This window comes from Micromonospora narathiwatensis (genome assembly GCF_900089605.1).
GTDB classification, from domain to species: domain Bacteria; phylum Actinomycetota; class Actinomycetes; order Mycobacteriales; family Micromonosporaceae; genus Micromonospora; species Micromonospora narathiwatensis.
Window position 1 is genome coordinate 5350185 of record NZ_LT594324.1, and the last position, 57671, is coordinate 5407855.

Consider the following 57671-nt stretch of genomic DNA (forward strand, 5'->3'; position numbering starts at 1 on the left):
CATCCCGACCTACCAGAACCCGACCGGGGTGACGCTCAGCGAGGAACGGCGCGAGCGGGTGCTCGACATCTGCGAGCGGGCCGGCCTGCTGGTGGTCGAGGACGACCCGTACGGCCAGCTCGGCTTCGAGGAGGAGGCACCCGCGCCGCTGCGGGCCCGACGACGCGACGGTGTCTTCTACCTGAGCACCTTCTCCAAGACGTTCGCCCCCGGCCTGCGGGTGGGCTGGATCCTCGCCCCGCACGCCGTACGCGACAAGCTGGTCATCGCCAGCGAGGCGCAGATCCTCTGCCCCAGCGGGTACGCGCAGGCCGCCGTCGCGACGTACCTCGGCACCATGCCGTGGCGGGAGCAGCTCAAGGTCTACCGGGAGATCTACCGGGAACGCCGCGACGCCATGCTCGGCGCCCTGACGGACCTGATGCCGGCCGGCACCACCTGGACCACCCCGGGCGGCGGGCTGTTCGTCTGGGCAACCCTGCCCGACGGCCTGGACGCCAAGGCGATGATGCCGCGCGCCATCACCGCCCGGGTCGCGTACGTCCCGGGCACCGGCTTCTACGCCGACGGCACCGGGGTCGGCAACATGCGACTCAACTTCTCCTTCCCCCCGCCGGAGCGGATCCGGGAGGGCGTCCGCCGGCTGGCCGGCGTGATGGGGCAGGAGATCGCCATGCGCAAGGTCTTCGGCGCGGTCGGCGGCTCGGGTCCGCGGCGCCGGCAGGGTGGCTCGGACGCGCCCGGTCCCGACTTGGCATGATTCCCGCATGGCCGTCAGCCCCGCCACCCAGACTTTCGTGACCGATCTCGCCGGCGTCGACGAGCTGCACGTGCTGGTGCTCGCCGGCGGCCTCTCGTACGAGCGGGACGTCTCGCTCCGGTCCGGCCGGCGGGTGCTCGACGCGCTGCGGGCGGTCGGCGTCGAGGCCGAGTTGCGGGACGCGGACGTGGCCCTGCTGCCCGCCCTGGCCGCCGACCCGCCGGACGCCGTGGTGATCGCCCTGCACGGTGCCACCGGAGAGGACGGCTCGCTGCGTGGGGTGCTCGACCTCTGCGATGTGCCCTACGTCGGCTGCGACGCCCGCGCCTCCCGGCTCGCCTGGGACAAGCCGTCCGCCAAGGCGGTGCTGCGCGAGGCCGGCATCCCCACGCCCGACTGGGTGGCCCTGCCGCACGACCGCTTCTCCGAACTGGGCGCGGTGGCCGTGCTGGACCGGATCGTCGACCGGCTCGGCCTGCCGTTGATGGTCAAGCCGGCGCAGGGCGGCTCCGGGCTGGGCGCCGCGGTGGTCCGGGAGGCGGGGTCGCTGCCGGCCGCGATGGTCGGCTGTTTCGCGTACGACCAGACGGCGCTCGTCGAGCGCTATGTGCCGGGCATGGACGTGGCGGTCTCGGTGGTCGACCTGGGTGAGGGCCCGCAGGCCCTGCCCCCGGTCGAGATCGTGCCCCGCAACGGGGTGTACGACTACGCCGCCCGGTACACCGCCGGCCGGACCACCTGGCACGCGCCCGCCCGGCTGGATCGGGAGACGACCGAGCGGGTGGCCGAGGTGGCCCTCGCCGCGCACGGCGCGCTCGGCCTGCGCGACCTCTCCCGGGTCGACCTGATCGTCGACGCGGCCGGACAACCGCACGTACTGGAGGTCAACGTCTCCCCGGGGATGACCGAGACCTCGTTGTTGCCGCTGGCCGTCCAGGCGGCCGGGCTGGACTTCGGGCGAGTGCTCGGCGCACTGGTCGGTCGAGCAGCCGCCCGTCGTCGCTAGCGCCTTCTCGGACCGGTTTCTCAGGCCGGCCGTTGCCCCGTCGTCGGGTCGTCCGGCGGCTCCGGGATCTCCTCGGCCGCCTCGATCACCGAGACCGTCTCCTCGTCAACGATCTCCGCTTCCACCTCGGGCGGCGCGGAGAGGCTCGACGGCGCCTGCCACTGGATCCTGGGCGGCTCGGCGAGCGGACGGCCGCCGAACTCGGCCAGCCACGCGGCGACCAGGGCCAGGTTCTCCCGCCACTGCGCCTCCGTGATCGGGGGCAGGATGGAGTCCCACAGGGACAGGAACGTGCCCCGCAGTTGCAGCCGCCCGTACGGCCGCGCCAGGAACCATATGTGCAGGTGCGCCGAGCCGTCGCCCCAGCGGCTGACGTGCACCCGGGCAACGCCGTCCAGTGAGCGGATGGCGCGTTCCAGGCGGACGGTCATCACGCCCAGCTCGGCCGCGAGCAGGTTCGGCAGATCGCCGAGATCGAGGTGGGAGCGGGACTCCAGGATCAGCACCATCGGAAGGCCGGTGGGTCGGTCCATCGCGCGTACCCGCCACCGCTCACCGACCCAGATGTACGCCTCATCCGGGGCGCTGCAGGCGGTGCATTCCCGGTTGCCCTCGCCCCGGCGAGGCGGTTCGACCGGTACCGGATCGTCGAGCTGCTTGACCCGAAGGTCGCCCTCGAAGGGGAAGGAGGGCCATTGAGTGAAGTCCGGAACTGAGGGAGGGGTGTCCTGCACGACGCTGACCCTAGCCCAGTTGTCGACCCATGTCCCTACCTGATTCGACGTGCACCGAGAGCCCCTCCTCGGTCACAGCCAGAGTTATCCACCGCGTTGTCCACAGGCTGCTGAGATCGCCACCACGTCGCGTCATCCACAGGTCAGTAAGGGTTTCACCGCGCTGTTTCACGTGAAACGAGGCTGCCCTGTGGAAAACAACTGTGGATAACCCAGGCTGACGCCGAGCCGGGTTGTCCACCGGTTGCGAGCCCTTCTCTCCTAACGATCGAACCGATGATCGGTACCGGCTCCCGGCCCGCCTTCTTGCCGCCGAGTCGGCGAGGACGCGGGATCCGCTCCGTCCGCTGTTGGCGGTCGACAACGCCGAGCCTCCCAGGCCGACGGCGTACACGACTGCGGCCGATCGCTCCAACCGCTCCGATCGGCACCGACGCCGACGGCCGGCAGGATGGACGGCCGGATGGGCTGGACGGCGGATGAGGCCGGACGAGCGCGGGCGGGGCGACCGTCCGCCCCTCGTCCTGGAGCCGGCGTACCGCGTCGACCTTGTCGGCCGGCAGCACTTCGGCCTCGCCTCCCCGGCGAACACCCACTGGCTACGACCGTCGCCGTGCGGCGAGGGTTGTGTTCGGAGGCCGCCATCTGTCGGATTGACCGAGCCCGCTCGCCTGTTTCACGTGAAACCGAGCCCCCTGCTCCCGCTCGATCGCCGGTGGGGCGAGGACGGGTCGGTCAAGCGCGGATCGCCGCACCCTGGTGGCCGGTGGCGTCTGCGGAGCAATCAGGCGGCGCAGGGCGGACGGGCCGCAAGAGGCTCCGCTGTCCTGCCGGATCATGCGCCGCGCGCCGGTGGCGTCAGCCGTCGCCGGTGGCGGGCAACGACGCAACTGACCACCGCGGCCGAACCGACGACGCGGTTGGCGCTACCTCGGCGGCAGATCTCGGTGGCGGGGACACGATGTCGATCTCACCCTCGCGTACCCGCTGGATTCCAGCCCTCCGGCCGCAGCAATGGCCCCGCGCGCTGGCACTGCCTCGACCGCCCCCGTTTCACGTGAAACCCCGAGCCCACGCCGGGTGCGTTTCACGTGAAACGGTGCCGGCCCTTCAAGGACCGAATGCCCCCGGGCGGATGTCGGCACCTCCGTCCGCAAGACCAGGCGCGGACCCACGCACTGAGCCGGCAGCGGAGGCCGTGCATCGTCGGCGCGACGGGCGGCTGGAAGAGGACCGGTTCCTCGGCGTCCGACTTGGCGGGCCGAGGCCTCGGGACACCACCCCGACGCCGAACTCGACCCGCTCCTCTCAACTCAGCCCGTGCTCGCCGCCGTCCTATCGGCCACGGGCCGGCCCGTACTCGCGGCCCATCACACACTGGCCGTCACCGCCCGGAGGCCGGGTCTATGGCGCTCCGAGCCGGACGCCGACCGGATGGCCTGCCAGAGCGGCCAGAGCGGCACCAGCCGTGCCTACGGGGCACTGCCGCCGGTGTCCGGGCGCCGGCTACCGCAGCGGACCAGGCGGCGTCTCCAGACGGCCGTCACGCGCCACGCCCGCCGAGAGGCGACAGGTGACCGGGCCTACGGCGAGGCGCCAGGTCATGTTCGGGTAAACGGAGAGCGCGCAGTCACGTCCGGAGTCCCGGAGAGGCAGTGAAGTGGGATCCGCGCAGCGGCAGCAGCGCACGCCCGGCGAGAAACACCGGATCGCGCGCCTCAGCAAGGAGCGGAGGAAGCGGGGGTGGCCAAGCCGACCACCCGGTACGGGAGCACGCCGGCCAGCGGTCGCGTCCGAGGTTCTTCCGATCGGAAGGCGCGTCCCGGGTGCCAGGACGTCGAACGGTTTTGGTGCCCCGCATCCGGGGCCAGCCCCGAAACGACTCGACCGCGCGGTCCGCAGGGGACCACGCGGTCGATGAGGATCGGGCTGCTCACTCCTCGGGCTGGTCCTCCTGGCCCACGCCGATGATTCCGACGATCCGCTCCAGGTCGTCGACCGTCGCGAACTCGATGGTGATCTTGCCCTTGCTACGGCCGATGTCCACCTTGACCCGGGTGTCGAACCGGTCGGAAAGCCGGTTGGCGAGGTCTCCCAGAGCCGGCGCGTGCGGCTTCGGCCGCCGCTTCGCCGCCGGGGTCTGCGCCGGACCGTCGGCGAGCGCCAGCGCCACCAGTTCCTCGGTGGCGCGTACGGAGATGCCCTCGGCGACGATCCGCTTGGCGAGCTGTTCCTGGGCCTCGCCGTCATCCAGGCTGAGGAGTGCCCGGGCGTGGCCGGCGGAGAGCACCCCGGCGGCGACCCGGCGCTGGACCTGGGCGGGCAGGTTCATCAGCCGGATGGTGTTGGAGATCTGCGGCCGGCTGCGGCCGATACGGCGAGCCAGTTCCTCGTGGGTGGCGCCGAACTCCTCCAGCAGCTGCTGGTACGCAGCCGCCTCCTCCAGCGGGTTCAGGTTGGCCCGGTGGATGTTCTCCAGCAGCGCGTCCCGGAGCATCGCGTCGTCCCGGGTGTCCCGGACGATGGCGGGGATGCTCTCCCGGCCGACCGCCTGGGCCGCCCGCCAACGCCGCTCACCCATGACGAGTTCGTACTTCTCGCCGTCGAGCTGGCGTACGACGATCGGCTGTAGGAACCCGACCTCCTGGATCGAGACCTTCAGCTCCTCCAGGGCGTCCTCGTCGAAAACCTGCCGGGGCTGCTTCGGGTTCGGCACGATGGCGTCGACCGGGATCTCGGCGAAGCGGGCCCCCGGCACCGGGCTCAACTGCGGCTCGGGCTCCACATCCGGGACGGCGGGAGCGGCTCCGATGACGGCCGCCGCACCGGCCACGGGTGGGGCCGGAACGGCGGTCGCGGCACGCTCCGGATCCGCAGCCGTCGGGGCGCTACCCGGCGCCGGCCCGGTCGGAATAAGGGCACCTAGCCCCCGGCCCAGACCGCCACGAGGACGGTTCTTCATGCGACGCCTCCCAGCGACTTCTCCGCACTACGCATTCCGGCTCACCGACTCCTTGACCCCACGCTCGGCAATCTCCTGGGCGGCCTCGAAGTAACTCGTCGCCCCCCGCGAACCGGGATCGTAGGTCATCACCGACTGGCCGTAGCTCGGCGCCTCGGAGACCCGTACGTTCCGGGGAATGACGGCCTGGAGCACCTTGTCGCCGAAGTGGTTCCGGACGTCCTGCTCCACCGCGTCGGCCAGCCGGGTACGCCGGTCGTACATGGTGAGCAGGATGGTGGAGACCTCAAGCCTCGGGTTGAGGTGCTGACGGACCAGGTTGATGTTGTTGATCAGCTGGTTGAGGCCCTCCAGCGCGTAGTACTCGCACTGGATGGGGATCAGCACCTCCTGCGCGGCGACCAGCGCGTTGACGGTCAGCAGGCCGAGCGAGGGCGGGCAGTCGATGAAGACGTAGTCGAAGTGCCCCGGGTACGCGGTGATCGCGCGGGCCAGCCGGGACTCCCGGGCGACCACCGAGACCAGCTCGATCTCGGCGCCAGCGAGGTCGATGGTGGCCGGAACGCACCACAGGTTCGGGATGCCCTCGACGGACTGCGCCACCTCCTCCAGGGGCACGCTGTCGATCAGGCAGTCGTACACGTCGGGTACGCCGGTGTGGTGTGGGACGTTGAGCCCGGTGGAGGCGTTGCCCTGCGGGTCCAGGTCGACAACCAGGACCCGGTTCCCGTGCAGGGCGAGGGACACCGCCAGGTTCACCGTGGTCGTGGTCTTTCCCACGCCACCCTTCTGGTTCGCGACGCACATCACCCGGGTCCGCGGGGGCCGAGGCATGCTCACCTCGCCACTGGGATTCAGGATCTGCACGGCGCGCATCGCCTCCATAGCCAACGGTGGGTCATCCTCTTCGCGCGTCGGGGTTTCACGTGAAACGTACGTGCTGGCGGGGGGTTCGGCACCATAGCCGGTGGCCGGTGGCGTGTCGGACGACGACGCCACCACACCGGCCACCCCCTCCGATGCCGCCGGCGGGCCGGGCTGCTGCGGTACGGCCGAACCCGGCGGCTGCGGCTCGTAACGTCCGGGGCCCGCCGCGTTGCCGCGGGCGTAGGCCGGACGGGGAGTGGCGGCATTCGCGGGGCCGCCGGTCGGATCGTGCGGTTCCCGTGCCGGCGGCACGTTCGCCGGCACGGAGGAGATCGGCCGGACGCCGCCCGCGACGGGCACGTCCCGAGGCGCCGACGGATCGACGTCCGGCGGATTCGCGGCCGGGCCGCTGGAGTCGTCGCCCAGCGGCCAGCCCTGGTAGTCGGTTTCACGTGAAACGGGCTCGGCGGCAGAGGGTCGTCCTCCTGGCCCGGTCACCCGCGGATCGTCGTACCTACCGTCGTCATGCACCTGTCATCCCTGCCCGCTCCGGATGGTCGGTCCGCACCCCGTCGATCAGGCCCCCGCGCTTCCGACGCGGTGGACGGCCCGGCGGGAAACGGTCGGGTTCGGGTGCCGCCCGGCACCGCCGTTCCACATTATCGACGCGCGGCCAGCCTACGGCGCACGGGCGCAGCCGGTCCACGTCGGGTTCGGAACGGTCAGCTAACTCGCACCGTTTCCGACGGCCGGGCCAACGACGCGAGAACGTCCGATGGCGTCAGCGGTCCCGGCCGGATCCGCCCCGGCGGCGGCCGCCGCGCGACCGCTTCGGGCCCTTCTTCCGCACCGGACCGACCACCCGCTCCCGGACCACCTCGATCACCACAGCCGGCGGGTCGATGACGCCGACTCCGCACCGGTGCAGCTCCGGCTCGCCCCCGCCGAGCCGGGCCACCGCCTCGGCGTGTTCGGCGATCTCCTCGGCGGCCGAGGCGCCCTTGAGCGCCACCAACCGCCCACCGGGCACCACGAGGGGGAGACACCAGGCGGTCAGCCGGTCCAACGCGGCGACCGCCCGTGCGGTCACGATGTCGGCGCTGAGCGGCGCGCTGTCGCGCGTACCGGCCGCGGCGTCCTCCGCCCGCCCGCGGAACACCCGGACGGTACGGGTCAGGCCGAGTTGCTGCACCGCCTCGACGAGGAAGGCGGTGCGCCGAGCGAGCGGCTCGACGAGGGTGACCGTGAGGTCAGGCCGGGCGATCGCGAGTACCAGACCGGGCAGGCCGGCGCCGGAACCGACGTCGAGCAGGCTCGCGCCCTCGGGGATCCGCTCGGCCATCGCCGCGCAGTTGAGCAGGTGCCGCTCCCAGATACGAGGTGCCTCGCGGGGGCCGATCAGGCCGCGTACCACGCCGTCCGTCGCCAGCAGTTCGGCGTACGCGGCGGCCAGGTCGAGGCGATCGCCGAACAGGGTACGGGCGGCCGGCGCCGCCTCGGGCGGCAGTGTCGCCGCCCCCGGAGCCGGCCGATCCTCGGCCGTCTGCTGCTCGGCCGGTCGGTCCGCACTGTCCACGAGGGACGGACCGGCGGCGGCCGGCTCGGCGAACAGCGGCTCGACGGCACCGACCGGCACAACGGCAGCCGGGTCGCCGGTAGCCGTCGTCGGTTCCGCGAAGATCGCCGGCTCGGCCGGTGCTGTGGGCTCACCCATGAAAGTCGGGGTCACCTCACCGGCGGGCTCCACCGGATGCGCCGGCACCGGGTCGGACGGCCGGCCCGCCGGGGTACCCGGTTCGCCGGAGAAGCTCGGGTCGGGCAGGGTGGCCGGCGTACCGGGCAGGGCCGGGTCGGCCGTCGAGGTCGCATCGCCGTCGGAGAAGACCGGGTCGACGGCGGGGTCGGGCCCGACAGGCGACGGCCCGGGTGGCGTACCACCCGGGCCGGCCACGGCATCCGCCGTCGTCTTGTCGTGGGTCACCCGCTCAGTCCACCGGCCGGACGACGATACGGCGGTTCGGCTCGACGCCCTCGGACTCGCTCTCCACGCCGCTCATCGCGTTCACCACGTCGTGCACACACTTGCGCTCGAACGCGGACATCGGCTCCAGGCGTACCGGCTCGCCGTACTCCTTGACCTTCTCCACCGCGTTCTTGGCGACGGCGGCCAGTTCCTTGCGTCGGGCGGCCCGGTAGCCGCCGACGTCGAGCAGCAGGCGGCTCGGCGAGCCGGTCTGCCGGAACACCGCCAGCCGGGTCAGCTCCTGGAGCGCCTCCAGGGTGGCGCCGCGCTGGCCGACCAGGCTCTGCAGGCGACCGCCGACCACCTCGACGACCGGGCGGCCGCCGGAGACCAGCTCGTCGATGTCGCCGTCGTAGTCGAGGATGTCGAGCAGACCCTCGACGTAGTCGGCCGCGATCTCGCTCTGCCGGAACAGGTCGCTGTCGGCCGGGGCCTTCTTCTCGGCGGCCTCCGGCTCGGCCTGGCTCTCCTCCGTCTCCTCGGTGGCGACGGACGCCACGGTCTCCTCGTCCAGGGACTGGTCGGCGCTGGGGATGCTGGTGTCGGTCACGGTCTCATCTCCGTACTCGCTCGGCCGGACCGTCGGGTCCGCTGGTCTCCCGGGGCCGGCGGGAGGTTCGCCGGTGCCCTCGGGCACGTCTGTACGGGCAGTGTCGCCCGTGACCGCGCTCCGCGCGGCGGTTCCGGCCCGGCGCCGACCGTACGGTGGCAGCTCGGGGGCCGGACGGGCCGCCACCGACACCGGTGGCGGCCCGTGCGGGCTCAGCCCTGTCGCTTGGCGGGCCGGCTGCCCTTCTTCGGGTTGGTCGGCTTGGCGCCGGGCTTCGGGCCGGCCACCTTCGGCGCGGTCGCCGGGGCCTTCGCGGCCGGCTGGGCGGGCTTGCGGCCGAGCAGGCCGCCGGTCTTGGCCGGCTGGGCGGTGGTCCTAGCCGGGGCACCCGCCTTCTTCGGCGGCACGAGCGGCGGGAACTTACGCAGCACCCACTGCTGCTGGCCGAGGGTGAACAGGTTGTTGGTGACCCAGTAGATGATCACGCCGATCGGAAAGATCGAGCCGGAGACCAGCAGGGAGACGGGGATGCCGTAGAGCATCAGCCGCTGGACCATGCGCTGCTGCGGGTCCTCGGCCCAGCCGGTCTTCAGGATCATCTGACGGCTGGTCAGGTACGTCGTGGCGATCATGATGAGCACGAGCACGCCGGCGACGAGCTTGACCGTCCCGCTGTTCGCCCCGAGCCGGGCCAGCTCGTCGGCGGTCGAGCCGAAACGGCCGGAGAGCGGAGCGGTGAAGAGCTTCGCGCTGGACGCGCTGTTGAACTGGTCGACCGTCCAGCCGTACAGGGTCTTCTGGCTGTTGCCCGGGTTGAGCCGCTTGAGGGTGTGGAACAGGCCGAGGAAGACGGGGATCTGGAGGAACATCGGAAGGCAGCCCATCAGCGGGTTGGCCTTTTCCTTCCGGTAGAGCTCCATCATCTCTTTCTGGAGCGTCTCCCGGTCACCCTTGTGCTTCTCCTGGAGCTCCTTGACCTTGGGCTGGAGCGCCTGCATCGCCCGCTGCGACTTGATCTGCTTGACGAAGACCGGGAAGAGGATCACCCGGACCGTCACCACCAGGAAGACGATGGCGAGGATCCACGACCAGTTCGTCCCGATCACCGCTTCGGCCGACACGATGGCGTCCCAAGCCGAGTGCCAGGTCAGCAGGATCCACGAGATCGCGTAGTAGATCCAGTCAAGACTCAATTTCTCAGGCTCCAGTCACGTCGGCGCGGCGGCGCGCGACCGGCTCAGGCACCGGGTCGTGTCCACCTGGGTGAAAGGGGTGGCAGCGCGACAGCCGCCGGACCGTCAGCCAGGCTCCCCGTAGCGCGCCGTGCCGGGAGACCGCCTCCACGGCGTAGGCACTGCACGACGGGTAGAACCGGCAGCGGGCCGGCAGTGCCGGACTTATCCACCGACGGTACGCGATGATGGGTACCAGCAGCATGCGGGCACCGGTAGTCGTCGGCCGCGGCACGGCGGTCACCCCGTTCACCGGGACCGTCGCCCCCGGGAGGCCCGCGCGGCGGCGACGGCGGCGTCCAGGTCGGCCCCCAGTCGAGCGTACGACGCCTCGGCGGCCTGCGGCAGTGCGCGGACCACCAGGGTGCTGCCGGTGGGCAGCTCGCCCAGGCGCTCGCGGACCAGGTGCCGGAGCCGGCGGCGGACCTTGTTCCGGACCACGGCGTTGCCGACCGCCTTGGACACGACGAAGCCGGCGCGGCTCGGTGCGGAGGTCTCCGCACCGACGCTTCGCGCCGGCTCCGGCGGGTTTGTCGCTGGGTGTCCGGTCTGCTCGGGGAGGGTCAGGTGCACCACAACGGCACCTCGGCCGACGCGTCGGCCACCCCGGACCGCTGCGGCGAAATCGCTACTGCGCCGCAGTCGCTGCGCGGCGGCCAGCACGACTGCCCACGTCCCCGGACCTGTCGGCCTCAGGCCGACAGGCGGGTACGGCCCTTGGAACGACGGGTCGAGATGATGGCACGGCCGGCACGGGTGCGCATGCGCAGCCGGAAGCCGTGGGTCTTCGCGCGCCGGCGGGTGTTCGGCTGGTAGGTGCGCTTGCTCACGTCAGGCTCTCCGTTGTCCTACGCCCCGCGCGGGACAACGCCCGGGGTCGTGTGGTGGTCCAGGCCACCGCGCCGGTGGCCTACGATCGGCGCTGCCCGACGAAGCGGCGCCTCGGCGATGCGGGGCGGCGACCGCGGACAGCAAGCACCCATCACCCTAGCAGAGGGCGACAGAGCAGCCGCTCCAGCCTACGCAGGGGGGCAATGACCGTCAAACATCACACCAGGTGCCCCGACAACGCCTGGAGCACGACCGAAGGGGCGGTTTTCACTGATGTTGACAAGGCCGCCACGGTGTCGACGGTTGATGGCGCGGGGTCCGCGCTGTTAGCGTGCGCGATTGCGGTCAGCGTCGGGTGTCCGGGTTGTCGTGACCGGCAAGACCGGACAGGGTAGTGAATCGTTCGGCACGGTGAACCCGCTTCAACGCCTCCGGAACCAGGGGGGTAGATCCGACCCGCGTCCGGGTGGGCGGCCACAATCGGTCGGTACACACAGGCTGTGGATAACTTGTGGATGACGACCGGTCAGCCGTCCGGGCGGGCGTGAGTAGAGGCGAGGGGGTGGCGCGACGGTGACCGGAACGACCGACCTGGCCGCGGTGTGGACGGCGACGACTGACGAACTCGCCGACGAGATCATCTCCGCGCAGCAGCGGGCGTACCTCCGGCTCACCCGGCTGCGGGCCATCGTCGAGGACACCGCCCTGCTCTCGGTGCCGGACGCCTTCACCCGGGACGTGATCGAGTCGCGGCTCCGCCCGGCCATCACCGAGGCCCTGAGTCGGCGGTTCGGCCGACCGATCCAGGTCGCCGTCACCGTACGGGTCGCCGAGGACGCCGGGGGCGGCCGCCCGCCCGGCACCGTCTACCGCAGCAACCCGGAGCCGAACGAACGCGACGCTCCGCCGGACCTGCTCGCCGGCCTCGGCCAGCCCGGTTCGGCGGCCGAGGCGCCCGGCTTCCCCGAATTCGGCTACCCGGCTCGGCCCGAGCCCTCGGCGTACCCCGAGGATCGCCCGCAGCCGACGACGGAGGATCCGGCCCCCCGGCAGCGCACGCCCGACGGCGGCCGGACGCCACTCATCCCGGGCAGCCGGGACGGCCAGGACACCCTGTTCAGCACCGCCTTCGCCGAGCCGCTGCACGACGACCCCGAGCGCCGGGCCTTCGACAACCGGCTGGAGCCGCTCCCGGACACCGGCGGGTACGAGGCCCGTTACCGCGACATGCCCGGGCCGGCCGACGGGTCGCCGCTGCGCGGCATGCCCCGCGACGGCGCCACGGACAACGGCCCGGGCCGCAGTGGCGCGGATCACCGCCCCGGTGGTCCGGTCGACCGGCGGCACCCGGGCGGGGCGGAGACCGGCGGCAACCGGCTCAACCCGAAGTACATGTTCGAGACGTTCGTCATCGGCTCCTCGAACCGCTTCGCGCACGCGGCGAGCGTCGCGGTGGCCGAGTCGCCGGCGAAGGCGTACAACCCGCTGTTCATCTACGGCAGCTCCGGGCTGGGCAAGACCCACCTGCTGCACGCCATCGGGCACTACGCCACCACGTTGGGCAACGCCCGCTCGGTCCGGTACGTCTCGACCGAGGAGTTCACCAACGACTTCATCAACTCGCTGCGCGACGACAAGACCAGCGCGTTCCAGCGCCGCTACCGGGACGTGGACATCCTCCTGATCGACGACATCCAGTTCCTGGAGAACCGGGAGCGGACCCAGGAGGAGTTCTTCCACACCTTCAACACGCTGCACAACGCCAACAAGCAGATCGTGATCACCTCCGACCGGTCGCCGAAGCAGTTGGCGACGCTGGAGGACCGGCTGCGTACCCGGTTCGAGTGGGGGCTGCTGGCCGACATCCAGCCGCCGGACCTGGAGACCCGGATCGCGATCCTGCAGAAGAAGGCGGCGCAGGAGCGGCTGTACGCCCCGCCGGACGTGCTGGAGTTCATCGCCTCCCGGGTGTCGAACTCGATCCGGGAACTGGAGGGCGCGCTGATCCGGGTCACCGCGTTCGCCAGCCTCACCCGCTCGTCGGTGGAGCTGTCGCTGGCCGAGGAGGTGCTGCGGGACTTCATCCCCGACGGCGCCGGCCCGGAGATCACCGCCGACCAGATCATGGTCTCCACCGCTGACTACTTCGGGGTGAGCCTGGAGGACCTGCGCGGGCATTCCCGGTCCCGGGTGCTGGTCAACGCGCGGCAGGTGGCCATGTACCTGTGTCGCGAGCTGACCGACCTGTCGCTGCCCCGGATCGGGCAGGCGTTCGGCGGCCGGGACCACACCACCGTCATGCACGCCGACCGGAAGATCCGCCAGCAGATGGCGGAACGCCGCTCGCTCTACAACCAGATCGCCGAGCTGACCAACCGGATCAAGCAGACCTGAGAGTCGTACGCGACGACACAGCCCGGCCGGAGTCTCCCGGCCGGGCTTCTTCATATCTGTGGACGACCCGCGGAGCTTGACCCTCAACCCGGTCGAGGGCGCACGATCGGTGTCGTGTCCGTCCACAGACCGCCCCGGTTTTCCACACCCCCTGTGTCACAGGCGGTGGAAAACCACGCTACGTCCCGACCCGGTTACCCACAGACTGTGGACAACTCCTGGGGAAGGCGCTGTGGATGCCTGGGGACAACAACCGCGTTGTCCACCGACGACGGTCGACCTGTGGGTGGCCTGTTGAAGGTTCTGGGGACAACGCCCGTCGGCGGCGTCCCGCCCGTCCACAGCGCTGGGGAGAAACCCGGTGGATTAGCGGTGGACAACCGGTGGATAACCGTGGACAACCTGGGGACGGGCTCCGCCTGTGGACCAGAACACGGGTTGTACCCCTGGTTCTCCACAGCGAAACCACCGGTGGATAACCTGTCCGACCTGCGCAGACGCCGGTTCTCCACAGTTTGCACAGGTGCGATGAAGACGATGAGTTATCTCTTCTAAACAACAAAAACCAATCATCACCGTTGGACTTCCTGTGGATCGGGCCGGAACGCCGCCGTCGGCGGTCGACCCGGCACCTGATCCACGGGGTCGGGCGCACAGCCGATGCCCGCGCGCCCTAAGGTGCGATGGGTACCCGCACGGTCGGGCGGGACGGGTGGCAGCGGTCGGCATGAGAGAGTTGTCGCTGACGTCGACGCGGAGGCATTGATGAAGTTCCGAGTGGAGCGCGACGCGCTCGCCGAGGCGGTCGCGTGGACCGCCAAGAGCCTGCCCAACCGACCCTCCGTACCGGTGCTGGCCGGGGTGATGCTCCGGGTGACCGACGGCAACCTCCAGGTCTCCGGCTTCGACTACGAGGTCTCCAGCCAGGTCACCGTCGAGGTGCAGGGTGACGCCGACGGTGCCGCCCTCGTCTCCGGCCGCCTGCTCGCCGAGATCACCAAGGCGCTCCCGGCCAAGCCGGTGGACATCGCCGCCGTCGGCGCCCACCTGGAACTGGTCTGCGGCAGCGCCCGCTTCACCCTGCCGACCATGCCCGTCGAGGACTACCCGTCCCTGCCGGAGATGCCGGAGAGCGCCGGCACCATCGACGCCGCCGCCTTCGCCGCCGCCGTGGCCCAGGTGGCCGTCGCCGCCGGCCGGGACGAGACGCTGCCGATGATGACCGGCGTACGCATCGAACTCTCCGGCCGGACGCTGGCGATGCTCGCCACCGACCGCTACCGGCTCGCGCTGCGCGAGATGGAGTGGAACCCGGACGACCCCGAGGTCAGCCTCAACGCCCTGGTGCCGGCCCGTACCCTGCACGACACCGCCAAGGCGCTCGGCCCGCTCGGCGGCCAGGTGACCATGGCGCTCTCCCAGGGCGGCGCCGGCGAGGGCATGATCGGCTTCTCCGGCGGCACCCGGCGGACCACCAGCCGGCTGCTCGACGGCGCCAACTACCCACCGGTCCGCTCGCTCTTCCCCGCCACCCACAATGCCGAGGCCCGGGTTTCGGTCAGCACCCTGATCGAGGTGGTCAAGCGCGTCGCCCTGGTCGCCGAGCGGACCACGCCGGTGCTGCTCAGCTTCAGCTCGGACGGCCTCGTCGTCGAGGCCGGCGGCACCGAGGAGGCCCGGGCCAGCGAGGCCATGGAGGCCGCCTTCACCGGCGACCCGCTGACCATCGGCTTCAACCCGCAGTATCTGATCGACGGCCTGACCAACCTGGGTGCCCAGCACGCGCTGCTCTCGTTCGTCGACGCCTTCAAGCCCGCGGTGATTTCGCCCGCCGGCGAGGATGGCGAGGTCATCCCGGGGTACCGGTACCTCATCATGCCGATCCGCGTGTCCCGCTGATCGCGTCCCCGCAAGACCCAGACGCACGGAGGTAGGAGCAGATGCAGCTCGGCCTGGTAGGACTCGGCCGGATGGGCGGCAACATGCGCGAGCGGTTGCGCGCCGCCGGTCACGAGGTGGTCGGCTACGACCGCGATGCGGAGCTGAGCGACGTCGCGAGCCTCGCGGAACTGGCCGAGAAGCTGGAGTCCCCGCGCGCGGTCTGGGTGATGGTTCCGGCCGGCGTCACCGACGCCACCATCGACGAACTCGCCGGCGTGCTCGGCGAGGGTGACATCATCATCGACGGCGGGAACTCGCGCTTCAGCGACGACGCCCCGCGCGCCGAGCGCCTGAACGAGCAGGGCATCGGCTACATCGACGTCGGCGTCTCCGGCGGCGTCTGGGGCCGGCAGAACGGGTACGCGCTGATGGTCGGCGGCGCGCAGGAGCACGTCGAGCGGCTGATGCCGATCTTCGAGGCGCTCAAGCCGGCCGGCGAGTTCGGCTTCGTGCACGCCGGCCCGGTCGGCGCCGGTCACTACGCCAAGATGGTGCACAACGGCATCGAGTACGGCCTGATGCACGCCTACGCCGAGGGCTACGAGCTGCTGGCCAAGTCCGAGCTGGTAACCAACGTGCCGGGCGTGTTCAAGTCCTGGCGCGAGGGCACCGTGGTCCGGTCCTGGCTGCTCGACCTGCTCGACCGCGCACTGGACGAGGACCCGGAGCTGGCCGAGCTGAGCGGCTACACCGAGGACACCGGCGAGGGGCGCTGGACCGTCGACGAGGCGGTCCGGCTCGCGGTGCCGCTGAACGTCATCACCGCCTCGCTCTTTGCCCGGTTCGCCTCCCGGCAGGACGACTCGCCCGCGATGAAGGCCGTCGCCGCGCTGCGCCAGCAGTTCGGCGGCCACGCCGTTCGCAAGCGCTGACCGGCCTCCACCGCCTGTGTACGTCCGCCGGCTCGAACTGGTCGACTTCCGCTCGTACGAGCGGGTCGGCGTTGACCTGGAGCCGGGTCCGAACGTCCTGATCGGCCCCAACGGTGTCGGCAAGACCAACCTGGTCGAGGCGCTCGGCTACGTGGCGACCCTGGACTCGCACCGGGTCGCCACGGACGCCCCGTTGGTTCGGATGGGGGCCTCCTCGGCGGTGATCCGCTGTGCGGTGGTGCACGAGGGCCGGGAGCTGCTGGTCGAGCTGGAGATCGTGCCCGGCAAGGCCAACCGGGCCCGGCTGGGTCGTTCCCCGGCCCGCCGCGCCCGCGACGTGCTCGGCGCGCTGCGGCTGGTGCTGTTCGCCCCGGAGGATCTGGAACTGGTTCGCGGGGATCCGGCCGAGCGTCGCCGCTACCTCGACGATCTGCTGGTCACCCGCCAGCCCCGGTACGCCGGGGTGCGCGCCGACTACGAGCGGGTGGTCAAGCAGCGCAACGCCCTGCTGCGCACGGCGTACCTGGCCCGCAAGACGGGCGGGTCGCGCGGTGGTGACCTGTCCACCCTCGCGGTCTGGGACACCCACCTGGCGCAGCACGGCGCCGAGCTGCTCGCCGGCCGGCTGGAGCTGGCCGCCGCGCTCGCCCCGCACGTCGGCAAGGCGTACGACGCGGTGGCGGCGGGCCGGGGCGCGGCGGGGATCGCGTACCGGTCGTCGGTGGAGCTGGCCGAGCCGACCACCGACCGGGCTGCGCTGGCCGAGGCGTTGCACACCGCGCTGACCGAGAACCGGTCGGCGGAGATCGAACGCGGCACCACCCTGGTCGGCCCGCACCGCGACGACCTCGCGCTCACCCTGGGCCCGCTGCCCGCCAAGGGGTACGCCAGCCACGGCGAGTCTTGGTCGTTCGCGCTGGCCCTGCGGCTGGCCGGGTACGACCTGCTGCGCGCCGACGGCATCGAGCCGGTGCTGGTCCTCGACGACGTCTTCGCCGAGCTGGACGCCGGTCGCCGGGAGCGGCTGGCCGAGCTGGTCGGCGGCGCCGGTCAGCTCCTGGTGACCTGCGCGGTCGACGACGACGTGCCGGTGGCCCTGCGCGGCGCCCGGTACGCGGTGGGCGAGGGGACGGTGCGCCATGTCGGATGAGGTCCAGTTGCCCCCGGCCCGGCTGGGACCGGGACGCGGTGGGCGTACCCCCGAGGGCACCGGCGGCGATGACACCGCGGGTGGGGGCGGGGACCTGCCGGCCGGGGCGTCCGGGCCGGAGCTGGCCCGGGCGGTGCTGGACGCGGCGAAGGCCCGCCGGCAGGCGGCGGGTGCCACCCGTCGGCGCGGCGCGGTACGCGGCGACGGCGAGCGGCGGCTGCGTGGCTACTCCGGTCCGGGGCCGGACCCGCGCGACCCGCAGCCGCTCGGCGCGGTGCTGGACAAGCTGGTCAAGGCGCGGGGCTGGCAGCAGCCGGCGGCCGAGGCGACGGTCTTCGGCGCCTGGGAACGGGTGGTCGGGCCGGAGGTGGCGCAGCACAGCCGCCCGGTCAAGCTGGAGAACGGCGAGCTGACCGTGGAGGCGCGCTCGACGGCGTGGGCCACCCAGCTCCGGCTGCTCGCCGGCTCGCTGCTCCAGCAGATCGCTCGCGAGGTGGGCCACAATGTGGTGCGCAAGCTGCACATCCACGGCCCGGCCGCGCCGTCCTGGTCGCGTGGCCCGCGTCGGGTCCGCGGTCGTGGCCCGCGCGACACCTACGGGTGACCGCCCGGGTGAGGGTCGCCGATCTGGCGGTATCCGGACCGAGCTGACCCCGCCACTTCCCCGACCTGCTGTCGAGGACGGTCAGGCGTCCGCGTAGACGGCGAAGCCGCGGTCCGCGCAGCGCCGGTAGAAGGCGGCCAGGACGCTCAGCTCGGCGCAGGTGAAGGTCCACTGCGGCGGATCGCCGTTCTCGTCGCGCAGCCTGTCGAGCCGGCTGTCCAGCCAGCGCAGCTGCTGCTCGGCCAGTCGGCCGTCGCCCAGCAGCGACCGCAGCACCTCGCTGACCGACTCGAAGGTCACCGCCTCGTCGATCGGCCGGTGCCGGGCGACGAACTTCTCCAGCCCGTCGGCGATCCAGGAACACCCGTCGGGGTCGATCACGGGGTCCTCGTCCTCGGCCGCGTTCTCCGTGGCGTAGAGCACATTTTCCAGGCCGAGGATCAGGTCAACCAGTTCGGTGTACGCGGTCGCGCGCACCGTGCCGGTCTTGGCGATCAACTCGGCGAGCGCCGCGGTGGGGCCGGAGACGCGTGGCATGTCCACGATCTCCCCGAAGTCGACGAACTCGGCCGGCGCGACCGGGTCGTAGAAGCGGCCGGTCCGCGGCCAGTGCACCGCGACGTTGTCCAGCCCCATCTGGCGTCACCTCTTGTCAGCGAGTTGTCGGACCGATCGGGTCGATCGTCCCGGTTCCCGGCGGGAAAGATCAAGACCACTGCGGCAGGCGCCGCAAAGGTACGGCACGACGGGTTTGCCCGCGACCCCCGGTCGGCCACCCCGCCGGCACCTGTGCGGTCGAAGGCGTCTCCGCTCAGGGCCACGGTGCGTTCCGACCGGCCGGCGGCGGTGGTTCGGCCCCCGCGGTGCCGGGCGGCGCTCCGGATCGAACGAAGGCCGGTCTGACGCCGCGCCGCGACCGAATGCCGTCGTTGGTGTGTAGGGGGAGTCGCGGATAGCGCGGTTCGGCCGGCTACGGAGTTCTCAGACGCCGCGCAGGGGTGCCGAGTGGCGGTTTGGTCGGCTCCGCAGAGTAAGATTGACGGCGAGACGAAAGACCCGACACGGAGCGACGGACAGGGGCCCCAGGGCCCTTGATCATTGTCCCGGATCGGGTCGAGCCGATCGCGATCCGCGGGCGTCCGCGACGCCCGGCGTAAGCGATCCGTGACCTGGCTATCCGGGGACCGGTTCGTGTGCGCCGACGTCGCGTGATGTCCGCCGAACCCGCGCCCCCGCGCCCTCGCGCGGCCGGTGCGAGAAAGTGGCCGAGGGTGGCAGCGGAGGACAACAAGAAGTACGGCGCGGAGTCGATCACCGTTCTCGAGGGCTTGGAGGCGGTTAGGAAGCGGCCCGGTATGTACATCGGGTCCACCGGTGAACGCGGTCTGCACCACCTCGTGTGGGAGGTCGTCGACAACGCGGTGGACGAGGCGCTGGCCGGATACTGCGACACCATCGACGTGCGGCTGCTCGCCGACGGCGGCGTACGGGTCACCGACAACGGGCGTGGCTTCCCGGTCGACCTCCACCCCAAGCTGAAGAAGCCGGGTGTCGAGGTCGCGCTGACCGTGCTGCACGCGGGCGGCAAGTTCGACGGCAAGGCGTACGCCGTTTCCGGCGGTCTGCACGGTGTCGGCGTCTCCGTCGTGAACGCCCTCTCCACGAAGATGGCCGTGGAGATCCACAAGGACGGTTTCGTCTGGCGGCAGCAGTACCACCAGTCCAAGCCGACCCCGCTGGAGAAGGGCGAGCCGACCGACCGGACCGGCTCGGCGGTCTCCTTCTGGCCCGACCCGGACGTCTTCGAGACCGTCGTCTTCGACTTCCAGACCATCTACCGGCGCCTGCAGGAGATGGCCTTCCTCACCCGCGGCCTCACCATCCACCTGCTCGACGAGCGGGTCGAGGAGACCGAGGAGGGCAAGCCGCGCGAGGTGACCTTCCACTACGACGGCGGCATCGCCGACTTCGTCCGGCACCTCAACGCCTCGAAGAACCCGATCCACCGGACGGTGGTCGAGTTCGGCGCCGAGGAGGAGGGCATGTCGGCGGAAATCGCCATGCAGTGGAACGAGTCGTACGGCGAGTCGGTCTACACCTTCGCCAACAACATCAACACCCACGAGGGCGGCACCCACGAGGAGGGCTTCCGGGCCGCGTTGACCACCGTCGTCAACCGGTACGGCGCGGAGAAGAAGCTACTCAAGGGCGACGAGAGGCTCTCCGGCGAGGACATCCGCGAGGGGCTGGCCGCGATCATCTCGGTCAAGCTGACCAACCCGCAGTTCGAGGGCCAGACCAAGACCAAGCTCGGCAACACCCCGGTGAAGAGCTTCGTGCAGCGGGTCTGCAACGAGTCGCTGGTCGACTGGTTCGACCGGAACCCGGCCGAGGCGAAGATCATCATCACCAAGGCGTCGCAGGCGGCCCGGGCCCGGATCGCCGCGCAGCAGGCGCGGAAGCTGGCCCGGCGCAAGTCGCTGCTGGAGTCCGGCTCGATGCCGGGCAAGCTGGCCGACTGCCAGTCCACCGACCCGCGCGAGTCTGAGGTGTTCATCGTCGAGGGTGACTCGGCGGGCGGCTCGGCCAAGCAGGGCCGCGACCCGCGTACCCAGGCAATCCTGCCGATCCGCGGCAAGATCCTCAACGTGGAGAAGGCCCGGATCGACCGGGTGCTGAAGAACAACGAGGTCCAGGCGCTGATCACCGCGCTGGGCACCGGCATCCACGACGACTTCGACATCGAGAAGCTGCGCTATCACAAGATCGTGCTGATGGCCGACGCGGACGTGGACGGCCAGCACATCCAGACGCTGCTGCTCACCCTGCTGTTCCGGTTCATGCGACCGCTGGTCGAGCTGGGGCACGTCTATCTGGCCGCCCCGCCGCTTTACAAGATCAAGTGGAACAAGAAGGGCGACGACGCCCAGTACGCGTACTCGGACCGGGAGCGGGACGGGCTGATCGCGCTGCGTCAGCAGAAGAAGCCCAACGCCAAGCCGGACGACATCCAGCGGTTCAAGGGTCTCGGCGAGATGAACTACCCCGAGCTGTGGGAGACCACGATGAACCCGGCCACGCGTACGCTGCGCCAGGTGACGCTCGACGACGCCGCGACGGCCGACGAGCTGTTCAGCGTGCTGATGGGTGAGGACGTCGAGGCGCGCCGTTCGTTCATCCAGCGCAACGCCAAGGACGTGCGGTTCCTGGACATCTGACGGACCGTGCCGTGCCGGGCGGTGATCCACCGACCGGCCCGGTCGTCCACAGAGTTATCCACAGTCCGGCCGGTTTCCACAGCCGTTATCCACAGCACGAAAACGACTCTGAGTCTGATAAGGGTTAACAGTGACCGATACTCCCGAGTCCACCCCGAACGAGCCGGAGACCCCGGAGACACTGGCCGCGGTCGTCGAGCACGACCGCATCGAGCCGGTCGGCCTCGAGGTCGAGATGCAGCGCTCGTACCTCGACTACGCGATGAGCGTCATCGTCGGGCGGGCCCTGCCGGACGTCCGGGACGGGCTCAAGCCGGTTCACCGCAAGATCCTCTACGCGATGTTCGACTCCGGCTACCGGCCGGACCGTGGCTACGTGAAGTGCTCCCGCGTCGTCGGCGACGTGATGGGTCAGTTCCACCCGCACGGCGACTCGGCCATCTACGACGCGCTGGTCCGGATGGCCCAGCCCTGGTCGCTGCGCTACCCGCTGGTCGACGGCAACGGCAACTTCGGCTCGCCGGGCAACGACCCGGCCGCGGCCATGCGCTACACGGAGTGCAAGCTCGACCCGCTGGCCATGGAGATGCTGCGGGACATCGACGAGGACACCGTCGACCTCCAGGACAACTACGACGGCCGGGCCAAGGAGCCCACGATCCTGCCGTCCCGTATCCCCAACCTGTTGATCAACGGCTCCGAGGGCATCGCGGTCGGCATGGCCACCAAGATCCCGCCGCACAACCTGCGGGAGATCGGCGCGGCCGTGCAGTGGTGCCTGGAGCACCCGGAGGCCGACGAGCCGACCACCCTCGAAGCGCTGCTGGAGATCGTCAAGGGTCCGGACTTCCCGACCCACGGTCTGATCGTCGGCCAGGCGGGCATCCAGGACGCGTACCGGACGGGGCGCGGCTCGATCCGGATGCGGGCCGTGGTCGAGGTCGAGGAGGACAAGCGGGGCCGGCCGGCGCTGGTGGTCAGCGAGCTGCCGTACCAGGTCAACCCGGACAACCTTGCCGAGCGGATCGCCGAGCTGATCAAGGAGGGCAAGCTCGGCGGCATCGCCGACATCCGGGACGAGTCCTCCGGGCGTACCGGCATGCGGATCGTGCTCGTGCTCAAGCGCGACGCGGTCGCCAAGGTGGTGCTGAACAACCTCTACAAGCACACCCAGCTCCAGGAGACCTTCGGCGCCAACATGCTGGCCCTGGTCGACGGGGTGCCGCGCACGCTCAACCTGGCCCAGTTCATCCGCTACTACGTCGAGCACCAGATCGAGGTCATCCGCCGGCGGACCGCGTTCCGGCTGCGTAAGGCGGAGGAGCGGGCGCACATCCTGCGCGGTCTGGCCAAGGCCCTCGACGCGCTCGACGAGGTGATCGCCCTGATCCGGCGTTCGCCCACCGTCGAGGACGCCCGCCAGGGCCTGATCCGGCTGCTGGAGATCGACGAGGTCCAGGCGACCGCGATCCTGGACATGCAGCTGCGCCGGCTGGCCGCCCTGGAGCGGCAGCGGATCCTGGACGACCTGGCCAAGCTCGAAGTGGAGATCGCCGACCTCAAGGACATCCTCGCCAAGCCGGAGCGGCAGCGGAAGATCGTTTCCGAGGAACTGGGCGAGATCGTCGCGAAGTGGGGCGACGACCGGCGTACCAAGATCGTGCCGTTCGACGGTGAGGTCTCGATGGAGGACCTCATCGCCCGCGAGGACGTGGTCGTCACCATCACCCGCACCGGGTACGCCAAGCGCACCAAGGTCGACCTCTACCGCTCGCAGCGTCGGGGCGGCAAGGGCGTCAGCGGCGCCACCCTCCGACAGGACGACATCGTCAGCCACTTCTTCGTCTGCTCGACGCACGACTGGATCCTGTTCTTCACCAACAAGGGTCGCGTGTACCGGGCCAAGGCGTACGAGCTTCCGGAAGCCAGTAGGGTGGCCAAGGGCCAGCACGTGGCCAACCTGCTCGCGTTCCAAGCGGACGAGCAGATCGCGCAGATCATCCAGATCCCGAACTACCAGGTGGCGCCCTACCTGGTACTGGCCACGAAGAACGGCCTGGTGAAGAAGACGCGGCTTGAGGAGTTCGACTCCAACCGATCCGGCGGCATCATCGCGATCAACCTGCGCGATGAGGACGAGCTGGTCGGTGCTGCCCTGGTGGGCCCGGAGGACGACCTGCTGCTGGTCTCCAAGAACGCCCAGGCCATCCGCTTCAACGCCACGGACGAGGCGCTGCGCCCGATGGGCCGGGCCACCTCCGGCGTCATCGGCATGCGGTTCAGCGAGGAGGACGTCCTGCTCGCCATGGAGGTCATCCGCAGCGAGGGCATGGAAGACCTGGACGTCCTGGTCGCGACAAACGGGGGATACGCGAAACGTACCCCGATCGAGGAATACCCGGTGCAGGGCCGGGGAGGTAAGGGCGTGCTGACTGCGAAGATCACTGAGCGACGTGGTGGTCTGGTCGGCGCGGTGGTGATCAGCCCGGAGGACGAGCTGTTCGCAATCACCAGCAACGGTGGTGTCATCCGGACTCCGGTGAAGCCTGTACGCCGTACGCGTGACCGGAACACAATGGGGGTCAAGCTGATGGACCTCCCGGACGGCGTGACTATCGTGGCGATTGCTCGCAATGCCGACGAGCCTGACGAACAGGACTAGTTGATGACGGAGACACAGGCGAAGTCGGGGAACAAGGGGACCTCGGCCAACCCGGTCGACGAGGAGGCCGCAAAGGGCGGTACACCAGCGACCGGCCGCGCGGCCGTGGGCCGGGCCACCGTCCCCGCCGACGAGCCTGCCCCGAAGTTCACCCGGGCCCCCGGCATGGCTCCGCCGCCGGACAAGCCCGCAGAGGACTCGGGGGCGACCGAGAAGGCCGACCAGACCAAGGTCGACGCCCCGCCCTCCGCCGAAGGCCCGGCCGCCTCGGCGGCCACCGCGGCGATGCCGGCCACGACCCAGCCGATCAAGACGACGGGTACGGCCCGGCCGTCCACCGGCACGACCGGCACCCAGCCGCGTGTCGGAGTCGGCGTCGGCGCCGCCGCCAGGCCGTCGGAGGGCGCCCGAGCCGGCGCACCGGGCCGACCGGCCAACGGCGGGGGCCTGCCGCCGGGCGTCACCGGTGCGGCCGCCGTCGGGGCCGCCCGGGTGGGTGAGGCGGTACGCGCCGCGCGTACCTCGGTCAGCTCGGCCGCGTCGCGCGGGCCGCGCCGGGCCCGGCTGAACCTCAAGCGGATCGACCCGTGGTCCGTGATGAAGTTCGCGTTCGCCGTTTCGGTGGTGCTCTTCATCGTGGTGGTCGTCGCCACCTCGGTGCTCTACCTGGCGTTGGACGCGATGGGCGTGTTCAAGACCGTCAACGCGAGCCTGACCGACCTGGTCAACGCCAGCAACAGCTCAGGCGGTGGCGGCGGCTTCCGGATCACCGCCAAGGGCGTGATCCTCAGCTCCGCGCTGATCGGCCTGGTCAACGTTGTGCTCTTCACCGCGCTGGCCACCCTCGGTGCGTTCGTCTACAACGTCTGCGCCGACCTGGTCGGCGGGGTCGAGCTGACGCTCGCCGAGCGGGACTGATCGGATGAGGACGCCGGGGCACTGCGTAAAGCGGTCGCCCCGGCGTCGCGTATCCGGGTAGGTTCTTCCCTGGCGCGGGTAGGTGCCGCCACCCACCCCGATTTGGGCGCGGAGGCGGCGATGGGTTAACCTTGGCCGTCGCCATGCGGGGCTATAGCTCAGTCGGTTAGAGCGCAGAGCTGATAACTCTGAGGTCGCTGGTTCGATTCCAGCTAGCCCCACCGCACGTCGTCCGACAGTAGTCGAGCGTGAGGGGTTGCCCCATGTTCAAGAAGCTTCTGATCCTGGCCGGCATCGTCGGCGTCGCCGCCGTGGTGGCCCGGAAGGTGAAGGCCTCGAACGACGAGCGCGCCCTGTGGCACGAGGCGACCACCGCGCCCGACCTGCGCTGAGTCGTCCTCAAACTGCCAGCACCGGGCGGTCAGCCCGACTCGGGGCCCTAGCTCAACTGGCAGAGCACTGCCTTTGCAAGGCAGGGGTTAGGGGTTCAAGTCCCCTGGGCTCCACTCTCACCGCCTCTGAACAGTGGCGAACACGTCCCAAGATTGTCGGGACCACATTGGGCCGTGCCGGCCGAGCCACCCTTTGGCGTACTGAGGTAGACGCCGCCCTGCTACTCCTGTGGCGCGTACCGCAACTGCTGGACGATGTGTAGCTCCTCATGCTCCGCGTCCAGGCAGCGCGGCCCGTGCTCAAACCGAGCGCCTCACTGATCTGATCCGCATATCCGCGCCCGCGCCGAGCCACAGCAGCCCGTGACAGCGGTCGGGCACCGCATCGAACAGGCGGAGCACGTCGCTCTCATCGGGCACCCGTTTCGGCGCGCGGCTGAGTCCCCGGAACACCTGCGCCGCCCAACCGAGGCTCTCGTCTGGTCGCCGGTCCGGCAGCACCGTCCACCAGGCCCGGCCCGCCGGGATCTGGTCGGTCCACCGCAGGCCCCTCGAGTCCGACGACCAGGTCCGGCCGGTGCGCTGGACCTGCCGGTGACCGGTCCGGGGGCGGTCCCGCACCGCCCCCGGACCGAGCCAATCAGCGCAGCCGGCGGATGTCGCCGTACGCCCGGTAGAAGCCGTCCCGCCCGGACTCCCGGACCTCCGTGACCAGGTTGCCGTGGCATGTCGACCCGTCCGGGCGCCGGGATACGAACGAGGAGGCCGTGGCCAGGCCACGACCTCCTCGTTCGTTTCGGTTCGGTCTGTCTCGTCGCGGGTGCGCCTACTCGAACGCGGTGGTCCAGATCCGGACCTTGTAGAACCGGGCCCCGGAGCGGCTCTTCGTCGTGGTCGCCTTGCCGGAGGAGTTGAAGAACTGCACCGTGGGGCTCGCCCAGGGGCGCGAGCCGGTGTTGTCGCCGCGGATCCAGGCCCGCTCACCGCCGCGCTGGTTGACGTACGCCTTCACCCGGGTGGTACCGGATTCCTTCAGTGTCCGGAAGGACCAGGTGTTGACCGAGTAGACGCCGCTGGTGTGGGTGATGAAGAGCGTGTCCTTGGACGTGTACGACGGCTGTAGGTCGTGGCCCAGGTTCGGTACGGTCTTCCCGGCCGAGTTCTTGTACGTGCCGAGGCTGATGTAGCCGTTCTTGGCCGACAGCCGGGTACTGCGGCCCGAGCCGGAGATGGTGAACGGGGTGAGCCTGCCCTCGCCGATCGCCCACAGGAACTTGTGCGTCGGGTCGTAGAGCACCCCGTGCGCACCCTTGACGGTGATGGTCTGCACCTTCGCGAGCGTGCTCGGGCTGTTCGCGTTGCTCGGCGAGTACAGGGTCAGGTAGCCGTTGGAGCTGGCGACCACGACCGAGCCGTTGCTCGGAATGCGTTCGATCGCGTGAGGGTTCCCGCCCGGCGTGGCCTGCCAGAGGATGTTGCTGGTGGTGGCCTTCTTCGAGCCACTCTTCACCTGGACGATCGCGGCCTTGCCGCCGGAGGCGGCGACCAGCGCGATCATGCCGTGTGCGGCGGTGTCCCGGAACTTCACATCGGACAGGTTGGCCCACGCCCCGGTGGTGGTGCCCGGCGTGAACTGCCAGCGCAGGTTCGCGTCGGTCCAGCTGACGTTCCGGTTCCACACCATGACCCGGTTGCTCGACTGCTCGGTCATGGCCAGGTAGTAGTCGTTGGCGGCGTTAGCCGGCGTGGAGGTCGCGACGATGGCGGCGGCGCCGATCGCGACGCTGGTCAGTGCTGCCAGGATGGCTTTGCGCATGCATCTTCCCCCGGGATGGCTTGGCAACGTCTACCTCAGACAGCGGCCCGTTGATCAACGGGCGCTTGATCGAGACTAGCTAACTCCAGCAACTACGATTGCCCCCCGGGCCGCCGATCGTTCACATCGTGTTTACCTCTCGCCCCGGCGCGCGATTGCTGGCTTGGGCGACCGGTCAGCGGGCGGCGTCGGCGAGGACCTGACCCAGGGCGTGTGAGGTCTGGCGGACGATGCCCGGGTTGGTGTCCCAGTAGTACGGCAGCGCCGCCACCGCCTGGAGCAGGGCCCAGCCGCGCCCCCGTAGCCAGGCGGCGTCGTCCACGTTCAGTTCGGCGCGGAACCGTTCCCGGCTGGTCCCGGCGAAGACGTTCCACGCCGGTTGCAGGTCGCAGGCGGGGTCCCCGACATTGAGGCCGCCGAAGTCGATGACGGCGGAGAGGCGGCCGTCGACGACCAGCAGGTTGCCGGGCAGCAGGTCCCCGTGCACCCACACCCCCGGCCGGCCCCACGCCGCCGCGTCCAGCGACTCCTGCCAGGCGCGCAAGGTGGCGGCACCGTCGATTCGATCGCCGAGTTCACCAACCGAGCGGCGTACGCCGGCGTCGAACTCGGCCAGGTCGCCGCCCCGGCAGGCCGGTGGCCGAGGGTACGCGCCGGTGGTGTCGATCGAGCGTAGCGCCGTGATGAACGCGGCGAGGTCGACCGCCGCCCGGTCCAGGTCGTCGAGGGTGCCGTTGGCGTTCTCGCCGGGCAGCCACTCGTGCACCGACCAGCCGAAGGGGTAGCCCTCGGCGGGGTGTCCCATCGCCAGCGGAACGGGCAGGGCGAGTGGCAGGTGCGGGGCGAGTCGGGGCAGCCACTCGGCCTCCCGCGCCGCCTGCCCGGTGGCCCAGCCGATCCGGGGCAGCCGGACCGACAGGTGCTCGCCGAGCCGGTAGATGTCGTGGTCGGTCCCGTACGAGGGGACCAGCCGGACCGGCAGCCCGGCCCAGTGCGGGAACTGCCCGGTGAGCAGTCGCCGGACCAGCTCGATGTCGGTCTCCACCTCGTCGGCATGCATCTTCACCCGCCCCATGGCGACATACTCGGTCGAGTCGCCCGTACGGACAATCGAGTTTCGTCTCGCGGACCCGACCGACCCGTCGTACCGGCCGCAGGGCGGCAGGCTAGCGTCGGGGCGTGAGTTCCGGATCCCCGCGCGTCCTGCCGGCCGGCAGCGGCATCGCCGAGGCGGCTGCCGTGCTGCGTACCGGTGGGCTGGTCGCCTTTCCCACCGAGACGGTCTACGGGCTGGGCGCGAACGCGCTCGACGCCCGGGCGGCGGCGCGGATCTTCGAGGCGAAGGCGAGGCCCAGCTTCGACCCGCTGATCACCCACCTGGCCGACGCCGCCGACCTGCCCGGCCTGGTCGGCGCGGTGCCGCCGGCGGTCGCCGCGCTGGTCGAACGGTTCTGGCCCGGGCCGCTCACGTTGATCGTGGACCGGCCGGCGGCGATCCCGCCGATCGTCACCTCCGGTCTGGCGACCATGGCGGTCCGGGTGCCGGACGAGCCGTCCGCCCGGGCGCTGATCGCCGCCGCCGGGGTGCCGGTGGCGGCCCCCAGCGCCAACCGGTTCGGTCAGCTCAGCCCGACCCGGGCCGAGCACGTGGTGGCCGGGCTGGGCGACGCGGTGGACGTGGTGCTCGACGGCGGCCCGACCCGGTGCGGCATCGAGTCGACCATCGTGGACGCCCGGGGCGATCGTCCAGTGGTGCTGCGGCTGGGCGCGCTGCCGGTGGAGGCGCTGGTCGAGGCGGTCGGGCCGGTCGACGTACGACCGGGCAGCTCTGGCCAGCCGGTGGCGCCCGGTGGGCTGGCCGCGCACTACGCCCCGCGTACCCCGTTGCGGTTGGGGACTGCGGAGCCGGCGCCCGGCGACGGTGGCCGGCGCGGGTTCCTGGCCTTCCGTGAGCGCCCGGCGGCCGGCGACTGGGCGGCGGTGGAGGTGCTGTCCCCCGAGGGTGATCCGACCGTGGCGGCCGCACGGCTGTTCGACGCGCTGCACCGGTTGGACGCGGCCGGGGTGACCGAGATCGTCGCCGAGCCGGTCCCGGACGTCGGGGTGGGGCGGGCGATCAACGACAGGTTGCGGCGGGCCGCCGCAACCTGGCACTGACCGTCACAGGTCCAACTCGCCGACCACCTGGTCGCCGCTGTGTTCGCCGGTGAGCCGGAAGCCGAGGCGGCGGTAGAAGCGTTCCGGGCCGTGCGGACCGGGCACCCAGGTAACGACGAGCCGGTCGGTGCCCCGGCTGCGCAGTTCCCCGGCCACCGCCTCGACGGCGAAGCGGCCGTATCCCCGGCCCTGCTGGTCGGCGGCGATGTTCAGCCGCCACAGCCCGGAGCGGACATCGCCCGGGTCCTCCGGGCGCCACCGGATGTCGAGGAAGGCCATCAGGAAGCCGACCGGCCGGTCCCCGTCGACGATCAGTCTCGGCCAGGCGACGTCCGGCTGCACGTACGCCTCGGCGAGCGACCGCGCGACGGGCGCGACCAGATCCTCCTGGTCCGGGCGGACGGCGATGGCGCAGGCGGCCAGGACGTTGTCCGTGGTGATCTTCTCAAGGCGTGGCGGCATGGCGGCACCCTAGCCGGGGGCGGCGCAGGGCTCGACCGGATTACGCCCCCAGCTCGGCCCGGTGGGCGGTCACTCGCCGTGCCCGGTCTCGCCGTGGCCGCCGTCGCCGGACCCGTGCGGATGGTCGCCGGATCCGTGCCGGTGGTCGCCGGCCGGGCGGACGCCGGGCTGCGGCAGGTGGTCGACCAGCCGGGTGAGCGCGCCGTTGGCGAAGGTCGCGCCCAGCGCGGAGCCGGCGGCGATCGTCCAACCCACCGGGCCGAGTGGCGTGCAACCGAAGAACTGGCTGAGCCCCGGCGTCTGCACCACCCCGACCAGTACGCCGATCGAGGCGGCGGTGGAGGCGAGCACGGTGGGGCTGGTGCCGCCGGCCAGCACGGTCTGGCCGAGCTGGGTGCCGACCAGCGAGGCGAGCGCCACCGTCCCCGCCCACTGCTGCCGCCCGGTCCACCGGGCCACCGTCCAGCCGGCGGTCGCGCCCAGGGTGGTGGCGCCCGCCCGCAGCGCGATCTCCCGGGTCATCGTCCCGCCGAGGGAGGTGTCCGGCCCCTCCCGCAGCAGGTGGTCGGCCCGGTCGGAGGCGGGCGGGCGGACCGCGATGGCCAGTGCCGGTGCCAGGTCGGTGAGCAGGTTGACCAGGAGCAACTGCCGGCCGGTCAGCGCGGACCGGCCGGTGGCGGCGGCGGTCAGCACGCTGAACGCGATCTCGCCGAGGTTCCCGCCGACCAGGATGCTCAGCGCGTGGCGGACCGACGACCACATCGCCCGTCCCTCGACCAGGGTGGCGATGATCGTCTCCAGCCGGTCGTCGGTGACCACCAGATCGGCGGCGGCGCGGGCGGCCGGGGTGCCGCGCTGGCCGAGCGCGATACCCACGTCGGCCAGCCGGATCGCCGGGGCGTCGTTGGCGCCGTCGCCGGTCATCGCCACCGTACGGCCCCGGTGTTGCAGCGCCTGGATGATGCGGACCTTGTGGGCGGGGGTGCAGCGGGCCACCACGTCGGTCGCCATGAGCCGCTCGGCCAGCGCGTCGTCGTCCAGCCGGTCCAGGTCGGTCGCGGTGACCACCCGCTGCTCGCCGTGATCGGGGCTGATGGTCGCGGCGATGGCCTCGGCGGTGGCCGGATGGTCCCCGGTGATCATGATGGTGTGCACGCCGGCCTGCCGGATCCGGTGTACGGCGGGCGCGGCGCTCTCCCGTACCCCGTCGGCGAGTGCCAGGAAACCGACGAAGACCAGATCGCCGACCTGCTCGTCGGTCACCGTCTCGTCGTCCACCCGGCGCTCGGCGACGGCGAGGATCCGGTGCCCGGCCCGGGCCCGCTCGGCCAGCATCGCGTGCACGGCGTTCCGCCCCGCCTCGTCGAGCGGCTGGTCGCCCCCGCTCCGCCGGGCCGTGCAGCGGGGCAGCACCGACTCGGGCGCGCCCTTCACGCTGAGCAGCAGCCCGTCGGCGGTCCGCCCGACCGTGGCGTGATAGCCGCGGGAGGGCTCGAACGGCAGCCCGCCCACCGCCGTCCAGTCCGCCGCGCCGACCTGCTCCGACACCTCGGCGGTGCCCGCGCCCCGGCGTACCGCCCGGTCGGTCTGCTGGGGCAGCTCGTCCGGGTCGGCCGCCGCCGGGGTGGCGCGCAGCGCCGCGGCCAGGGTCAGCCGCAGCGACTCGTCCAGCCGGTCCGGTGGGGCGTACCGGTCGTCGCCGTCGCCCACCCCGGCCAGCAGCAGCTTTCCCTCCGTGAGGGTGCCGGTCTTGTCGAAGCAGAGCACGTCCACCCGGCCCAGCGCCTCGATGGTCCGTGGGTTGCGGACCAGGGCGCCGTGCTCGGCCAGCCGCCGCGCCGCAGCCAGCTGCGCGGCGCTGACCAGGAACGGCAGCCCCTCCGGCACCGACGCGACGGCCAGGTTCGCGGCGGTCGCCGCCGTCTCCGCCAGGGGTACGCCCCGGAGCAGGCCCGCCCCGGCCACCGCGATCGCCGAGCCGGCCGCCAGCGGTACGGCGAAGCTGGTCAGCTTCCCGAGCCGCGCCTCGACGCCGCTGGTCGGCGGGGCCTGCCGGGCCATTGCGAGGCTCCGTCCCGCCTCGGTCTCCTCGTCGGTCGCCACCACGACCCCGGTGCCGTGGCCGGCGGCGACAGTGGTGCCCTCGTACAGCATGGAGTGCCGCTCGGCGATGTCCGCCGCCACCACCGGTTCGGGGCTCTTGCTGACCGGCAGCGACTCGCCGGTCAGCGACGACTCGTCGGCCTCCAGCCCGTCCGAGGTGAGTACCCGGCAGTCGGCGGGGATCGCGTCGCCGGGGCCCACCGCGATCACGTCACCGCGGACCAGTTCCTCGGCGGGCACCACCTGTTCGGCGCCGTCCCGGAGCACCCGGGCGGTCACCGCCGAACGGGACAGCAGTTCGGCGAGGGACCGTTCGGTGTTGCGCTGGTGCACCGCGCCGACCAGCGCCGAACCGCCGACCACCCCGCCGACCAGGGCCGCGTCGACCAGCGAGCCGAACGCGGCGGAGAGCACCGCCCCGGCGGCGAGCACCGGGGTGAGCGGGTTCGACAGCTCGTCCACGAAGGTACGCAGCAGACTGGCAGGGCCGGCCCCGTCGCCGGTCGCCGACCGCCGGCGGCGTCCCGCCTCCGCGCTGGTCAACCCGCCGGGCTCGGTGCCGAGCTGGTCCAGCACGGTCGCCGACGGCATCAGGTGCCAGGCGGTCACCGCGGGCATCGGCGAGCGGGTGCGGTCCGGCAACCGGCGGGCCCGCCACACGCCGTGCGCGAAGGCGATCGCGGCGGCGCCGTTCACCGCGTCGAGGGTCCGGCCGGGTAGCTGAGCGGGTGCGGAGGTGAACGCGTTCAGCGCTCCCAGGCCGCTGCCGGCCATCGCGATCCGGATGTTCTGCCTGGTCATCCGGCGGGCCACCCCGGTGGCGTCGATCAGCAGGGCGGGAATTCGCAGGTCGTCGCCGACCAGCAGGTGCGCGCCCCACGGCGGGAGGCCGTCCGGGGCGGCCACGCCGAGGCCGCAGTCGGCGGCGCCGAGCGCCTCACGTCCGCCGGAGACGACCATGACGACCGCGCCGTCGCGTTGCAGGGCGCGTACCGAGTCGGCGAGGTGGGGGCCGCCGGGCACGACGAGGTCCGCGAAGCCGTACCGCTCGTCGTCGTCGCCGGCCACTACGAGCCGCAGGCCGGCCTGGCGGGCGGCGGTGGGCAGGAGGTCCACGCCGGGCGCCGGCTCCGGCTCGACCCGGAGCACGGCGGCCAGGGTGCCGCCGGAAGCGAGGCCGAGCAGCGGACCGCCGCCCTCCCGGAGGCGGCGGCTGTCGGGGGTGTCCCCGGGGTCGTCGGCGTCGATCCGGTCCAGCGGCCCGAGCCGCCAGCCGTCGGCCTCCCGTACCGTGTCGGGCGCGGCCGGGTCGAAGAGGGCGAACGCCTGGGCGGCGACCTGCCCGGTGTCCGCCCCGGGCAGGGGCGCCAGGTCGGCCAGCACGCCCCGGTCCGAGCCGAGGATCGCGCTGTCCAGCAGCACCGTGTCGATCCGGTCCAGCTCCCGCAGCACGCTGCGGTCCATCGCGATGACGCCGCGCCGGGCGAGTATCCGGCCGAGTTGGGCGGCGTAGCCCTCCCGTCCGGCGCCCGGCGCCTTCGGCAGCGACGAGATGGCCACCGCGGCGGCCCGTTTGCCACCGGCCACCGGCACCGTCGCCGCGCCGGCCGCCGCCCCGGCGGCGAGCATCCGGGTCACGTACCGTTCGGCCGGGCCGTCCGGCGTCGGGCAGGGGCGTTGCCCCTTCGGCACCCGGGCCACCGCGCGGTCCGGGTCCCCGGTCAGCCGCGGCTCCGCCTTCGTCCAGGCGGCGAGCTGGGCCCGCGCCTCACCCCACTGCACCATCCGCTGTGCGCCGTCCAGGACTATCCCGGCCCAGCGGCCGGAGAGGCCCTGCGCGACCGCCTCGGCGAGCGGGAAGAACAGGTCGGCGCGGGGATCCGCGCGCAGTCCCCGGTCGGCCAGCGCGTGCAGCTTCGGGTGCAGGTCGATCGCGGTGAGGAGGCCGGACACCTCGGCGGGGAGCGGGGCGAACGGCAGGATCCGGGTGGCCGCCGAGATGGTCAGGCCGAGCGCGTCGGAGGCCAGCGCGCCCAGGGTACGAGGCGTACGGGGGCCTTCCTCGGGCGGGTGCGGCGGCGGGATCTCCGAGTCCGGCTCGTACGGGCACACCTGCTCGACCTGGGCGATCTTGGCGATCAGCTCGCGCAGTTTCGGCTTCGGCTCCTGGACCGCCACCACCACCCGGCCGGAGGGCGCGTTGACCCGGGCCCAGGCCACGCCGGGCATCCGTTCCAGCGCCTCCTCGACCTGCCGGGCCAGCCGGTTCCCGCCGTCCTGGCAGACGCCGTGCACCTCGATGTGGTGCCGGCCGTCCAGGGTCCAGACCCGGCGTCGGGTCAGCCCGACGAGCCGGGCCAGCTTGGTCGCCGCCGTACCCACGCTCTCCGCGGCCTCGGTGACGCCGCGCGGCACGGCGGCCTGGGCCACGCCGGGCGCGACGGTGGCGACCGTACGCGCGACCCGTGCGACCGCGTCCGGCACGGCCGCCGGCGACAGCAGGAGGCCGGCATACCGGCCCAGCGAGGTCATCGAGGGGTACGGCCGAGCCGCCGGCCCCGCTCCCCGATGCGCCGGTCGGCGTACCCGTCGTACGTCATCTCGCCTCCCGCGCTCGTCCAGGGGGTCCGACTTCCCGGCGTCGCGTCCGTTATGCCCCCCGACTGGGGGAAGTTTCCCCACTGGTCGGGGCATGGACGGGTGCCCCGGTGGAATGCCGCTCGGACGTCGATGTGTCGTCGGAACAGGGGAGGCGTGATGAGCACGCTGACACGAAACCTCAGCGGAGCGCACGAGATGATCAGGACGTACTGCCGGCGGGTGGAGATTCCGGTGCTGGGCGAGGTGGCGGTGCCCCCGCCGGACAAGTTGGCCTACTACGCGGGGTTGGGGGTGCTCGCCGCGTTGCAGGTGATCGAGTGGCCGCTGGCTCTGGTGATCACAGCCGGGCACCTGCTGGCCGACCAGCACCTCTCGGGGGTGGTCCGGGGGCTGGGCGAGGCGTTGCAGTCGGCCTGACGAGACGGGGCTCACGGTTGACCTCAATCCGGGTTGAGGTCCGAAGCTTGAGCCCATGTCGACAGCACGTACGCCGGTCCGCCGGTGACCGCCACCGCCGCGCCGGCGGCCCCACCCGCGCACCTGTACTCGCCGCGCCTGCGCGCGATGACCGTGGGCAGTGTCGCCCTGGTCTCGCTGCTCGCGTTCGAGGCCCTCGCCGTGGGCACCGCGATGCCCACGGTCGCCCGCAGCCTGGACGGGTTGGGGCTGTACGCGCTCGCCTTCGGCGGCCCGTTCGCCGCCGGGGTGGTGGCCATGGTCGTCTCCGGCATCTGGTGCGACGCGCGGGGACCACGCGCGCCGATGTGGCATGGGGTCGCGTGGTTCGTGGCGGGTTTGGCCGTCGCGGGTGCCGCCCCGACGATGGGCGTGCTGGTCGCCGGCCGGGTGGTGCAGGGCTTCGGCTCGGGCCTGCTCTCCGTGGCGCTGTACGTGATCGTCGGGCAGGCGTATCCCGAGGAGTTGCGGCGGCGGGTCTTCGCCGCGTTCGCGGCGGCCTGGGTCGTACCGTCGCTGGTCGGTCCGGCGCTGGCCGGCCTGATCGTCGAGCATCTGGGCTGGCGCTGGGTCTTCCTGGCGGTGCCGGTGGTCGCGGTGCCGGCGGTGCTGCTGGTCCAGCCGGGGCTGCGGGCGCTGGGCGCGGCGGTCCCGGCCCGACCGCCGGCCGGCGCGCTGGCCCGGATCGGCTGGGCGTGCGGGGCGGGGGCGAGCGCCGCACTGCTGCACCACGGGGGGCAGCAGCGCGGCGTGTCCGCAGCCGTGCTGGTGGCGGTGGCGGTGGCCGGACTGCTGGTCTGCGCGCCGCGCCTGCTGCCGGCCGGTTTCCTGCGGGCCGCCCGGGGGCTGCCCACGGTGGTCGGGCTGCGCGGCCTCGCCTCGGCGGCGTTCGCCGGGGCGGAGGTGGTGCTCCCGCTGATGCTCTCCCGGGAGCGCGGTTTCTCGCCGACCGCGGCCGGTCTGGTGCTGACCGTCGGCGCGGTCTCCTGGTCGATCGGCTCGTGGTTGCAGGGCCGGGTGGCCACGCCACGCTCCACCGCCACGCTGCCCCGGGCCGGGCTGAGCTGCATCACCCTCGGTACGGCGAGCGTGGCGCTGGCTGTGCTGCCGGGCGTACCGGTGGCGCTGGTGGTGTGCGCCTGGGCGGTGGCCGGCCTCGGCATGGGGCTGCTCTATCCGTCCCTGTCGGTGCTCACCCTGGCCCTCTCCGCAGCGGACGAGCAGGGCCGCAACAGTTCGGCGCTGCAACTGGGCGACTCGCTGGCCGCCGCCACCGTGCTGGCGCTGACCGGTGCCGTGCTGGCGGCCGGATCGGCGCCCGGCCCGGCGAGCTACGCGGTCACCCTGGCCGTGGCGGCCGGTTGCGGGCTGGTCGGCGTGCTGCTCGCCGGCCGGGTGGTGGTACGCCCGGCGGCCACCTGACCGCCGTCGCCGGCCCGACGGATCCGCCCCGCCGTCACGACGGGCGACGCCGTCTCGTCCTCCTGCCAGGCGTGGGAAGGGACGGTCGATGAGGGTTCTGGTCACCGGGGCGAGTGGGCGGCTCGGGCGGAAGGTGCTGCCGCTGCTGCGGGACGGCGGGTGCACGGTGCGGGCGTTGAGTCGACGTCCCCGCGAGGACTCCACCGTGGAGTGGGTGGCGGCCGACCTGGCCACCGGCGACGGGCTGGCCGCCGCGGTCGACGGGGTGGCGGCGGTGCTCCATCTGGCATCTTCGTCGGCCCGCCGTACTCAGGCTGTCGATGTGGCGGGCACCGGCCGGTTGGTGGCCGCGGCCGACCGGGCCGGCGTGGGACACCTGGTGTACGTCTCGATCGTGGGCGTCGACCGGGTGCCGCTCGGTTACTACCGGCACAAGCGCGCGGCCGAGCAGGTGGTGGCGGCCGGCCCGGTGCCGTGGAGCGTGCTGCGGGCGACCCAGTTCCCGGAGTTCCTGGAGGATCTGCTGCGTGGCGCCGGCCGACTCGGGCCGGTGATCGGTGACCCGGCGGTGCTCGCCCAGCCGGTCGACTCCGGTGAGGTGGCGGGCCGGCTCGTCGCGATGCTGACCGCCGGCCCGTCGTACGGGATCGCGGAGTTCGGCGGCCCGCAGGTGCTCCGCTTCGACGAGGCGGTACGGGCCTGGCAGGCCGCTCGCCGGTCGCTCCGCCCACTGCTGCCGGTACGGATCCCGGGGCGGCTCGGTCGGGCGCTACGGTCCGGCGGGCTCACCACCACGGTCACCCCGACCGGCACCCGGACCTGGGCGGATCACCTCGCGGACACGTACGGGTGAGCCGCCGAAGATGAAAACTCGGGCGGTTCACGTTCGTCTTACGGTGACCGCATGCTGGTTTTCGTCACCACGGTGGTCCTCTACGTCTTCGGTTTCGTCTTCCTCTACGGCGTGATCCGGCTCGGCGTCCGGCACGGCATCGAGGACGTCGAAGCGCAGCGCGCCCAGCTGGCCCGGGCCGAGCAGCTCGCGGCCTACCAGGACCGGACCTTCGCCCGCGAGAACGCCTTCCTCACCGGTAGCTGACGCCCGACCGGGACGCCGTCGCGAATCCGGTGGACTCCGGCCGGGTCGGTCGGTGGGCGGATCCGGCTGTCGGGTGCGAGGATCGCACCCGTGATGGGGACGCTGAAGACCGAACCTGCCCGTACCCGCCTGGACCTGCTGGCACCGCCGGTCGCCGCCGCGATCGGACGGTGGCCGGGTGGGGCACCGGTGGACGTCGACGAAGTGCTGGTCGCCCCGATCGACGCGGAGCTGGCCGACACGGCCGCGTTCTGTGCCGCGTACGAGGTGGGGCTCGACGAGTCGGCGAACTGCGTGGTGGTGGCCGGCAAGCGGGGTGGCGAGACCCGGTACGCCGCCTGCGTCGTGCTCGCCACCACCCGGGCCGACGTGAACGGTGTGGTCCGCCGGATGCTGGACGTGCGCAAGGCGAGCTTCGCGCCGATGGCCGACGCCGTCGAGCTGACCGGGATGGAGTACGGCGGGATCACCCCGATCGGGCTGCCGGAGGAATGGTCGATCCTGGTCGACTCGCGGGTGGTGGCCACCCCGCACGTGATCATCGGGTCCGGCGTACGGCACAGCAAGATCGCGCTGCCGGGGCCGGCGCTCGGCGCGCTGCCCGGGGCGACGGTGGTGGAGGACCTGGCCAGACCGGCCTAGGCAACGACAGTCATCGATCTTGTTTCACGTGAAACAAAATCGATGATCATCACTCGGCCGACTCGCGTTCCTCGACCTCGCGCAGGGCGGCGAGCAGGGTCTCCGGCTCCTGGGCGCCGGTGACGGCGTACTTGCCGGCCAGCACGAAGGTCGGCACGCTGGAGACGCCGATCTGGTGCGCGTTGGCCAGGTCGGCGGCCACCTCGCGCCGGCCCAGGTTCGACTCCAGGTAATCCCGGGTCTCCGTCTCGTCCAGGCCGACCTCGGCGGCCAGCTTGACCAGCGCGTCAGTCGACCCGACGTTCACCCCGTCGTGGAAGTGCGCCCGGTAGAGCGCCTCGACCAGCTCGGCGGCCCGGCCCCGCTCGGCGGCGTACCGGATCAGCCGGTGCGCCTCGAAGGTGTTGGCCTGCACCGAGCGGTCGAAGCGCAGGTCGAGGCCGACACCCGCGGCGACCTGGGTGACGTGGGCGAACATCCCCTCGGCCCGCTCCCGGCCGCCGAACTTCGCGGCCAACGCCTCGACCAGCGGCTTCGGCTCGGCCACCGGCGTCGGGTCGAGCTGGAACGGCCGGAACCGGACGGTCACCTCGCCGTCGTACGACTCCAGCGCCCGCTCCAGCCGGCGCTTGCCGATCCAGCACCAGGGGCAGACGACGTCGGCGTAGATCTCGATCTCCATGATCGGAGACAACCCGTCGATCAGGAGATCTGTTCCCGGACCTGGCGTTTGAGCCGGGCCAGGATCGCGTTGCCGCCGCGTACCCGCAACGGGCTGATCGCCTGGGCCAGCCCCATCCGCTGATAGAGGTCGTCCGGGACGGCCAGCACCTCCTCGGCGCTCGCCCCGGCCAGCCCCTCGGCGAGGATGCCGGCGAAGGCGCGCGTGGTCGGCGCCTCCGGCGGGCAGTCGAAGACCGTGGTCACCGTACGGTCCGGACCGACCTCGGCACGCAGGAAGAAGGCGGTCTGGCATTCGGGGACCTGCTCCAGCTCCGACCGATCCACGCCAGCCGGCAGGGGCGGGACGACGTCGGCGTACTCGAGAAGCATCTCCAGCACCACGTCGCGGGGCGCACCCGCGAACTCGTCGACGATCTCGGCCAGCTTGCTCGGCATCTCGGGCATTCCCTGAGGCTAGCCGTGCCCTCCGGTCACATGTTCGGGGCGGCTTCGCTGATGTTGCTGAGCGCGGAGTGGGGGTCGAGGTGCATGGCCAGGTCGCCGAGGGAGACGATGCCGACCAGCTTGCGTTCGCCGTCGCAGACCAGCACCCGCCGGATGTTGCGTGCCCGCATCAGCGTGGCCGCCTCGCTCGCGGTGGCGTGCTGCTCGATCATCACCACCTCACGGGTGATGATCGAGCCGATCGTGGTGGTCACCGGATCGGCCCGCTCGGCCACCGCCCGGACGACGATGTCGCGGTCGGTCAGCATGCCGGCGAGCGTCGCCCCGTCGGTGACCACCACGTCGCCGATGTCGGACTCCTTCATCACCCTGGCCGCATCCTCCAGGACGGTCTCCGCCGGCAGGTAGACCACCTGCTTCGTCATCACGTCGCTGACCCGGTACATGAGAGCCCTCCTCGGTCGATCCGACAGCGGTACCCCGTGACGTGTCCGCTACACCCGGTCCCGGCGTGCTCCGCGTACCTCGTCGAGCAGGCGCTCGACCAGGCCCTCCACTGGCAGCTCGACCCGCTCGCCGGAGGCCCGGTCGCGCAGCTCGACGTACCCCTCGGCGAGACGGCGGCCGACCACGACGGCGCGCGGGATGCCGACCAGCTCGGCGTCGGTGAACTTCACCCCCGCCGAGACGTGCGTGCGGTCGTCGACCAGCACCCGCAGGCCGGCGGCGGAGAGTCGTCCGCCGAGGTCCAGCGCCGCGTCGAGCTGCGGCCCCTTTCCGGCGGCCACCAGATGTACGTCGCACGGCGCGACCGCCGCCGGCCAGATCAGCCCCCGGTCGTCGTGGTGCTGCTCGGCGACGGCCGCGACCGCCCGGGACACCCCGATGCCGTAGCAGCCCATGGTGGGCCGGACCGGCTTGCCCTCCGGCCCGAGTACGTCGACCGCGAAGGCGTCGGTGAACCGGCGGCCGAGCTGGAAGATGTGCCCCACCTCGATGCCCCGCCGCATGGTCAGCTCGCCGGTCGCGCAGCCGGGGCAGGGGTCGCCGGGGCGCACCTCGGCGGCCTCGATCGTGCCGTCCGGGGTGAAGTCCCGCCCGCAGACCACGTCGACCGCGTGCCGGCCCGGCTCGTTCGCGCCGGTCAGCCAGGCGGTGCCGGTGACCACCCGCGGGTCGACCAGGTAGCGGATGCCGTGCTTGGCGAGGATCTGCGGCCCGAGGTAACCACGGACCAACTCGGGGTGGGCCGCCCAGTCCTCGAAGACGGCCACCGTGGCCGGATGCACCGCGGCACCCACCCGCTTGAGGTCCACCTCGCGGTCGCCCGGCAGGCCGATCACCAGCAGCTCGCCGGTCTCCGCGCCGGGCCGGCGTACGGTCAGCACGACGTTCTTCAGCGTGTCGGCCGCGGCCCAGTCGGTCCGGTCGCCGAGGGCGCGGGCGTTCGCCAGCTCGACCAGCGAGGCGATGGTCGGCGTCTCCGGGGTGTCGTGCACCTCCAGCACGGGGTGCGCGGCCGGGTCACCGGCGGCCGGGGCGCGGGTCACCACCGCCTCGGTGTTGGCCGCGTAGTCGCATTCGGTGCAGCCGACGAAGGTGTCCTCGCCGACCGGGGTCGCGGCCAGGAACTCTTCCGACGCCGAGCCGCCCATCGCCCCGGACATCGCGTGCACCACCGTGAAGTCCAGCCCGAGCTTTTCGAAGATCTTCGTGTAGGCGTTGCGGTGCCGGTCGTAGGCCTTTTGCAGCCCCGCCTCGTCCAGGTCGAACGAGTACGCGTCCTTCATCAGGAACTCGCGTCCGCGCAGCACGCCGGCCCGGGGCCGGGCCTCGTCCCGGAACTTCGTCTGGATCTGGAACAGCGTCACCGGGAAGTCCCGGTACGACGTGAAGAGGTCCTTCACCAGCAGCGCGGCCATCTCCTCATGGGTCGGGGCGAGTAGGTGCTCGGCGCCCTTCCGGTCGGCCAGGGTGAAGATGTCGTCGCCGTACTCCGTCCACCGCCCGCTGGTCCGGTAGGGCTCGGCCGGCAGCAGCGCCGGGAAGTGCACCTCCTGGTCGCCGATCGCCGCCATCTCCGACCGGACGATCTCGGTGACCCGGTCCAGCACCAGCTTGCCCAGCGGCAGCCAGGTGTACCCGCCCGGGGCGGCGCGGCGGACGTAGCCGGCGCGGAGCAGGAGCCGGTGGCTCGGCACCTCGGCGTCGGCCGGGTCCTCGCGCAGGGTCCGGAGCAGCAGGGTCGACATGCGCAGCAGCATTGCCGCAGCCTACGGCGGGCCGATCGGCCCGGCGATCCAATTCGCCCCGAGTCGTGCTTGATCGACTCCACGTCGCCCACATTGCGGTATCCGACCGACGTGGATGCCGCCAGGTCGCGTACCTGGAGTGGATCAGCCAAGTACGGCACTATCCGGCCATGTCAATGACTCCATCAGCACAGGCCACCAGCCAGTACGCGGCGACGACCGGCAACCTCACCGCCAGGATCGCGCTGCACGACTACGGCACGAACCCGCAGAGCTGGTTCGACTGGCTCGACGAACGGCTGCCGCTGGCCGGGGACGTGCTCGAAGTCGGTGCCGGCACCGGCAAGCTGTGGACCCACGTCGACCACCTCGGCCGGGGGCTCCGGCTGACCCTGGCCGACTTGTCGCCCGCCATGTGCGAGCGACTGCGGACCATCCCCGGTGCCCGTGTCCACCAGTGCGATGCCGCCGACCTGCCGTTCTCCGAGGCGAGCTTCGACACCGTCATCGCCAACCACATGCTCTACCACCTGGACGATCCGGTCGCCGCGCTGGGCGAGTTCGCCCGGGTGCTCCGCCCCGGCGGCCGGCTCGCCGTCGCCGTCAACGGCAGCGACCACCTCGCGGAACTCATGGCGATCGGCTCGGCCGTCGGCCGGTCCGACCTGGCGCTCGGTTTCAACCAGACCAACTCCACCGCCGAGACGGTGCCGGGGTGGTTGGCCGACCACTTCACCGGCGTCACCGTCGAGCGCTACCCGTGTGACCTCGACATCCCCACGGCCGAGCCGATCCTCGCCTATCTCGCCAGCATGGCCGAGGAGCCACTCACTCCCGAACAGCAGTCAGCCGCCCGCGACATCGTCCAGGCCCGGATCGACGCCGAGGGCGGTTTCCGGGTACGCAAGCACAGCGTGCTGATCACGGCCACGCGCTGACCGATCGGGATGCCGTCGAATCAGTGCCGCTTGGCGAAGTCGACGAAGGCGTGCCAGGTCCGGGGCTCGAAGGTGAGCACCGGGCCGGTCGGGTCCTTGCTGTCGCGTACGCCGACCACGCCGGGCAGGTTGTCGGCCACCTCGACGCAGTCGCCCTGGGTGCCGCTGCGGGTGGACTTGCGCCAGGTGGCGCCGGTCAGCTCCATGACGTGATCACTTCCTTCATCAGCTCGATCGACTGCTGGCGAGACAATGCCTCGCTGCGGACGCTCTCCCACCTCGCCAGCAGGATAGCCATATCCTCATCTTTGTCGACCACCTCGCCGCCGAGCTGGGTCTCCAGGTGACCGACCCAGCCGCCGTCGCGACCCCTGGCCAGCGAGAAGGGGCCGACCAGCCCGACGTGTAAGGCAACGGTGACGGGAACGATGTGGACGTGAATGTGGGGGCGCTGAGCGCACTCGATCAGATGCGCGATCTGCTCCGCCATTAGGCCGCGGAAGTTTTCGTCGGCTCGTCGGAGAACGACCTCCTCGATCACCGCGACATACTTCGGTGGATCAGGACTGAAGAGAAGTGACTGTCGTTCCATTCGGTCCGCCACGCGCCTTTCCACCTCGTCCTCACTGATCATGTCGTCAGTGCGGATCACCGAGCGGGCGTAGTTTTCCGTCTGTAGCAGGCCGTGAATGAGGGAAGGCTGGTAGCAGCGCAACTGTTGGGCCTGCCGCTCGGAGTCCAGCCACGACTGGAGCCAGCTTGGCTGGCCGTCGCGCTCGGCCATCCTGAGCAGCGACGTCAACAGGCCGCCCGTGTCCAGCACCTCGTCGGTCCGCTTGAGGAAGAACCGGTCGAACGGCCGCTGCCCCAGCTCGATGGCGGACACCTGCGAGCCCGAGAAGTGGACCAGTTTCCCGAACTCCTCCTGGCTCAGCCCGGCCTTCATCCGCAGCCGCCGTAGTTGCGACCGGATCAGCTCGGCGGTCGGCTCGTCTTCCACGCGTCCTCCACGATCTCCCGGCCGTCTGCCCGGCACCCGTCGTTTCCTCGCAACGGTCGACCGGACCCCGCCCGGACCGGCTTCGATGCCTTCCGAGAGTAGTTCTGTCCTCAGCAGACTGTCACGTAGCGGGCCCCTTCCGTCCGGCCCGCCACGGGGCCGCCCCCGAACCTCCCCCAGGTGCCGGGGCGGCCCCGACCCGTACAGATGAGAGGAGACCTGATGCGTAACGCGATCCGCTGGTTTCGCTGCCGCACCGCCGTGCCGCCGCCGCCGCTACCCCGCCGGATGAAGGGGGAGAACCTGCCGGGCTGGATGCGCGAGCCGACCCGGGTCATCCCGACCATGCGACCGGGCAGCCCCGGCCAGCTGACCCCGGCACAGGAATGGCGTGCCAACGGCGGTCGCTGGTGACCGGCCACGAGCAACACATCGTCAGGTTCCCGATACCGCGCCTCGGGCCGTACCCCGACCGGCCGCGCGCCTACCCGCCCGGCCAACCACCGCACCTGCCGATCCGGCCGCTGTGGATGTGCCGGGCGTGCGGGCGGCCGTGGCCCTGCGCCGAGGCCCGGCTGTTGCTCCGCGTCGAGTACGACAGCAACCCGATCGACCTGGCCATCTATCTGTCCGGGCTCTATCACGAGGCTACCCACGACCTGTTCCGCCTCAACCCGCACGACGGTCCGACTCCCCGCGACCTCTTCGAACGCTTCGTTGCCTGGGGCCCGTACCGCAGGGGCATCGTCGCGCCGCCCGCCGAGAATTGACGAACCCGACGGCAACCGTCGGGAGGCAGGGTGACGTCTGGGGAGGCATCACGATGCACCTCCACCTCAACCCGAAGGATCGGCTCGTGTGGACACTCTCCTGAGTGAGTTCGACGTGTTCGTGCGAACTCGTACCCCGCACTGCTGCGCTCGGCCTACCTGCTGACCGGCGACCAGCATTTGGCCGAGGACCTCGTCCAGTCCGCCCTGGCCCGGACCCACCGGTCGTGGGGCCGGCTGCACGACAGCGGCAACGCCGAGGCGTACACCCGCAAGACCATGTACCACCTACAGGTCTCCTGGTGGCGACGGCGGGCCCTGCTGGTCCTGCGGTTCTTCGAGGACCGCTGGTCCGCCCCCGTCAAGTGGCTGTTGCGGTCAGCGCAGCACGGTGATCGCCGCCTTGGCCGCCACGTGTTTCCAGGGCGCGATCACCACGACCCCGTCCCGCTCGATGACCTGGGCGCCCTCGCCCTCGAAGCCGGCCGAGAGCGGCCCTTCCGCCACCACGCTGACCTTGCCGGTGGCCGGGTCGATGCGGACCAGGCGCGGCGGAAGGTCGCGCCGGTCGCCCGACTCCCAGGCGAGTACGCCCTGCTCGTCGCGGCGGATCAACTGGACCTGGCTGTCGGTGTGGCCCGAGGAGACCCAGCGACGCCTGCCGGTGGCCAGGTCGATCGCGACGATCTGGTTGGCCTGCCGCATTTTGTTCGGCACGTTCTTCGGGAAGGTGGGCAGGTAGAGGGTGTCGTCGTCACCGGCGTACCGGTAGACGGCCGGGCCCTCGATCGAGTTGGACCGGTTGGGCGGGATGGTCCACAGTTCGGTGCCGTCGATCGTATTGCCGAAGGTGGCCAACTCCTTGCCGGTTCGCGGGTCCCGGACGGCGTACGCGTCGTGCCCGAGCCCCGGCAGGCTGACCAGCGGCTGCACGCTCAGCACGCCGTCGGTGAGCTTCGCCTCGGGCAGCCGCTGCCGCCAGCGCGCCTTACCGGTGGCCGGGTCCAGGGCGTCCACCTCACCCCCGCTCGGGCAGCGGTAGGTGACCACCACCTGTTCGCCGGCGGCCCGTACGTCCCGGAACCGGCAGTCCCGGCCCGGCAGCAGCTTCTGCGGCGTGGCCCGCCAGAGCTGCTTGCCGTCGGCGAGGGAGAGCCCGATCAGGGTGTCCTCGGAACGGACGATCACCTGCTGGCCGGCGACCGACAGGTCCGGGGCCCGCAGCGGGCCGCGCCCCTCCCGTACCGGTCCCGGGAACCTGGCAGTCCAGGTCAGCTTGCCGCTGTTCAGGTCGAAGCCGGCGACGGTGTTGCAGGAGTTGTCGGAGCCGACCGCGACCGCCCCGCGGCCGTCCGTCACCGCCTGGGCGGCGACGCAGAGCGAGGTGCCGTCCGGCGCCGGGACGCCCCACGCCTGTGCGCCGTCGGCGAGCTGATAGGCGAGCAGACCGTCCGCCTGGGCCCGGACCACCGTGTCGCCGGCCAGCCAGGCGCCGAACATGTCCTGCTTGTCGTAGGTGGTGAGCCCGGTTCTCTCGTGCGCGGGGAAGTCGAGCGTCCAGGCGGTCTTCAGCGCGTCGCCGTCACCGCCGCCGGACCACCCGCCGACCAGCCGGGCCACCCCCCAGGCGGTGCCGCCGCCGACCAGCAGCACGGCGACCAGACCGCCCGCGACCAGCAACGCGAGGCGTCCCCGCCGCTTGGGCGCCGTCGGCGGGGTGCCGCCCGCCCCGGGCCAGCCGTTCACCGGGTACGCGGCCGGCTGCTGCGACCAGGGGTGCTGCGGTACGGGCGGCCAGCCGCCCGGCGTTGCGGGCTGCTGCGGCTGGGGACCCAGAGGATTCGTCATCGTCTTCTCTCCGCTCAGCTCGCCTGGCCCCGCACGTACGCCGACCAGCCCGCCTGGAACTCCGTCAGCGGGACGCCGAGCACCTCCTGGCACGCCCGTTCGGCGGTGGCGCCCTGGTAGCGAGCGGCCACGAACCGGAAGAGTTTCGGCTCGCCGTGCTTTTCCGCGAGGTAGTTCATCGCGACGTGCCCGAGCCAGTAGTGGAAGCTGACGTGGTTCTCCGGAACCGCCCAGTCGAAGTTGCTCGGCAGTTGGCCGTTCCAGCCGCCGGAGCGGACGAGCGTGCGGGCCTGCGCGGTCCGGCGGCTGGCGCTGAGCGGCTCACCCCGGTGGGACATGTATTCGGCGAAGCCCTCGACGATCCAGTTCTCGATGCCGTCGAAGAGGTCCAGATTGTCGGCGTCCTGGAGGGTGGCGACCAGAGAGTGGGCCAACTCGTGCCGGAAGATCTCGCGGGGACCCCGCTTGTCGCCCGGCGCGAAGAACGACCGGTCCGCCACGTCGATCACGATCCGGCTGCCGCCGATGTCGATGTTCTTCTGCTTGGCCTCGGTCGAGACCATGCCGATCGAGACGCCCGACTCGGTGGTCTTCTCCTTGTTGATCCGATAGAGCGAGCCGAGGTCCTTCTTTCCCTTGACCAGGCTGATGACGAAGCCCTTCGGGGTGTTGCCGGTGACCCCGCCGGCCTGCCACGCGGCGAAGTCGTCCCGTACGGCCGCCTCGGCGACCGGCGCGTACCGCTTCGCCTCGGTGGCCATCCTGGCGTCCGTGATGACCAGGGTGTGCGCGGTCCGCTCCACGTGGATGTCGCGCCACTTGTCCCACGGGCCGGGGTGGTAGACCGTCTTCGAGCTGCCGAGCGCGGCCGGTGCCCCGGTCACCGCGGTCACCTTGATCGGCGCGTCCCTGCTCTCCCGGACGACCGTCCAGCGGTACCACTCGGCGACCGGAGTGAGGTCGTACCCGTCGAACTGGTGGACGAAGGAGACGTCGAGCTGGAAGGTCACCCCGCGGCCGAAGCTGTCGCTGGTCCGCCCCTGCTGCGCGACGGTCCGGTACTCGCTGACCGACAGCGGCAGCTTGCCCAGGTTCTTGAAGAGGTTGGTCTGACTGGCGACCAACTCCTTGCTGGTCGGGTCGAAGGGGGCGAGGTAGGCGGTGAGGTCCTTGTCGGTCAGGGCCTTGCTGTGCCTTCCGAGCAGGTCGTCCAGCTCCTGCTGGGTGACGGTGACCCCGTTCGCGCCGGCCGCGGCGGCCTTCGGGGCCGCGTCGTCCGCGCCCCGGTCGCGCAGCCCGACGATCACGCCGACCGCCGTGCCGGCGCAGAGGGTCAGCGCCAGCACACCCGCGCCGACGCCGATCCACAGGCCGCGCCGCGACTTCGGCCCGGTCGGTGGCGGCGGCTGCTGCGGGTACGGCCCGAAGCCCGGCTGCCCCGGCCCACCCGGATACGGCCCGGGCGGCCCGGCCGGGTACGCGTTCGTTGGCGGTTGTCGCCCCGGTACGTGCGGCTGACCGGGGGCCGGGAACGCGGAGGGGTGTCCCTGGGTCATGTGTTCCTCGTCTGCGCCGTCGGTGCCCAGCCGGCAGCGGCGAACGGCCTCGCCCCGACCGGATGACGGGCAACATCATCCAACGTCCGGGTGATGGAATCTGCCCCGAACCGGCCGAGGGCGCCTTTTGTCCGCCTGGCTCGGTGTCAGATCCGTCACGGTCGTCGTCGATGACCTCCGCCACGTCTTGACCGAGGGGTACGGCGGCGGGGAGCCGGGCGGTGACAGACTGACCGACACAGCTCTGCCGGGACGTCAGAGGGAGGCGCGGTGCGCTGGCGCAGCTTCGTGGCGGTGGGTGACAGCTTCACCGAGGGCATGAACGACGCCTATCCGGACGGCACGTTCCGCGGTTGGGCGGATCTGGTGGCGACCCGGCTCGCCGCCGAGGCCGGCCCCGACTTCGGGTACGCCAACCTGGCCATCCGGGGCCGGCTGTTCCCGAACGTCGTCGCCCAGCAGGTGCCGGCCGCCCTGGCCATGAAGCCTGACCTGATCAGCTTCGCGGCCGGCGGCAACGACGTGCTGCGCCGTACGTTCGACGCCGACTCCTTCGTCCCCCGGTTCGACGCGGTGATCGGCGACCTGCGCGGCAGCGGCGCCGACGTGATCCTCTTCCGGTTCGCCGACGTGATGGCCCGGCTCCCCGGGCAGCGGCTCGTCGCGCCCCGGGTGAACCTGCTCAACCGGGCGGTCGGCGAGGTCGCCGAGCGCCACGGCGCGATCCTCGTCGACCTGTACGCCGACGACGCCTACCTGAACCCGATGCTGTGGAGCACCGACCGGCTGCACATGTCGGCGGCCGGGCACCGGCGGGTGGCCGGGCAGGTGCTCACCGCGCTCGGGGTGGGCTGCGACGAGGAGTGGCTGCTGGTGCCGCCGCACCCCGCGCCGACCCCGTGGCTGGCGGCCCGCGCCGCGGACCTGCGCTGGGCCGGGCAGCACCTGGCCCCGTGGGTCAAGCGGCGGCTGACCGGCCGCTCCTCCGGCGACCTCGTCACCGCCAAACGGCCGGTGCTCGGGCCGATCACCGACTGACCGGTGCGCACCGTCCACGCCGCCGCGCTGCTGCGGCTCACCCTCGACGCCGAGCCGGCCGCCGGGCAGGCCGTCCTGGTCGACGGCGACCGGATCGGCGCGGTCGGCCCGCTGGACGAGCTGACGGAGGCGTACCCCGGGGTGCGGGTGCGGCGGTGGGCCGGCACCCTCGGGCCGGCGCTGGTGCACGACGGGCCGCTGCCGCCCGCGCCGACCCCGCGCGAGCGGGTGCACGCCCTCTTTCGGCTCGGCGTCGCCGCGGTGCTCGCCGCGCACGTGACCGAGCCGGGCCTGCGCGCGGCGGCCACCCGTAACGACGTCGTGGTGCTCGGCGCCTTCCGGCCGCCGGCGTTGGTCGAGGCCGGCCGCGCGGACCTGGCCGTCTTCGCCGACGACGGCACCTGTCTGGCGACGGTGGTGGCCGGCCGGCTGGTGCACCGGCGGGCCTGACCGCCGGTGCCACGACGACCCGGCCCCGGGTCGCGGGCGTCCACCGCCGCATCCGCTGGACCCGATTTCCGGCACACCGGCGACCGGCCCGGAACGGGCGTAGCTTGGGGCTCATGCCTGTGCCGAGCGATCCGAATCCCCACCTCCAGTCGTACGCCGATCCGCAGCGCCTGGTCACCACCGACTGGCTGGCCGAGCACCTGGGCGACGAGGGCCTCGTGGTGGTCGAGTCCGACGAGGACGTGCTCCTCTACGACACCGGCCACCTCCCCGGCGCCGTCAAGGTCGACTGGCACACCGAGCTGAACGACCAGGTGACCCGGGACTACCTGGACGCGAAGAGCTTCGCCGAGCTGTGCGCCGCCAAGGGCATCGGGCGGGACGACACGGTGGTCTTCTACGGCGACAACTTCAACTGGTGGGCCGCGTACGCGCTCTGGGTCTTCTCCCTCTTCGGCCACCCGGACGTCCGGCTGCTCGACGGCGGCCGGCAGAAGTGGATCGCCGAGGGGCGGGAGCTGACCCGGGAGAAGGTCACCCGGCCCCGCGCCGAGTACCCGGTGCCGGTGCGGAACGACGCGCCGATCCGGGCGTACCGGGAGCAGGTGATGGCGCACATCGCCGCCGGCCGGCCGCTGGTCGACGTCCGCTCTCCCGGCGAGTACACCGGCGAGATGCTGCACATGCCGGACTACCCGCAGGAGGGGGCGCTGCGCGGCGGGCACATCCCCGGCGCGGTGAGCAAGCCGTGGAAGTCCGCCGCGAACGACGACGGCACCTTCAGGTCGGCCGGCGAGCTGCGCGCCATCTACGCCGACCAGCTCGGCCTGAGCCCGTCCGACGACGTGGTGGCGTACTGCCGGATCGGCGAGCGGTCCAGCCACACCTGGTTCGTGCTGCACCACCTGCTCGGCTATCCGCAGGTACGCAACTACGACGGCTCGTGGACGGAGTGGGGCAACCTGGTCCGCGCTCCCGTCGTGCAGGGCGACCAGCCGGGCGGCCTCGCCGGCTGAACCTCGACCGGGGGGTGATCCGGCGTTGCGCCCTGCGCCCGGGGTCCGACAGGGCAGGCTGGGCAGAGCGGTCGTCGGATCAGCCGAGGGAGGGGGCGTGGATCTCCTGCACAACCGGTTCGTCGGGCTGCTCGTGCTGGCCGCTTTCCCGCCGGCTCTCGAAGGCGCCATTCTGGCCGGTTACGGCTTCCGGGCCGCCGAAGGGCTGGCCCCCCAGTTCTCCGCCGTCTGGCCGTACGACAACTATCACGACCTGCGTTGGCTGATGGTCTACCACGACTCCTGGCTGACCTTCTTCCTCGGCCTGGTGGCGCTGATCGTGCTCCGGGCGCTCTACACCACCGCGCTCGTCATGCTGGCCTGGCCCCGGCACCTGCCCCGCCCGCGTTTCCGCCGGCTGGCCTGGCGCAACCTGGCACTGACCGTGGTGGTCAGCGTGGTGGTGTCCCCGTGGGCCGCGCTCTCGGTGGCCGCCTCCGTGGTCGCGCTCTCCTGGCTGTTGGTCGCCTCGCTGCTGCCGCTGTTCCTGCTGGCGCCGTTCCTGCAACGCGCCGCCGTGTCGAATTCCTGGTGGCGAGGGTTGCCCTCGATCGAGCTGGTCGGCTGGTCCCTGCTGAACTTCGTGGTGCTCACCGTCGGCGGGGCGCTGGTCTGGACCGTCCCGGCGTGGTGGACCGCCCCGGTGGCGGCGGTCGCCGGGTTGATCAACGGGCTGCTCTGGCAGCGCACGGTGGGCTCGGCCCTGGATCCGCGCCGACCGGCCCACTGGGCGCGGATACCCGTCGCGCCGCTGGCGATTTTTCTCGCCTTCGTCGTGCCGGTCGTTCTCCAGCCGGTGCTGGCGGCCCTGCCCGGCAAGTCGACGAAGCCCCCGCCGATCGCGCTGCTGGATCGGCCGCTGCCGTCCAACGTCGGGCACGCGGTGATCTTCCTAGCCGGACACTCCAGCGCGTACGACGGGGAACCGCCCGTCGACCCGAACGTGCAATGGTTCTCCTATCGGGGACTGGATTCGCAGAACCGGCCGTTGCCGTTCGGTTCCCGGGACACCTACCGGTCGATCGAGTCCAGCGTGGCGATGCTCGACAAGCAGGTGGAGCTGCTGCATCGGCGTACCGGCCGGCCGGTCGCCCTGGTCGGGCAGAGCGAAGGGGCGCTCATCGCCCGCACCTATCTGGCCGACCGGCCGCATTCGCCGGTGAATGCTCTGGCGATGGAGAGCCCGCTGATCAACGCGGGCCGGTCCTACTACCCGCCGGCCGATGTGTCGCAGGGCTGGGGCGTGGTTGCCGGCTGGGAGTTGCGGGTCCTCTTCCGCCTCGCCGACATCATCGCGATGAGCGGGAGCGGACCGGAAGAGCCGTTCGTCCGGTCGATCCTCGACAACGCACCCTTCTACCGCAACGACCTGATGTGTCCGGTAGCCGGTGTGCGGATCGTGGCGTTCCTGCCGACCACCACCGCCACCGAGGCCCCGCCGGGCAAGTACGCCGGTGTGCCCGTTTTCGAGATGCCGGCGGTGCACGGTGGCCTGCTGGCCCGGCCGGTGGTCGAGGAGCATCTGTTGAACTTCCTCGGCGGACAGCCGATCAGCCAGCCCGAGCGCGGTTACGCCCTGTTGCAGGAGGCCTCGGCCGCCTGGCAGGCGCCACCGCTGGCGCTGGGCCTCAACCCGGTCTGGCGGGGTCAGCGGATGGCCGACCCGGCCTTCACCGGGAGAGTCTGTCAGCCGATCTGACCTCGCCGGCCCGGGCGGGCGGCCGCCGGGACAGCCAGAGCAGTCGCAGCGCCGCCACGATCATTCCGATCACGATCGCGGACCAGACCGGCTCGAACGGGAGCATGATCAGGTGAATGAGGAGGCTGGCCAGCGCGGCCAGCGCGGCGAGCCGGACCGACCAGCGGCGGCCGGTGAGGAGCAGGAGCCCGGCGACTGCCAGCAGGATCGAGCTCACCACGTGCGCCCACGTCCAACCGGTGATGTCGAGGCGGAGGAGCCCTTCGGGGTTCTCCACCACGTACGGGTCGTCGTCCACGTCACTCAGGCCCTCGAGGGTGTCGAAGACGCCGATCCCGGCGAGCAGGACGGCCGCGAGCATCCGCTGGCGGTGCTTGACGTGCGCCTCGTCGTGCCGGGTCACCCCGTCCCCCTTTCGCCGTTCCTCCCAGCCTAGGGACGACCGGCCGGCTCCGTCCGGCGCTCGGCGCGCGAACCCGTCCCGCGCAGCACCCGCCACGCACCCCCGGTGACCAGGGCGAAGATTCCCGCCGCCGCCCAGCCCACCGGCGCCACCCCGTACGCCTCCCCGGCGAACCCGGCCAGCGCCGCCCCGACCGGCGCGCTGGCGAGCCCGACCACCCGCTGCGCCGCGCCGACCCGGCCGAGCAACTCCGGTGGCACGTGCCGCTGGCCGTACGCCGACCAGAGGCTGTTCCACACCGTCGTGCCGGCCGCGAAGCAGGCCAACGCGACACCCCCGGCCAGCGGGTGCCGGGCCAGCGCGAACCCGGTCAACGCCACGGTCTGCCCGAGCAGCACCCCGCGTAGCGCGGGCAGGGTGCCGAACCGGGCCGCCAGCCGTCCCGCGCCGAGCGCCCCGGCCAGGCCACCGACCACCGCCCCCGCCGCGAACAGCCCGTACGCGGCCGGCGGCACCCGCAGCACCGTGAGCGCGTACAGCACCAGCACGGCCATCACCCCGCTGATGGCCAGGTTCGATCCCGTGGTCGCCACGGTCACCCGCCACAGCACCGGGTCCCGCCGTAGCCAGCGCACCCCCGCCCAAGCCTCGCGCCAGACGCTCCCCCGGTTCGGGGCGCGGTGGTGACCGGCGGGCCGTGGGCTGGGGCGGAGCGCGAGGGCGAGAAGGGCCGCCGCGGCGAAGGTGAGGGCGTCGAGGGTGAAGGGGAAGGCCGCCGAGATCGCGAAGAGGAGGCCGGCCAGCGGGGCGCCGAGGAAGCCGCCGGCGACCGCCGTGCCGGCCTGGAGGCGACCGTTGGCGGCGGGCAGCGCGGCCGACGGGACCACCGCCGGGAGCATCGCGAAGGAGGCCGCGTCGAAGACCGTACCCAGGGCGGCGAGCAGGAACGCGGCGACCGCGAGCGCGGCTACCCCGGCCCGGCCGGTGGCGACCAGCCCGGCCAGGGCGGCCACCACGCCGGCGCGTAGCCCGTCCACCGCCGCCATGGTTCGGCGGCGGTCCCACCGGTCGGCGTACGCACCGCCGAGCAGGCCGAGCAGCAGCGGCGGGAGCTGGCCGGCGACGGTCACCGCGGCGACGGCCCGGGGATCACGGGTGAGCGTGGCGGCCAGCAGGGCCAGGGCTGGCGTACGCAGGGCGTCGCCGAACCGGGAGGAGACGGCGGCGGCCCAGAGCAGCCGGAAATCGCGGCCGAGAACGGGAGCGGTCATGCCGCCGGAGCCTGGGCCCTGAAGCGGGTCGAGGGTCAAGTGACCGAAAACGGGACGGACACTGTCGGACATCGCCGGTACGGTGAGCGCCGAAATCCGACCGGGGAGCACGATTGGACCGCACCTTCCAGGTCGACCTCCGAGGCGTGGTCGACCTGCTCAGTCATCACCTCTACGGCAGCCCACGGGTCTACGTCCGGGAGCTGCTCCAGAACGCCGTCGACGCGATCACCGCCCGCCGGGCGACCGAGCCGGACGCGCCGGCCCGGGTCCGGATCGAGCCGCCGGAGCTGACCGGCGACGGCACGCTGCGGGTGCACGACACCGGCATCGGCCTGACCGAGGCGCAGGTGCACGAGCTGCTGGCCACCATCGGGCGCAGCTCCAAGCGGGACGAGCTGGGCTTCTCCCGGCACGAGTTCCTCGGCCAGTTCGGCATCGGCCTGCTCTCCTGCTTCCTGGTCGCCGACGAGATCCGGGTGGTCACCCGGCACGCCGACCAGCCCACCGTGTTCTGGACGGGCTGGTCCGACGGCCGCTACGCGGTCGAGGTCGCCGGGCCCGGGCAGGCGCGGCGCGAGCCCGGCACCACCGTGACGCTGGTGCCCCGGCGCGACGCCGACCAGTGGTTCGACGTGCCGACGGTGACCGAGCTGGCCCGCAACTACGGCGCGCTGCTGCCGGTGGACGTCCGGGTCGGGGACAGGCCGACCACCGCCGGCCCGCCGCCGTGGCCGACCACTCCGGGCGCGCCGGTCGACCGGGCCGCCCTGCACTCCTACGCGCAGGACGTCCTCGGCTTCGTCCCGTTCGACGTGGTGCCGCTGGCGGTGCCCGAGGCGGGGCTGACCGGGGTCGCCTTCATCCTGCCCACCCCGGTGAACCCGGCCGCCCGCTCCGGGCACCGGGTCTATCTCAAGCGGATGCTGCTCACCGAGCACGCCGACGGGCTGCTGCCCGACTGGGCCTTCTTCGCCCTCTGCGTGGTGGACGCCACCGAGCTGCGCCCGACCGCCAGCCGGGAGGCGCTCTACGAGGACACCCTGCTCGCCGCCACCCGGGACGCCCTCGGCGACCAGTTGCGCGGCTGGCTGGTCCGGCTGGCCAAGCACGACCCCCGGCGGCTCGCCGAGTTCCTCCAGGTGCACCACCTCGGGGTCAAGGCGCTCGCCGTGCACGACGACGAGATGCTGCGCCTGGTCGACCAGTGGTGGCCGATGGACACCAACGTCGGCACCCTCACCCTCGCCGAGTTCCGCCAGCGGCACGGCCTGATCCGCTACGCCGCCAGCCTCGACGAGTTCCGCCAGCTCGCCGCCGTCGCGGCGGCGCAGGACCTGGCCGTGGTGAACGGCGGCTACACGTACGACACCGAGCTGATCGAGCGGCTGCCCACGGTGGACCGGTCGGTGCTCATCGAGCGGCTGGAGCCGAGCGACCTCACCACCCGCTTCGACAGCCTCGATCCGCAGACCGAGCTGGCCCTGCGGCCGTTCCTCACCGGGGCGCAGCGGGCCCTGGAACGGCTCGGCTGTGAGGTGGTGGTCCGGGCGTACGACCCGGTCTCGCTGCCGGCGCTCTACCTGGTCAGCCGCTCGGCCGCGTTCCACGACCAGCTCGCCGCCAGCCGGGACAAGGCCGACGAGCTGTGGGGCGGGGTGCTCGACGCGCTGGCCACCTCCGCCCCGCCGGACCGGCCGCAGCTGGTGCTCAACCACCGCAACCCGCTGGTCCGCCGGGTCACCACGCTGACCGACCCGGAGCTGGCCGGGCTCGCCGTCGAGGCGCTCTACGGGCAGGCCCTGCTGCTCGGGCACCATCCGATCCGGGCGGCGGACGCCGCCCTGCTGAACAGTTCCTTCCTCGGCCTGCTCGGCCGGGCCGTACCAGGACAGGAGTCGGGCCGTGAGTGACGACGACCTCTGGCGGATGCTCCACGAGGCCGACAACATGCCGTTCGGCGCGGGGCAGATCGCCGCGGTGGAGCAGCTGCTCCGGCGGGCCGACGCCGGTGACGACCGGCATCTGGCCTTCGCCGTCCGGATCAGCGCCACCAACGCGTACACCTTCGGCGGCGAGCCCGCCAAGTCCTTCGTCACCTTCTCCTGGTGCCTCGCCGAGTACGACCGTGACCCGCAGCCCTACCACCAGCGCTACACGCACGAGCTGCTCTGGTTCTTCAAGCACATGGTCACGGCCATGCTGGCGTTCCCGGAGCTGCCGCTGGACCGCGCGTACGCGGTGCTCGACGACATGGAACGGCGCTACCGGGAGTCCGGGCACACCCTCCAAGCCGTGTACAAGCACCGCCATCTGGTCGCCGCCCACGTGGGCGCCGAGGAGGAGGCGGCGGAGTGGTACCGGCGCTGGCTGACCACGCCCCGGGACGCCCTCTCCGACTGCGCCGGCTGCGACCCGACCGCCCAGGTCAAGCACCTGGTTCGGCTGGGACGGCACCAGGAGGCGGTGGCGCTGGCCGAGCCGGTGCTCGCCGGCCGGTTGAGCTGCGCCGAACAGCCGCAGGCCATCCTCACCGCGCTGCTCACGCCCTACCGGGAGACCGGCCGGGTCGACGCCGCCCGCGACGCGCACCGGGAGGCGTACCGGCGGCTGCGCGGGCGCCTCTCCGAGCTGTGGGAGATCGCCGACCACGTCGAGTTCTGCACCGTGACCGGCAACGAGGCCCGGGCGCTGGAGCTGGTCGAACGCCACCTCGACTGGCTGGACCGGGCGCCCAGCCCGGGTGCCGCCATGAGTTTCGCGGCCGCCGCCTCGGCCGCCCTGCGGCAGGTGTCCGGCGAGCTGACCGTGCACCGGCGGGCGTTCGGGGACCGGCCGGCCGCCGACGTGCCGGTGGGCGTGCTCGCCGAGGAGTTGGCCGGTACGGCCACCGCGCTGGCCGCCCGCTTCGACGCGCGCAACGGCACCGCGTACCAGTCCGAGCTGATCGCCCGGCGACTCGCGGCCGGGCCGGTCGGCGAGCACCTGCCGCTCTCCGCCAGCCTGCGCCGCCGGCCGCTGCCCGCCCCGCGTACCGGTGCGGAGACCCTGGCCGCCCGGCCGGAGGTGACGGTCCCGGCCCAGGCCACGGCCGACGAGCTGCTCGCGCTCGCCGACGAATGCTGGCGTACCCATCGACGGGACGGGCTGCTCGCCGCGCTGCGGGCGTACGACGAGCGGTACGGCGACGCCGAGCTGCCGGCCGGCACCCGGGCCTGGCGGCTGGAACTGCGCGCCGGAGAGTTCGACGAGCGGGCCGGTGACGACGCGAGCGCCGCGATCGAGGCGAACCGGACCGCCCTGGCGGCCTGGCGGGGGGTGCCCGATCCGGTCCGGGCGCAGGTGGTGGCCGGTCGGCTCGGTGCCCTGCTCTGCGTGAGCGAGGAGGGTGAGTCGGAAGGGCTGGCCCTGGCCCGGGAGTCCGTCGACCACCTCACCGAGCACGGTGACCAGCGCGAACGCGCCGCCGCGTGGGACCGGCTGGGCCTGGCGTACGTGTACCGGGAGCGGTGGGCGGACGCCTTCGAGGCGTTCGACCGCGCGGCTGCCGAGGCAGATGTCGACCCGTGGCTGGCGGGCCGGGTGGCGTTGCACCGCATGCACGTGCTGGAGGAGTTGGCGCGGTCCGAGGAGTTCCGGGAGGCGGCGGCGCACGCCCGGCGGCTCAGCCGCGAGCTGGGCGACAGCGAGATGCTCACCAGCGCCTGCCTGGCGTACGCCCGGGCGGTGGACGACCCGGGAGAGGCGGTCGCCGCCTGCGACGAGGCGCTGACCGTGGCCCCGCCGGGCGCGCGGCTGCCGGTGCGGGTCCACCGGGGGCGGGCGCTGCTCGTGGCCGACCGGGCCGGCGAGGCGGTGGACGACTTCGCCGAGGCGGTCACCCTCTGCGTGGAGCAGGGGCTGCCGGGGGACGCGCTGCTCCGCTGCGAGTTGGCCGAGGCGTACCGGCTGGCCGGCCGGCTCGGCGAGGCCGCCGAGGTGGCGGAGGAGGCGGTGCTCGGACTGGACCGGGCCGGCGCGCAGGCCGAGGCCGACCGGTGCCGGCACATGCTGGCCGACATCTACCACGGGCTGGGTGAGATCGACCTGGCCCTCGCGCTGCTCGACCAGCTCGCCGACAACCTCGACGGTCCGGACAATCTCCCGCACCGGGCGCAGGCGCTGGAGCAGGCCGGGGGGATCCTCTACGACGCGGACCGGGACGCCCTGGCCGCGCAGCGGTTCGCGGCGGCGGCGTCGGCGTACGGGCTGGCCGGGCACCCGCTGGACGAGCTGCGGGCCCGGCGGCGGGAGTTGCTGGCCCTGAACTGGTCCGGTGACCTGCCGGCGGCGGTCGCCGCGATCGAGGTGGTGGACGCCGCCGCCGCTGCGCTCGCCGGCCATCCCGAC

Annotated in this window: 49 protein-coding genes, 2 tRNA genes and 2 pseudogenes (2 of these 53 cut by a window edge); 29 read left to right on the top strand and 24 right to left on the bottom strand. The window is 72.2% G+C overall.

Features of this window, described 5'->3' with window-relative positions; all coding sequences use genetic code 11:
- Both GA0070621_RS23425 and GA0070621_RS23430 read left to right on the top strand, forming a co-directional pair.
- A protein-coding gene (locus GA0070621_RS23425; protein WP_091199740.1) for an aminotransferase-like domain-containing protein crosses the window boundary here: on the top strand, positions 1-760 show its 3' portion. It extends 554 nt beyond the left edge of the window; only the last 760 of its 1314 coding nucleotides appear in the window; the start codon falls outside the window, past its left edge; its stop codon occupies positions 758-760.
- Between the two features lie 7 nt (positions 761-767).
- Entirely contained in the window at positions 768-1766 is a 999-nt protein-coding gene (locus GA0070621_RS23430; RefSeq protein WP_091199742.1) for a D-alanine--D-alanine ligase family protein, read from the top strand.
- A 68-nt stretch (positions 1767-1834) separates the two neighbouring features.
- Here GA0070621_RS23430 and GA0070621_RS23435 read toward each other — a convergent pair.
- The 9 genes and pseudogenes from GA0070621_RS23435 to rpmH form a co-directional block, all read right to left on the bottom strand.
- Positions 1835-2500, bottom strand: a pseudogene (locus GA0070621_RS23435) (hypothetical protein); the annotation flags it as partial.
- Between the two features lie 1933 nt (positions 2501-4433).
- Positions 4434-5462: a ParB/RepB/Spo0J family partition protein gene (locus GA0070621_RS23440; RefSeq protein WP_091199744.1), complete on the bottom strand. Its 1029-nt coding sequence runs from the start codon at positions 5460-5462 to the stop codon at positions 4434-4436.
- A 27-nt stretch (positions 5463-5489) separates the two neighbouring features.
- Entirely contained in the window at positions 5490-6860 is a 1371-nt protein-coding gene (locus GA0070621_RS31140; protein WP_091199746.1) for an AAA family ATPase, read from the bottom strand.
- Positions 6861-7110: 250 nt separating this feature from the next.
- Complete coding sequence (gene rsmG, locus GA0070621_RS23450; protein ID WP_231921096.1) at positions 7111-7836, bottom strand: 16S rRNA (guanine(527)-N(7))-methyltransferase RsmG; 726 nt, start codon at positions 7834-7836, stop codon at positions 7111-7113.
- A 478-nt stretch (positions 7837-8314) separates the two neighbouring features.
- On the bottom strand, positions 8315-8902 hold the full coding sequence (locus GA0070621_RS23455; protein ID WP_091199751.1) for a Jag family protein: 588 nt from the start codon (positions 8900-8902) through the stop codon (positions 8315-8317).
- A gap of 212 nt (positions 8903-9114) precedes the next feature.
- Positions 9115-10095, bottom strand: coding sequence for a membrane protein insertase YidC (gene yidC, locus GA0070621_RS23460; RefSeq protein ID WP_091199753.1), 981 nt, complete (start codon positions 10093-10095; stop codon positions 9115-9117).
- 4 nt (positions 10096-10099) lie between these two features.
- A complete protein-coding gene (yidD, locus tag GA0070621_RS23465) occupies positions 10100-10339 on the bottom strand; it encodes a membrane protein insertion efficiency factor YidD (protein WP_091202766.1) in 240 nt (79 codons plus the stop codon).
- Positions 10340-10383: 44 nt separating this feature from the next.
- Positions 10384-10797: a ribonuclease P protein component gene (gene rnpA / locus GA0070621_RS23470; protein ID WP_091199755.1), complete on the bottom strand. Its 414-nt coding sequence runs from the start codon at positions 10795-10797 to the stop codon at positions 10384-10386.
- A 29-nt stretch (positions 10798-10826) separates the two neighbouring features.
- Entirely contained in the window at positions 10827-10964 is a 138-nt protein-coding gene (rpmH, locus tag GA0070621_RS23475) for a 50S ribosomal protein L34 (RefSeq protein ID WP_091199757.1), read from the bottom strand.
- A gap of 574 nt (positions 10965-11538) precedes the next feature.
- On the opposite strand from rpmH, the gene dnaA reads away from it, so the two are divergent.
- The 5 genes from dnaA to GA0070621_RS23500 all read left to right on the top strand — a co-directional run bounded on the left by dnaA (position 11539) and on the right by GA0070621_RS23500 (position 17926).
- Positions 11539-13359 (top strand): chromosomal replication initiator protein DnaA, encoded by a 1821-nt coding sequence (dnaA, locus tag GA0070621_RS23480; protein WP_091199758.1) that lies wholly within the window; start codon positions 11539-11541, stop codon positions 13357-13359.
- A 765-nt stretch (positions 13360-14124) separates the two neighbouring features.
- On the top strand, positions 14125-15258 hold the full coding sequence (gene dnaN / locus GA0070621_RS23485; RefSeq protein ID WP_091199761.1) for a DNA polymerase III subunit beta: 1134 nt from the start codon (positions 14125-14127) through the stop codon (positions 15256-15258).
- 41 nt (positions 15259-15299) lie between these two features.
- A complete protein-coding gene (gene gnd / locus GA0070621_RS23490) occupies positions 15300-16172 on the top strand; it encodes a phosphogluconate dehydrogenase (NAD(+)-dependent, decarboxylating) (RefSeq protein ID WP_091199763.1) in 873 nt (290 codons plus the stop codon).
- Positions 16173-16188: 16 nt separating this feature from the next.
- Positions 16189-17322 carry a DNA replication/repair protein RecF gene (gene recF / locus GA0070621_RS23495; protein ID WP_091199765.1) on the top strand — a complete coding sequence of 378 codons (1134 nt, stop codon included), beginning with the start codon at positions 16189-16191 and terminating at the stop codon, positions 17320-17322.
- Entirely contained in the window at positions 17312-17926 is a 615-nt protein-coding gene (locus tag GA0070621_RS23500) for a DUF721 domain-containing protein (RefSeq protein WP_091199767.1), read from the top strand. Before recF ends, GA0070621_RS23500 begins: the two co-directional genes overlap by 11 nt.
- A gap of 81 nt (positions 17927-18007) precedes the next feature.
- Here GA0070621_RS23500 and GA0070621_RS23505 read toward each other — a convergent pair whose 3' ends face one another.
- A complete protein-coding gene (locus GA0070621_RS23505; protein ID WP_091199768.1) occupies positions 18008-18562 on the bottom strand; it encodes a hypothetical protein in 555 nt (184 codons plus the stop codon).
- A gap of 635 nt (positions 18563-19197) precedes the next feature.
- Here GA0070621_RS23505 and gyrB point away from each other — a divergent pair.
- From gyrB to GA0070621_RS23530, 6 genes are all read left to right on the top strand, one after another.
- The gene (gyrB, locus tag GA0070621_RS23510; protein ID WP_091199770.1) at positions 19198-21144 is read left to right on the top strand and encodes a DNA topoisomerase (ATP-hydrolyzing) subunit B; all 1947 of its coding nucleotides are present in this window, start codon (positions 19198-19200) and stop codon (positions 21142-21144) included.
- 130 nt (positions 21145-21274) lie between these two features.
- Positions 21275-23806, top strand: coding sequence for a DNA gyrase subunit A (gyrA, locus tag GA0070621_RS23515; RefSeq protein ID WP_091199772.1), 2532 nt, complete (start codon positions 21275-21277; stop codon positions 23804-23806).
- A 3-nt stretch (positions 23807-23809) separates the two neighbouring features.
- Positions 23810-24724, top strand: coding sequence for a DUF3566 domain-containing protein (locus tag GA0070621_RS23520; RefSeq protein ID WP_091199774.1), 915 nt, complete (start codon positions 23810-23812; stop codon positions 24722-24724).
- A 147-nt stretch (positions 24725-24871) separates the two neighbouring features.
- Positions 24872-24945, top strand: a tRNA-Ile gene (locus GA0070621_RS23525).
- 42 nt (positions 24946-24987) lie between these two features.
- Positions 24988-25116, top strand: a complete 129-nt coding sequence (locus tag GA0070621_RS30985) for a DLW-39 family protein (protein WP_231920970.1) — start codon at positions 24988-24990, stop codon at positions 25114-25116.
- A 41-nt stretch (positions 25117-25157) separates the two neighbouring features.
- A tRNA-Ala gene (locus tag GA0070621_RS23530) sits at positions 25158-25230 on the top strand.
- Between the two features lie 712 nt (positions 25231-25942).
- Here GA0070621_RS23530 and GA0070621_RS23540 read toward each other — a convergent pair.
- Together GA0070621_RS23540 and GA0070621_RS23545 are read right to left on the bottom strand one after the other, a co-directional pair.
- Positions 25943-26932, bottom strand: a complete 990-nt coding sequence (locus GA0070621_RS23540) for a DUF6528 family protein (protein ID WP_091199776.1) — start codon at positions 26930-26932, stop codon at positions 25943-25945.
- A gap of 175 nt (positions 26933-27107) precedes the next feature.
- Entirely contained in the window at positions 27108-27992 is an 885-nt protein-coding gene (locus tag GA0070621_RS23545; protein ID WP_197674104.1) for an aminoglycoside phosphotransferase family protein, read from the bottom strand.
- Positions 27993-28135: 143 nt separating this feature from the next.
- Between GA0070621_RS23545 and GA0070621_RS23550 the strand changes: the two genes are divergently transcribed.
- Entirely contained in the window at positions 28136-29089 is a 954-nt protein-coding gene (locus GA0070621_RS23550) for an L-threonylcarbamoyladenylate synthase (RefSeq protein WP_091202767.1), read from the top strand.
- Positions 29090-29092: 3 nt separating this feature from the next.
- Here the strand turns inward: GA0070621_RS23550 and GA0070621_RS23555 are convergent, their stop codons facing one another.
- Together GA0070621_RS23555 and GA0070621_RS23560 are read right to left on the bottom strand one after the other, a co-directional pair.
- Positions 29093-29551 (bottom strand): GNAT family N-acetyltransferase, encoded by a 459-nt coding sequence (locus GA0070621_RS23555; protein WP_091199779.1) that lies wholly within the window; start codon positions 29549-29551, stop codon positions 29093-29095.
- 69 nt (positions 29552-29620) lie between these two features.
- Complete coding sequence (locus GA0070621_RS23560) at positions 29621-34186, bottom strand: HAD-IC family P-type ATPase (protein ID WP_091199781.1); 4566 nt, start codon at positions 34184-34186, stop codon at positions 29621-29623.
- A 225-nt stretch (positions 34187-34411) separates the two neighbouring features.
- Here GA0070621_RS23560 and GA0070621_RS23565 point away from each other — a divergent pair, with 225 nt between their 5' ends.
- The 5 genes from GA0070621_RS23565 (at position 34412) to GA0070621_RS23585 (ending at position 37874) form a co-directional block, all read left to right on the top strand.
- The gene (locus GA0070621_RS23565) at positions 34412-34672 is read left to right on the top strand and encodes a hypothetical protein (RefSeq protein WP_167667231.1); all 261 of its coding nucleotides are present in this window, start codon (positions 34412-34414) and stop codon (positions 34670-34672) included.
- 84 nt (positions 34673-34756) lie between these two features.
- Entirely contained in the window at positions 34757-36133 is a 1377-nt protein-coding gene (locus GA0070621_RS23570; RefSeq protein WP_167667233.1) for an MFS transporter, read from the top strand.
- Positions 36134-36221: 88 nt separating this feature from the next.
- Positions 36222-36986, top strand: a complete 765-nt coding sequence (locus tag GA0070621_RS23575) for an SDR family oxidoreductase (RefSeq protein WP_091199785.1) — start codon at positions 36222-36224, stop codon at positions 36984-36986.
- Between the two features lie 51 nt (positions 36987-37037).
- Positions 37038-37232 carry a hypothetical protein gene (locus GA0070621_RS23580; RefSeq protein ID WP_091199787.1) on the top strand — a complete coding sequence of 65 codons (195 nt, stop codon included), beginning with the start codon at positions 37038-37040 and terminating at the stop codon, positions 37230-37232.
- Positions 37233-37325: 93 nt separating this feature from the next.
- Positions 37326-37874, top strand: a complete 549-nt coding sequence (locus GA0070621_RS23585) for a YbaK/EbsC family protein (protein WP_091199788.1) — start codon at positions 37326-37328, stop codon at positions 37872-37874.
- 49 nt (positions 37875-37923) lie between these two features.
- Here GA0070621_RS23585 and GA0070621_RS23590 read toward each other — a convergent pair whose 3' ends face one another.
- From GA0070621_RS23590 to GA0070621_RS23605, 4 genes are read right to left on the bottom strand one after another with little or no spacing between them, the layout of a single operon-like run.
- Positions 37924-38556 carry a DsbA family oxidoreductase gene (locus GA0070621_RS23590; RefSeq protein ID WP_091199790.1) on the bottom strand — a complete coding sequence of 211 codons (633 nt, stop codon included), beginning with the start codon at positions 38554-38556 and terminating at the stop codon, positions 37924-37926.
- Between the two features lie 20 nt (positions 38557-38576).
- Entirely contained in the window at positions 38577-39002 is a 426-nt protein-coding gene (locus tag GA0070621_RS23595; RefSeq protein ID WP_091199791.1) for a SufE family protein, read from the bottom strand.
- A gap of 26 nt (positions 39003-39028) precedes the next feature.
- Entirely contained in the window at positions 39029-39448 is a 420-nt protein-coding gene (locus GA0070621_RS23600) for a CBS domain-containing protein (protein WP_091199793.1), read from the bottom strand.
- Between the two features lie 48 nt (positions 39449-39496).
- Positions 39497-41266 carry a proline--tRNA ligase gene (locus tag GA0070621_RS23605; RefSeq protein WP_091199795.1) on the bottom strand — a complete coding sequence of 590 codons (1770 nt, stop codon included), beginning with the start codon at positions 41264-41266 and terminating at the stop codon, positions 39497-39499.
- A 158-nt stretch (positions 41267-41424) separates the two neighbouring features.
- Here GA0070621_RS23605 and GA0070621_RS23610 point away from each other — a divergent pair, with 158 nt between their 5' ends.
- On the top strand, positions 41425-42192 hold the full coding sequence (locus tag GA0070621_RS23610) for a class I SAM-dependent methyltransferase (protein ID WP_091199797.1): 768 nt from the start codon (positions 41425-41427) through the stop codon (positions 42190-42192).
- A 20-nt stretch (positions 42193-42212) separates the two neighbouring features.
- Here the strand turns inward: GA0070621_RS23610 and GA0070621_RS23615 are convergent, their stop codons facing one another.
- Positions 42213-42398 (bottom strand): DUF397 domain-containing protein, encoded by a 186-nt coding sequence (locus GA0070621_RS23615; protein ID WP_091199799.1) that lies wholly within the window; start codon positions 42396-42398, stop codon positions 42213-42215.
- Complete coding sequence (locus GA0070621_RS23620) at positions 42389-43192, bottom strand: helix-turn-helix domain-containing protein (RefSeq protein ID WP_091199801.1); 804 nt, start codon at positions 43190-43192, stop codon at positions 42389-42391. The genes GA0070621_RS23615 and GA0070621_RS23620 overlap by 10 nt, the downstream gene beginning before the upstream one ends.
- Before the next feature lie 222 nt (positions 43193-43414).
- Between GA0070621_RS23620 and GA0070621_RS23625 the strand changes: the two genes are divergently transcribed.
- From GA0070621_RS23625 to GA0070621_RS23635, 3 genes and pseudogenes are all read left to right on the top strand, one after another.
- Positions 43415-43606, top strand: coding sequence for a hypothetical protein (locus GA0070621_RS23625; protein ID WP_091199805.1), 192 nt, complete (start codon positions 43415-43417; stop codon positions 43604-43606).
- Complete coding sequence (locus GA0070621_RS23630; RefSeq protein WP_167667237.1) at positions 43603-43962, top strand: hypothetical protein; 360 nt, start codon at positions 43603-43605, stop codon at positions 43960-43962. The genes GA0070621_RS23625 and GA0070621_RS23630 overlap by 4 nt, the downstream gene beginning before the upstream one ends.
- A gap of 88 nt (positions 43963-44050) precedes the next feature.
- Positions 44051-44277: pseudogene (locus GA0070621_RS23635) on the top strand (sigma factor); the annotation flags it as partial.
- A 63-nt stretch (positions 44278-44340) separates the two neighbouring features.
- Here the strand turns inward: GA0070621_RS23635 and GA0070621_RS23640 are convergent.
- Both GA0070621_RS23640 and GA0070621_RS23645 read right to left on the bottom strand, forming a co-directional pair.
- A complete protein-coding gene (locus GA0070621_RS23640) occupies positions 44341-45810 on the bottom strand; it encodes a PQQ-binding-like beta-propeller repeat protein (RefSeq protein ID WP_091199810.1) in 1470 nt (489 codons plus the stop codon).
- A 14-nt stretch (positions 45811-45824) separates the two neighbouring features.
- Positions 45825-47366, bottom strand: coding sequence for a hypothetical protein (locus tag GA0070621_RS23645; protein WP_091199812.1), 1542 nt, complete (start codon positions 47364-47366; stop codon positions 45825-45827).
- Positions 47367-47636: 270 nt separating this feature from the next.
- Between GA0070621_RS23645 and GA0070621_RS23650 the strand changes: the two genes are divergently transcribed.
- From GA0070621_RS23650 to GA0070621_RS23665, 4 genes are all read left to right on the top strand, one after another.
- Complete coding sequence (locus GA0070621_RS23650) at positions 47637-48404, top strand: SGNH/GDSL hydrolase family protein (RefSeq protein WP_091199814.1); 768 nt, start codon at positions 47637-47639, stop codon at positions 48402-48404.
- 3 nt (positions 48405-48407) lie between these two features.
- The gene (locus GA0070621_RS23655; protein WP_091199818.1) at positions 48408-48854 is read left to right on the top strand and encodes an imidazolonepropionase-like domain-containing protein; all 447 of its coding nucleotides are present in this window, start codon (positions 48408-48410) and stop codon (positions 48852-48854) included.
- Between the two features lie 113 nt (positions 48855-48967).
- Complete coding sequence (locus GA0070621_RS23660) at positions 48968-49870, top strand: sulfurtransferase (protein ID WP_091199821.1); 903 nt, start codon at positions 48968-48970, stop codon at positions 49868-49870.
- Positions 49871-49928: 58 nt separating this feature from the next.
- Positions 49929-51608: an alpha/beta fold hydrolase gene (locus GA0070621_RS23665; protein ID WP_407940358.1), complete on the top strand. Its 1680-nt coding sequence runs from the start codon at positions 49929-49931 to the stop codon at positions 51606-51608.
- Here GA0070621_RS23665 and GA0070621_RS23670 read toward each other — a convergent pair.
- Positions 51580-52011 carry a DUF7144 family membrane protein gene (locus tag GA0070621_RS23670; RefSeq protein WP_091199825.1) on the bottom strand — a complete coding sequence of 144 codons (432 nt, stop codon included), beginning with the start codon at positions 52009-52011 and terminating at the stop codon, positions 51580-51582. The two genes, GA0070621_RS23665 and GA0070621_RS23670, sit on opposite strands and share 29 nt — an antisense overlap.
- 29 nt (positions 52012-52040) lie before the next feature.
- Positions 52041-53282, bottom strand: coding sequence for an MFS transporter (locus GA0070621_RS23675; protein WP_091199827.1), 1242 nt, complete (start codon positions 53280-53282; stop codon positions 52041-52043).
- Between the two features lie 113 nt (positions 53283-53395).
- On the opposite strand from GA0070621_RS23675, the gene GA0070621_RS23680 reads away from it, so the two are divergent.
- Both GA0070621_RS23680 and GA0070621_RS23685 read left to right on the top strand, forming a co-directional pair.
- Complete coding sequence (locus tag GA0070621_RS23680) at positions 53396-55195, top strand: HSP90 family protein (protein WP_091199829.1); 1800 nt, start codon at positions 53396-53398, stop codon at positions 55193-55195.
- Positions 55188-57671, top strand: partial view of an aldehyde dehydrogenase family protein gene (locus GA0070621_RS23685; protein WP_091199831.1) — the 5' portion only. It continues 363 nt past the right edge of the window; the window shows 2484 of its 2847 coding nt (coding positions 1-2484); its start codon is at positions 55188-55190; its stop codon lies off the right edge, out of view. The genes GA0070621_RS23680 and GA0070621_RS23685 overlap by 8 nt, the downstream gene beginning before the upstream one ends.

Excerpts from the sequence above, each read along its gene's own strand:
- yidD (WP_091202766.1), bottom strand. The coding sequence starts at position 10,339 with ATGCTGCTGGTACCCATCATCGCGTACCGTCGGTGGATAAGTCCGGCA.
- GA0070621_RS23605 (WP_091199795.1), bottom strand. The coding sequence starts at position 41,266 with ATGCTGCTGCGCATGTCGACCCTGCTGCTCCGGACCCTGCGCGAGGAC.
- GA0070621_RS23615 (WP_091199799.1), bottom strand. The coding sequence starts at position 42,398 with ATGGAGCTGACCGGCGCCACCTGGCGCAAGTCCACCCGCAGCGGCACC.
- GA0070621_RS23505 (WP_091199768.1), bottom strand. The coding sequence starts at position 18,562 with ATGGGGCTGGACAACGTCGCGGTGCACTGGCCGCGGACCGGCCGCTTC.
- GA0070621_RS23430 (WP_091199742.1), top strand. The coding sequence starts at position 768 with ATGGCCGTCAGCCCCGCCACCCAGACTTTCGTGACCGATCTCGCCGGC.
- GA0070621_RS23645 (WP_091199812.1), bottom strand. The coding sequence starts at position 47,366 with ATGACCCAGGGACACCCCTCCGCGTTCCCGGCCCCCGGTCAGCCGCAC.
- GA0070621_RS23625 (WP_091199805.1), top strand. The coding sequence starts at position 43,415 with ATGCGTAACGCGATCCGCTGGTTTCGCTGCCGCACCGCCGTGCCGCCG.
- GA0070621_RS23675 (WP_091199827.1), bottom strand. The coding sequence starts at position 53,282 with ATGACCGCTCCCGTTCTCGGCCGCGATTTCCGGCTGCTCTGGGCCGCC.
- gnd (WP_091199763.1), top strand. The coding sequence starts at position 15,300 with ATGCAGCTCGGCCTGGTAGGACTCGGCCGGATGGGCGGCAACATGCGC.
- GA0070621_RS23575 (WP_091199785.1), top strand. The coding sequence starts at position 36,222 with ATGAGGGTTCTGGTCACCGGGGCGAGTGGGCGGCTCGGGCGGAAGGTG.
- GA0070621_RS23500 (WP_091199767.1), top strand. The coding sequence starts at position 17,312 with ATGTCGGATGAGGTCCAGTTGCCCCCGGCCCGGCTGGGACCGGGACGC.
- GA0070621_RS23520 (WP_091199774.1), top strand. The coding sequence starts at position 23,810 with ATGACGGAGACACAGGCGAAGTCGGGGAACAAGGGGACCTCGGCCAAC.
- GA0070621_RS23600 (WP_091199793.1), bottom strand. The coding sequence starts at position 39,448 with ATGTACCGGGTCAGCGACGTGATGACGAAGCAGGTGGTCTACCTGCCG.
- GA0070621_RS23640 (WP_091199810.1), bottom strand. The coding sequence starts at position 45,810 with ATGACGAATCCTCTGGGTCCCCAGCCGCAGCAGCCCGCAACGCCGGGC.
- GA0070621_RS23590 (WP_091199790.1), bottom strand. The coding sequence starts at position 38,556 with ATGGAGATCGAGATCTACGCCGACGTCGTCTGCCCCTGGTGCTGGATC.
- GA0070621_RS23580 (WP_091199787.1), top strand. The coding sequence starts at position 37,038 with ATGCTGGTTTTCGTCACCACGGTGGTCCTCTACGTCTTCGGTTTCGTC.
- GA0070621_RS23545 (WP_197674104.1), bottom strand. The coding sequence starts at position 27,992 with ATGCATGCCGACGAGGTGGAGACCGACATCGAGCTGGTCCGGCGACTG.
- GA0070621_RS23440 (WP_091199744.1), bottom strand. The coding sequence starts at position 5,462 with ATGAAGAACCGTCCTCGTGGCGGTCTGGGCCGGGGGCTAGGTGCCCTT.
- GA0070621_RS23560 (WP_091199781.1), bottom strand. The coding sequence starts at position 34,186 with ATGACCTCGCTGGGCCGGTATGCCGGCCTCCTGCTGTCGCCGGCGGCC.
- GA0070621_RS23595 (WP_091199791.1), bottom strand. The coding sequence starts at position 39,002 with ATGCCCGAGATGCCGAGCAAGCTGGCCGAGATCGTCGACGAGTTCGCG.
- GA0070621_RS30985 (WP_231920970.1), top strand. The coding sequence starts at position 24,988 with ATGTTCAAGAAGCTTCTGATCCTGGCCGGCATCGTCGGCGTCGCCGCC.
- GA0070621_RS23540 (WP_091199776.1), bottom strand. The coding sequence starts at position 26,932 with ATGCGCAAAGCCATCCTGGCAGCACTGACCAGCGTCGCGATCGGCGCC.
- GA0070621_RS23660 (WP_091199821.1), top strand. The coding sequence starts at position 48,968 with ATGCCTGTGCCGAGCGATCCGAATCCCCACCTCCAGTCGTACGCCGAT.
- GA0070621_RS23585 (WP_091199788.1), top strand. The coding sequence starts at position 37,326 with ATGGGGACGCTGAAGACCGAACCTGCCCGTACCCGCCTGGACCTGCTG.
- dnaN (WP_091199761.1), top strand. The coding sequence starts at position 14,125 with ATGAAGTTCCGAGTGGAGCGCGACGCGCTCGCCGAGGCGGTCGCGTGG.
- GA0070621_RS23565 (WP_167667231.1), top strand. The coding sequence starts at position 34,412 with ATGAGCACGCTGACACGAAACCTCAGCGGAGCGCACGAGATGATCAGG.
- GA0070621_RS23610 (WP_091199797.1), top strand. The coding sequence starts at position 41,425 with ATGTCAATGACTCCATCAGCACAGGCCACCAGCCAGTACGCGGCGACG.
- GA0070621_RS23555 (WP_091199779.1), bottom strand. The coding sequence starts at position 29,551 with ATGCCGCCACGCCTTGAGAAGATCACCACGGACAACGTCCTGGCCGCC.